This window comes from Thioalkalivibrio sp. ALRh (assembly GCF_000381425.1).
Lineage (GTDB): Bacteria > Pseudomonadota > Gammaproteobacteria > Ectothiorhodospirales > Ectothiorhodospiraceae > Thioalkalivibrio.
The window spans coordinates 1-55,215 of sequence record NZ_KB906526.1 but is presented as its reverse complement, the minus strand read 5'-3'; the positions used below and the strand labels follow the sequence as shown (position 1 = coordinate 55,215).

At 66.3% G+C, this 55,215-nt stretch carries 55 protein-coding genes (1 of these 55 only partly in view); 27 read left to right on the top strand and 28 right to left on the bottom strand.

The genetic code is table 11. The features are described 5' to 3' along the window. Both rlmH and F791_RS0112605 read left to right on the top strand, forming a co-directional pair. Positions 1–336, top strand: the 3' portion of a protein-coding gene (rlmH, locus tag F791_RS0112610; RefSeq protein ID WP_019592727.1) for a 23S rRNA (pseudouridine(1915)-N(3))-methyltransferase RlmH. The gene continues 135 nt to the left of window position 1, outside the view; only the last 336 of its 471 coding nucleotides appear in the window; its start codon lies off the left edge, out of view; it ends in the stop codon at positions 334–336. Then, positions 336–929 (top strand): nucleoside triphosphate pyrophosphatase, encoded by a 594-nt coding sequence (locus F791_RS0112605; protein ID WP_019592726.1) that lies wholly within the window; start codon positions 336–338, stop codon positions 927–929. Before rlmH ends, F791_RS0112605 begins: the two co-directional genes overlap by 1 nt. A gap of 10 nt (positions 930–939) precedes the next feature. Here the strand turns inward: F791_RS0112605 and F791_RS0112600 are convergent, their stop codons facing one another. The 5 genes from F791_RS0112600 to glgA form a co-directional block, all read right to left on the bottom strand. Next, the gene (locus tag F791_RS0112600; protein ID WP_019592725.1) at positions 940–2,364 is read right to left on the bottom strand and encodes a sigma-54 dependent transcriptional regulator; all 1,425 of its coding nucleotides are present in this window, start codon (positions 2,362–2,364) and stop codon (positions 940–942) included. Next, complete coding sequence (locus F791_RS0112595; RefSeq protein WP_019592724.1) at positions 2,361–4,010, bottom strand: PAS domain-containing sensor histidine kinase; 1,650 nt, start codon at positions 4,008–4,010, stop codon at positions 2,361–2,363. The genes F791_RS0112600 and F791_RS0112595 overlap by 4 nt, the downstream gene beginning before the upstream one ends. Positions 4,011–4,031: 21 nt before the next feature. Further along, positions 4,032–4,313 (bottom strand): PP0621 family protein, encoded by a 282-nt coding sequence (locus F791_RS0112590; RefSeq protein ID WP_018138170.1) that lies wholly within the window; start codon positions 4,311–4,313, stop codon positions 4,032–4,034. Positions 4,314–4,379: 66 nt separating this feature from the next. Beyond that, positions 4,380–7,220, bottom strand: a complete 2,841-nt coding sequence (gene ppc / locus F791_RS0112585; protein ID WP_018174543.1) for a phosphoenolpyruvate carboxylase — start codon at positions 7,218–7,220, stop codon at positions 4,380–4,382. Between the two features lie 87 nt (positions 7,221–7,307). Then, entirely contained in the window at positions 7,308–8,783 is a 1,476-nt protein-coding gene (gene glgA / locus F791_RS0112580; RefSeq protein ID WP_018174544.1) for a glycogen synthase GlgA, read from the bottom strand. Between the two features lie 153 nt (positions 8,784–8,936). On the opposite strand from glgA, the gene pgi reads away from it, so the two are divergent. Further along, positions 8,937–10,595 carry a glucose-6-phosphate isomerase gene (gene pgi / locus F791_RS0112575; protein WP_018138167.1) on the top strand — a complete coding sequence of 553 codons (1,659 nt, stop codon included), beginning with the start codon at positions 8,937–8,939 and terminating at the stop codon, positions 10,593–10,595. Positions 10,596–10,616: 21 nt separating this feature from the next. Here pgi and F791_RS0112570 read toward each other — a convergent pair whose 3' ends face one another. Continuing rightward, positions 10,617–11,483: a bifunctional nuclease domain-containing protein gene (locus F791_RS0112570; protein ID WP_018138166.1), complete on the bottom strand. Its 867-nt coding sequence runs from the start codon at positions 11,481–11,483 to the stop codon at positions 10,617–10,619. A 90-nt stretch (positions 11,484–11,573) separates the two neighbouring features. Here F791_RS0112570 and F791_RS0112565 point away from each other — a divergent pair, with 90 nt between their 5' ends. Next, complete coding sequence (locus F791_RS0112565) at positions 11,574–12,173, top strand: DUF938 domain-containing protein (RefSeq protein WP_018649091.1); 600 nt, start codon at positions 11,574–11,576, stop codon at positions 12,171–12,173. Positions 12,174–12,203: 30 nt separating this feature from the next. On the opposite strand, the gene F791_RS0112560 is transcribed toward F791_RS0112565, so the two are convergent. Continuing rightward, a complete protein-coding gene (locus F791_RS0112560) occupies positions 12,204–12,623 on the bottom strand; it encodes a DNA polymerase III subunit chi (protein ID WP_018138164.1) in 420 nt (139 codons plus the stop codon). Positions 12,624–12,639: 16 nt separating this feature from the next. Next, positions 12,640–14,118 (bottom strand): leucyl aminopeptidase, encoded by a 1,479-nt coding sequence (locus tag F791_RS0112555; RefSeq protein ID WP_019592723.1) that lies wholly within the window; start codon positions 14,116–14,118, stop codon positions 12,640–12,642. 89 nt (positions 14,119–14,207) lie between these two features. On the opposite strand from F791_RS0112555, the gene lptF reads away from it, so the two are divergent. Genes lptF through F791_RS0112540 form a run of 3 tightly spaced genes read left to right on the top strand, consistent with a single transcriptional unit; the run spans position 14,208 to position 17,046 of the window. Then, positions 14,208–15,323 carry an LPS export ABC transporter permease LptF gene (gene lptF, locus F791_RS0112550; protein ID WP_019592722.1) on the top strand — a complete coding sequence of 372 codons (1,116 nt, stop codon included), beginning with the start codon at positions 14,208–14,210 and terminating at the stop codon, positions 15,321–15,323. Next, positions 15,320–16,393, top strand: coding sequence for an LPS export ABC transporter permease LptG (lptG, locus tag F791_RS0112545; RefSeq protein ID WP_018994726.1), 1,074 nt, complete (start codon positions 15,320–15,322; stop codon positions 16,391–16,393). Before lptF ends, lptG begins: the two co-directional genes overlap by 4 nt. After that, positions 16,390–17,046, top strand: coding sequence for a GDSL-type esterase/lipase family protein (locus F791_RS0112540; protein ID WP_018994346.1), 657 nt, complete (start codon positions 16,390–16,392; stop codon positions 17,044–17,046). Before lptG ends, F791_RS0112540 begins: the two co-directional genes overlap by 4 nt. Positions 17,047–17,089: 43 nt before the next feature. Here F791_RS0112540 and F791_RS0112535 read toward each other — a convergent pair whose 3' ends face one another. Next, complete coding sequence (locus F791_RS0112535; RefSeq protein WP_019592721.1) at positions 17,090–17,626, bottom strand: RDD family protein; 537 nt, start codon at positions 17,624–17,626, stop codon at positions 17,090–17,092. Between the two features lie 62 nt (positions 17,627–17,688). Between F791_RS0112535 and F791_RS0112530 the strand changes: the two genes are divergently transcribed. Continuing rightward, complete coding sequence (locus F791_RS0112530; RefSeq protein ID WP_018174552.1) at positions 17,689–18,054, top strand: PilZ domain-containing protein; 366 nt, start codon at positions 17,689–17,691, stop codon at positions 18,052–18,054. 51 nt (positions 18,055–18,105) lie between these two features. Here the strand turns inward: F791_RS0112530 and glp are convergent, their stop codons facing one another. From glp to mobA, 3 genes are all read right to left on the bottom strand, one after another. Then, on the bottom strand, positions 18,106–19,350 hold the full coding sequence (glp, locus tag F791_RS0112525; protein WP_018994272.1) for a gephyrin-like molybdotransferase Glp: 1,245 nt from the start codon (positions 19,348–19,350) through the stop codon (positions 18,106–18,108). A 27-nt stretch (positions 19,351–19,377) separates the two neighbouring features. Continuing rightward, positions 19,378–19,914, bottom strand: coding sequence for a molybdopterin-guanine dinucleotide biosynthesis protein B (gene mobB / locus F791_RS0112520; protein ID WP_018138156.1), 537 nt, complete (start codon positions 19,912–19,914; stop codon positions 19,378–19,380). A gap of 64 nt (positions 19,915–19,978) precedes the next feature. Then, a complete protein-coding gene (mobA, locus tag F791_RS0112515; protein WP_018138155.1) occupies positions 19,979–20,545 on the bottom strand; it encodes a molybdenum cofactor guanylyltransferase MobA in 567 nt (188 codons plus the stop codon). A gap of 137 nt (positions 20,546–20,682) precedes the next feature. On the opposite strand from mobA, the gene F791_RS0112510 reads away from it, so the two are divergent. The 5 genes from F791_RS0112510 to F791_RS0112490 all read left to right on the top strand — a co-directional run bounded on the left by F791_RS0112510 (position 20,683) and on the right by F791_RS0112490 (position 25,556). Next, positions 20,683–22,206: a nodulation protein NfeD gene (locus F791_RS0112510; RefSeq protein ID WP_018994730.1), complete on the top strand. Its 1,524-nt coding sequence runs from the start codon at positions 20,683–20,685 to the stop codon at positions 22,204–22,206. A 319-nt stretch (positions 22,207–22,525) separates the two neighbouring features. Further along, positions 22,526–23,362 carry a slipin family protein gene (locus F791_RS0112505; RefSeq protein ID WP_019592720.1) on the top strand — a complete coding sequence of 279 codons (837 nt, stop codon included), beginning with the start codon at positions 22,526–22,528 and terminating at the stop codon, positions 23,360–23,362. A gap of 14 nt (positions 23,363–23,376) precedes the next feature. Beyond that, positions 23,377–24,285, top strand: a complete 909-nt coding sequence (xerD, locus tag F791_RS0112500) for a site-specific tyrosine recombinase XerD (protein ID WP_019592719.1) — start codon at positions 23,377–23,379, stop codon at positions 24,283–24,285. Positions 24,286–24,379: 94 nt separating this feature from the next. Continuing rightward, complete coding sequence (locus tag F791_RS0112495) at positions 24,380–25,093, top strand: DsbC family protein (protein WP_018138024.1); 714 nt, start codon at positions 24,380–24,382, stop codon at positions 25,091–25,093. 61 nt (positions 25,094–25,154) lie between these two features. Further along, positions 25,155–25,556, top strand: coding sequence for an OsmC family protein (locus F791_RS0112490; protein ID WP_019592718.1), 402 nt, complete (start codon positions 25,155–25,157; stop codon positions 25,554–25,556). Positions 25,557–25,833: 277 nt separating this feature from the next. On the opposite strand, the gene trxA is transcribed toward F791_RS0112490, so the two are convergent. Then, entirely contained in the window at positions 25,834–26,709 is an 876-nt protein-coding gene (trxA, locus tag F791_RS0112485) for a thioredoxin (RefSeq protein WP_019592717.1), read from the bottom strand. A 319-nt stretch (positions 26,710–27,028) separates the two neighbouring features. On the opposite strand from trxA, the gene parE reads away from it, so the two are divergent. Both parE and F791_RS0112475 read left to right on the top strand, forming a co-directional pair. Continuing rightward, complete coding sequence (parE, locus tag F791_RS0112480; protein WP_019592716.1) at positions 27,029–28,915, top strand: DNA topoisomerase IV subunit B; 1,887 nt, start codon at positions 27,029–27,031, stop codon at positions 28,913–28,915. A 125-nt stretch (positions 28,916–29,040) separates the two neighbouring features. After that, entirely contained in the window at positions 29,041–29,613 is a 573-nt protein-coding gene (locus tag F791_RS0112475; RefSeq protein ID WP_018994278.1) for a Spy/CpxP family protein refolding chaperone, read from the top strand. Between the two features lie 44 nt (positions 29,614–29,657). Here the strand turns inward: F791_RS0112475 and F791_RS0112470 are convergent, their stop codons facing one another. The 4 genes from F791_RS0112470 to F791_RS0112455 all read right to left on the bottom strand — a co-directional run bounded on the left by F791_RS0112470 (position 29,658) and on the right by F791_RS0112455 (position 33,041). After that, complete coding sequence (locus F791_RS0112470) at positions 29,658–29,984, bottom strand: DUF3634 family protein (RefSeq protein ID WP_018138029.1); 327 nt, start codon at positions 29,982–29,984, stop codon at positions 29,658–29,660. A gap of 12 nt (positions 29,985–29,996) precedes the next feature. After that, positions 29,997–30,839 (bottom strand): M48 family metallopeptidase, encoded by an 843-nt coding sequence (locus F791_RS0112465; protein WP_038049031.1) that lies wholly within the window; start codon positions 30,837–30,839, stop codon positions 29,997–29,999. Positions 30,840–30,938: 99 nt separating this feature from the next. Beyond that, a complete protein-coding gene (locus tag F791_RS0112460; protein WP_019592715.1) occupies positions 30,939–31,886 on the bottom strand; it encodes a nitroreductase family protein in 948 nt (315 codons plus the stop codon). A gap of 51 nt (positions 31,887–31,937) precedes the next feature. Beyond that, complete coding sequence (locus F791_RS0112455; protein WP_038057212.1) at positions 31,938–33,041, bottom strand: alkene reductase; 1,104 nt, start codon at positions 33,039–33,041, stop codon at positions 31,938–31,940. 160 nt (positions 33,042–33,201) lie between these two features. On the opposite strand from F791_RS0112455, the gene F791_RS0112450 reads away from it, so the two are divergent. The 3 genes from F791_RS0112450 (at position 33,202) to F791_RS0112440 (ending at position 35,401) form a co-directional block, all read left to right on the top strand. Beyond that, positions 33,202–33,750 carry a glutathione peroxidase gene (locus F791_RS0112450; protein ID WP_018138033.1) on the top strand — a complete coding sequence of 183 codons (549 nt, stop codon included), beginning with the start codon at positions 33,202–33,204 and terminating at the stop codon, positions 33,748–33,750. 380 nt (positions 33,751–34,130) lie between these two features. Next, positions 34,131–34,493 (top strand): nucleotide pyrophosphohydrolase, encoded by a 363-nt coding sequence (locus F791_RS0112445; protein ID WP_019592713.1) that lies wholly within the window; start codon positions 34,131–34,133, stop codon positions 34,491–34,493. 143 nt (positions 34,494–34,636) lie between these two features. Next, positions 34,637–35,401, top strand: coding sequence for an SDR family NAD(P)-dependent oxidoreductase (locus F791_RS0112440; protein WP_019592712.1), 765 nt, complete (start codon positions 34,637–34,639; stop codon positions 35,399–35,401). Between the two features lie 133 nt (positions 35,402–35,534). Here F791_RS0112440 and F791_RS0112435 read toward each other — a convergent pair whose 3' ends face one another. From F791_RS0112435 to F791_RS0112410, 5 genes are all read right to left on the bottom strand, one after another. Next, the gene (locus F791_RS0112435; RefSeq protein ID WP_019592711.1) at positions 35,535–36,200 is read right to left on the bottom strand and encodes a DUF3012 domain-containing protein; all 666 of its coding nucleotides are present in this window, start codon (positions 36,198–36,200) and stop codon (positions 35,535–35,537) included. A 144-nt stretch (positions 36,201–36,344) separates the two neighbouring features. Next, entirely contained in the window at positions 36,345–36,974 is a 630-nt protein-coding gene (locus F791_RS0112430) for a MarC family protein (RefSeq protein ID WP_018138037.1), read from the bottom strand. Positions 36,975–37,453: 479 nt separating this feature from the next. Then, a complete protein-coding gene (locus F791_RS0112420) occupies positions 37,454–37,753 on the bottom strand; it encodes a type II toxin-antitoxin system RelE/ParE family toxin (RefSeq protein ID WP_018138039.1) in 300 nt (99 codons plus the stop codon). Between the two features lie 25 nt (positions 37,754–37,778). Then, positions 37,779–38,030 (bottom strand): YlcI/YnfO family protein, encoded by a 252-nt coding sequence (locus F791_RS0112415; protein ID WP_018994284.1) that lies wholly within the window; start codon positions 38,028–38,030, stop codon positions 37,779–37,781. A gap of 164 nt (positions 38,031–38,194) precedes the next feature. Beyond that, positions 38,195–38,527 (bottom strand): DUF3634 family protein, encoded by a 333-nt coding sequence (locus tag F791_RS0112410; protein WP_026333039.1) that lies wholly within the window; start codon positions 38,525–38,527, stop codon positions 38,195–38,197. A gap of 225 nt (positions 38,528–38,752) precedes the next feature. Here F791_RS0112410 and F791_RS13255 point away from each other — a divergent pair, with 225 nt between their 5' ends. Beyond that, positions 38,753–39,109, top strand: coding sequence for a PilZ domain-containing protein (locus tag F791_RS13255; protein WP_038057200.1), 357 nt, complete (start codon positions 38,753–38,755; stop codon positions 39,107–39,109). A gap of 131 nt (positions 39,110–39,240) precedes the next feature. Here F791_RS13255 and F791_RS0112400 read toward each other — a convergent pair whose 3' ends face one another. Then, positions 39,241–41,577 (bottom strand): P-loop ATPase, Sll1717 family, encoded by a 2,337-nt coding sequence (locus F791_RS0112400; protein ID WP_019592707.1) that lies wholly within the window; start codon positions 41,575–41,577, stop codon positions 39,241–39,243. Between the two features lie 663 nt (positions 41,578–42,240). Here F791_RS0112400 and katG point away from each other — a divergent pair. Beyond that, positions 42,241–44,433 carry a catalase/peroxidase HPI gene (katG, locus tag F791_RS0112395; protein ID WP_019592706.1) on the top strand — a complete coding sequence of 731 codons (2,193 nt, stop codon included), beginning with the start codon at positions 42,241–42,243 and terminating at the stop codon, positions 44,431–44,433. A 122-nt stretch (positions 44,434–44,555) separates the two neighbouring features. Here the strand turns inward: katG and F791_RS13870 are convergent, their stop codons facing one another. Beyond that, a complete protein-coding gene (locus F791_RS13870) occupies positions 44,556–44,681 on the bottom strand; it encodes a hypothetical protein (RefSeq protein WP_018138045.1) in 126 nt (41 codons plus the stop codon). A 395-nt stretch (positions 44,682–45,076) separates the two neighbouring features. Here F791_RS13870 and F791_RS0112385 point away from each other — a divergent pair, with 395 nt between their 5' ends. Next, complete coding sequence (locus F791_RS0112385; protein ID WP_018138046.1) at positions 45,077–45,451, top strand: PilZ domain-containing protein; 375 nt, start codon at positions 45,077–45,079, stop codon at positions 45,449–45,451. Positions 45,452–45,684: 233 nt separating this feature from the next. Here the strand turns inward: F791_RS0112385 and corA are convergent, their stop codons facing one another. Beyond that, positions 45,685–46,758 carry a magnesium/cobalt transporter CorA gene (gene corA / locus F791_RS0112380; protein ID WP_019592705.1) on the bottom strand — a complete coding sequence of 358 codons (1,074 nt, stop codon included), beginning with the start codon at positions 46,756–46,758 and terminating at the stop codon, positions 45,685–45,687. 138 nt (positions 46,759–46,896) lie between these two features. On the opposite strand from corA, the gene F791_RS0112375 reads away from it, so the two are divergent. After that, entirely contained in the window at positions 46,897–47,382 is a 486-nt protein-coding gene (locus F791_RS0112375) for a universal stress protein (protein ID WP_018138048.1), read from the top strand. 16 nt (positions 47,383–47,398) lie between these two features. Beyond that, a complete protein-coding gene (locus tag F791_RS0112370) occupies positions 47,399–47,653 on the top strand; it encodes a Smr/MutS family protein (RefSeq protein ID WP_018138049.1) in 255 nt (84 codons plus the stop codon). 86 nt (positions 47,654–47,739) lie between these two features. On the opposite strand, the gene F791_RS0112365 is transcribed toward F791_RS0112370, so the two are convergent. Next, the gene (locus F791_RS0112365; RefSeq protein ID WP_019592704.1) at positions 47,740–48,717 is read right to left on the bottom strand and encodes a patatin-like phospholipase family protein; all 978 of its coding nucleotides are present in this window, start codon (positions 48,715–48,717) and stop codon (positions 47,740–47,742) included. A gap of 10 nt (positions 48,718–48,727) precedes the next feature. Further along, positions 48,728–49,159 carry a hypothetical protein gene (locus F791_RS0112360; RefSeq protein ID WP_018862951.1) on the bottom strand — a complete coding sequence of 144 codons (432 nt, stop codon included), beginning with the start codon at positions 49,157–49,159 and terminating at the stop codon, positions 48,728–48,730. 100 nt (positions 49,160–49,259) lie between these two features. Between F791_RS0112360 and F791_RS0112355 the strand changes: the two genes are divergently transcribed. After that, a complete protein-coding gene (locus tag F791_RS0112355; RefSeq protein ID WP_018138052.1) occupies positions 49,260–49,736 on the top strand; it encodes a YbhB/YbcL family Raf kinase inhibitor-like protein in 477 nt (158 codons plus the stop codon). Between the two features lie 395 nt (positions 49,737–50,131). Here the strand turns inward: F791_RS0112355 and F791_RS0112350 are convergent, their stop codons facing one another. Beyond that, a complete protein-coding gene (locus F791_RS0112350) occupies positions 50,132–51,064 on the bottom strand; it encodes a carbohydrate kinase family protein (RefSeq protein ID WP_018994292.1) in 933 nt (310 codons plus the stop codon). A 678-nt stretch (positions 51,065–51,742) separates the two neighbouring features. Here F791_RS0112350 and F791_RS13805 point away from each other — a divergent pair. Genes F791_RS13805 through F791_RS0112335 form a run of 3 tightly spaced genes read left to right on the top strand, consistent with a single transcriptional unit; the run spans position 51,743 to position 55,008 of the window. Then, positions 51,743–51,901, top strand: a complete 159-nt coding sequence (locus F791_RS13805) for a hypothetical protein (protein ID WP_018138054.1) — start codon at positions 51,743–51,745, stop codon at positions 51,899–51,901. Then, positions 51,898–52,632, top strand: a complete 735-nt coding sequence (locus tag F791_RS0112340) for an ABC transporter ATP-binding protein (protein WP_019592703.1) — start codon at positions 51,898–51,900, stop codon at positions 52,630–52,632. The genes F791_RS13805 and F791_RS0112340 overlap by 4 nt, the downstream gene beginning before the upstream one ends. Positions 52,633–52,647: 15 nt before the next feature. Next, complete coding sequence (locus F791_RS0112335; RefSeq protein WP_019592702.1) at positions 52,648–55,008, top strand: ABC transporter permease; 2,361 nt, start codon at positions 52,648–52,650, stop codon at positions 55,006–55,008. The last annotated feature ends 207 nt before the right edge of the window (positions 55,009–55,215 follow it).

Sequence of the window (55,215 nt, the reverse complement as noted above, 5' to 3'; positions counted from 1 at the left end):
TCCATGGATACGGCCACGCTGCTGCGGCGCGAGGGCGAGATCCTGCTGAAGGCCATCCCCGAGGGCGCCCGCGTGATCCTGTTGGACGAGCGCGGCAAGGGCGTGGACACCAAGGGCGTCGCGCGGCGCCTGGCCGACTGGCAGCAGGACGGACGCGATGTCGCGCTGGTGATCGGCGGGGCCGCGGGGCTGGATGAGGCCGTGCGCGCCCGTGCGGCATGGGCCTGGTCGCTGTCGCCGCTGACCTTCCCGCACATGCTGGTGCGGGTGCTGGTCGCCGAGCAGCTCTACCGCGCCTGGTCGCTGCTGAACAACCACCCCTACCACCGCGCGTGATGCCCGTGGCGCATCCGCTGCTGCTGGCTTCCGCCTCCCCGCGCCGGCGCGAACTGCTGGAGCAGGTCCAGCTCGTCTTCGAGGTGGCCCCGATGGACGTGGACGAGACCCCGCTACCGGGCGAGTCCCCGGAGGCGCTGGTCGAGCGCCTCGCCATCGCCAAGGCGGAGGCGGCCCTCGAGCGCGGCATCCCGGGGCAGTGGGTGCTGGCCGCGGATACCGTGGTCGCGCTGGGCGACGAGGCCCTGGGAAAGCCCGTGGATTTCGCCGATGCCGAGTCCATGCTGCAACGCCTCTCCGGCGGTGAGCACCGGGTGGTCTCCGGCATGGCCCTTTGCCGGCCCGGTGAATCCATGCGGGCATGCACCGTGACGACCCGCGTGCGCATGCGGCCGCTGACGCCATCCGACATCGAGCGTTACTGGGCGACGGGCGAGCCGCGCGGCAAGGCCGGGGCCTACGCGATCCAGGGGCGCGGTGCCGCCTTTGTCGAGTGGATTGCCGGGTCCTACACCAACGTGGTGGGGCTTCCTCTGTTCGAACTGGAGCAGTGGCTGGCGGCGATCCCAGACCCGCCGCCGCGCCGCGCCTGATCTGTCCCTTTTACTCGATCCCGAGCTTCTTGAGCCGGTAGCGCAGCTGGCGAAAGCTGAGCCCGAGCAGGCGCGCCGCCGCCGTGCGGTTGCCGCCGGTCTGCTGCAGCGCCGTGGCGATGGCCTGGCGTTCCTGCTCGGCCAGGCGCTGGTCCAGGGCGACGTCGTCCGCCGTTGCCGTCGGTATCTCGCGCCGGGGCGGGGGGGGTACAAAGCCTGGGGCCTCGGCCGATGGCAAGGGTTCGCCATGTGCGGAACGGGGTAGGTCAATGCTGTCGGCGTGAATCGTGGGGCCCTCGCTGAGGGTGGCCGCGCGTTCGAGGATGTTCTCCAGTTCGCGCACGTTCCCCGGGAAGGGATGCCGGGCCAGGGCCTCGAGCGCGTCCGGCGCCAGTTCCAGTGGCTCGGTACCCCACTGCTCGCTGATCCGGGCCAGCACGCACTGGGCGAGCAGAGGGATGTCCTCGCGTCGTTCCCGCAGGGCGGGGACCTTCAGTTCGATCACGTTCAGGCGGTAGTAGAGATCCTGACGGAAGCGCCCCTCGGCCACCGCGCGCTCCAGGTCGTGGTGCGTGGCCGACAGCAGGCGCACGTCCACCGGGATCTCGCGCGTGCCCCCCACGGGCTTGATCGCGCGCTCCTGGATTGCACGCAGCAGCTTGACCTGCATGGGCAGTGGCAGGTCGGCGACCTCGTCGAGAAACAGTGTCCCGCCGCTGGCGGCCTGGAACAGCCCGGTGTGATCCTGCGTGGCCCCGGTGAAGGCCCCCTTGCGGTGGCCGAAGAACTCGCTCTCCATCAACTCGCCGGGGATCGCCCCGCAATTGACCGGCACGAACGGGCGATCGCTGCGCGGCCCCAGACGATGGATCTCGCGTGCCACCAGCTCCTTGCCGGAGCCGGACTCGCCACGGATGAACACCGGCGCCTGGCTGCGCGCCAGTTTCTGGATCGTCGTGCGCAGGGTCTGCATCGGTGGTGCCTGTCCGAGCAAGGGGCTGTCGGTGCGGGTGGTATCGGCGTCCAGGACCGTGCCGGCATTCAGTGTCCCGGGCAGGTCAGGAGCGGGTTCCATTCGCAGTGCGGTGTCGATCAGCTCGCGCAGCTGCTGCAGGTCCACCGGCTTGCTGACAAAGTCGAATGCGCCCAGCTTCAGGGCCTGGACGGCGGTGTCCACGCTCCCGTGGGCGGTGATCACGGCCACAGGCAGGTCCGGGCGCTGGCCCTGGATGTGGCGCACCAGATCCAGCCCGTCGCCATCCGGCAGGCGCATGTCGGTCAGGCAGAGGTCAAAATCCTGCTGGGCGAGCAGTTCGCGCGCCCCGTTCAGGCGTTCGGTTGTGGTGGCCTCGATCCCCATGCGGGAGAGGGTGATCTCGAGGAGTTCGCAGATGTCCGGTTCGTCGTCCACGACCAGGACGTGGCGAATGCTCATGCGCGTTCCCTCGCGGTCTCCGTTGACGATGCTTCCGTGCTGCTTTTGCCCGCGACTGTTTCGGTCGGGGCGAACAGGATGCGGAAGCATCCGCCGGTGGGTGTGCTGACGTACTCCAGGGTTGCTCCGTTGTTCTCGCACAACATGCGCGAGATGTACAGGCCCAGCCCGGAGCCCCCGCCGCTGCTCGAGACGAACGGTTCGAACAGGTCGGAGCGCTGGTTCGGCGCAATGCCGGGTCCTGCGTCGAGGACATCGAGACTGACAACGCGTGCCACCTGGCCGGCGCCGCCACGCAGCACAATCGGCGGTGAGCCCGGCTGGTCGTGGCCCCCGTGTATGCGGGCGTTGGTGCAAAGGTTCCAGAGGACCTGATTCAGCTGCGAGGGGTCGAACAGCACTTCGGAGTCATACGGTTCGATCCTGGCGTGCAGCGCGACGCGCGGGATCTGCAGGGCGCCACAGAACTCGTCGACGAAACGGTCGAGAAATTCCTGCAGGTTCAGTCGCTCGCGTTGTCCGGTATCGCGTCGCGACAGGCTCAGCACGTTGGAGATTAGCTCGTTCACGCGCTTGCTCTGCTTGTTGATGATGGTCAGCAGGCGCTGGTCGGGTCGGGTCAGCTGTGGAGACTCGGCGAGCAGCTGGGCACTGTGGCTGATCGCGCCCAGCGGGTTGCGGATCTCGTGGGCGATACTCGCGGTCAGGCGGCCGAGCGCCTGCAGCTTGCTGGCCTGTGCCTGGCGCTGGATCTCCGCGAGATCCTCGAGGATCAGCAGCGTCCCGCGATCGCCCAGAGGGGTCAGGCGGACCTGCAGGGCGGGCTGGTCACGATCCCCCGGCAGCTGCTGCGTGTCCGTGCGCATCCCTGTGCTTTGCCATTGTTCGACCCGCTGCGCCAGCGCCGGCGAGATCTCGGCCAGCTGGCGGCCGGGGCGGGGCGGGAGCAGCCGGCGCGCGGCCTCGTTGATCGAACGGATCTCGCCATCCGGGTCGACCGCGATGACGCCGGCGCTCATGCGCGCGATGATCTGGGCGTTGAGCTCGGCGAGGTTGGCCAGGTCTTCTTCCTGACGCTCGACCTGGGCGCGGGTCGCCCCTGCGCGGCGCGCGACATGCCGGGCGAGTAGCCCGGCGGCGAAGAGCGTGGCGCCGAGCAGTCCGGCCTGGGTCAGGCCCGAGCCGTCCTGGTCCAGCAGGAAGATCGCCGCCGCCTCGGCCGTGAGCAGACCCAGGGTAGCGACGGCGGCCAGCGACAGGCTCAGCCGTCCGCCGGAGAGCAGGGTGGCGGCCACCACCGCGGGGATCAGCAACAGGCCGATGCCGGTGCCCACGCCACCGGCGACCAGGACCAGCGCGACCAGGCTGATGGTGTCGCCAATCCCGCCCAGTAGCGCGAGAGCGGCCAGACTGGTCGTGTTGGGGTCGCGGGCCGGGCGCCAGGTCATCGCCGCGACGAACAGCGCAAAAACCAGATAGCCGCCGGCGAGCGCCGGATACATCTCCGGTGCCGCGGCGTGCAGCCCCGCGGGACCCTCCGGTACCAGCCCCAGGATCAGCAGGACGCTGGCAACAAAGACGCGGTAGAGCGCGAACAGCCAGGCCGAGCGGCGCGTGTCGGCATCAAGCGCGATGGGCCCCCCCATGGATGCCGACCTCCCGCTGGATCAGTCGGCGCCCGAGTCGGAACCGGGCCCGGTATTCTGCCGGTTGCGGTCGATCTCGGCGTGTTGCGGGGAGCAGTAGAGGCGATCGCCATCGCGGTAGGCCTCGGCCTCCGGGACGTGTACGCCACAATAGGCGCAACGGATCACCGCGCCGCCTTCCTTCAGGCGGTCGGGGCGGGCGTCACGCGAGACGGACTCCTTGCGCGCGCTGGTGGAGCGCACCAGGGTGCGGACCGCCAGAAAGACGGCGACGATGGCAACGATGAGCAGCAGCAGGCGCATGCCGCGATTCTAACGCAAGGAGGTGCCCACCGCCCCCTCGGGTCCGGAAGCCTGGGGGGCGTACGGCTAGCCGGTGTTGCGCATCCCTGCGGCGATCGCGTTGATCGAGCGCAGCAGCGGCGAAAGCCAGGGGTTGTCCGCGTCGTCGTCGGCTTCGGCGTCGAACTGGCGCGACTCGCGCAGCAGGTGGATCTGGATGCTGTTGAGCGGGTCCAGATACGGGTTGCGCCGCTGCAGCGAGCGCGCCAACAGCGGTGTCTCGTCCATCAGTCGGTCCAGCCGGGCCACGCGCAGGACCTCGTTGACCGTGCGTGTGTGCTCCTCGCGCACGCGCGAGTACAGCCGTTCGGCCAGCTCCGGGTCGCTGCAAAGACGTGCGTACTCGGCCGCGGTGCGCATGTCCGCCTTGGTCAGGGCCATCTGGCAGTTCGACAGCAGAGAACGGAAGAATGGCCACTCCTGGTACATCCGCTGCAGCTGTTCCAGGCGTGCCGGGTCCTCGCCCCGCCACTGTTCCAGGGCCGATCCGATCCCGTACCAGGCGGGCAGGGTATGGCGCGACTGTGCCCAGCCGAACACCCAGGGGATCGCCCGGATCGAGCTCTTGGAACGATCCGTCTTGCGCCGGTGGGAGGGGCGCGAACCGATATTCAGGAAACCGATCTCCTGCACCGGGGTAATCTCGTAGAAGTAGTCGAGAATCCCCGGCGTGCGGTCGATCAGGTCGCGGTAGGCATCCTCGCCAGCACGGGCTAGCTCGCCCATCGTGTCGCGGTATTCGTCACGGTCCTGGCGTGCCGTGCGGATCAGGCTGCGCGAGGCGAGCATCAGACCGGTCGCCCCCATGCCCAGTTCGTAGACCGCCGTCTCTGCGTTGGAATACTTGTACGACAGCACCTCGCCCTGCTCGGTGAACTTGATCCGCCCCTGCACGGTGGCCGGGGGCTGGGCGAGGATGGATTCATGGGTCGGGCCGCCGCCGCGGCCCACGGTACCACCGCGCCCGTGGAACAGCTGGCAGCGCACGCCAAAGCGGTCGGTGATCCCGACGATCTTCTTCTGCGCCTCGTAGAGGTTCCAGCTGGAGGCGAGGATGCCGCCATCCTTGCAGGAGTCGGAGTAGCCGAGCATTACGTCCTGGACGTTGCCGGAGGCGGACAACAGGCGGGCATAGACCGGGTTGGACAGCAGGCCTTCCAGCACGTCCTCGACATGCAGCAAGTCCTCGATGGTCTCGAACAACGGCGAGATGCGCAGGTGGCAGAACGGCTCGCCGTTCTCGTCCTCGCCGGCCAGCCCCGTCAGGCGGCCCAGCAGCAGGACCTCCAGCACGTGCGAGGCGGCGTGGGTCATCGAGATCACGTAGGTGCCGATGCCATCCGGACCGATCTCGCGGCGCATCGACTGGATGACCTCGAATACGCGCAGGGTCTCCAGTGCGCCCTCGTCGAGGGCCTCGCGATTCAGATCGGCCAGCGATGGTGCCGCGATCAGGTCGCTCAGGACCTTCTGGCGGCCGGACTCGTCCAGCGTGTTGTAGTCGACCTCCGGTGCCAGTTGCTGCAGCAGCTGGGCGATGGCCTCGCTGTGGACCGTGGACTCCTGGCGCACGTCCAGGTGATGCAGGTGGAAGCCGCAGGTCTCGACCAGACGGATCAGGTCGGTCAGCGCGCCGGAGGCGATGTTGCGGTCGCCATGGCTGATCAGCGAGTCGCGGATCAGGTTCAGGTCCTGCAGAAAGGCATTGGCGTCGGCGTAGGCGCTGTTGGTCGGCAGCACGGCCGCCTCGCCCTGGATGCGCCGGCAGACCGTCTCCAGCGTCTCGCGCAGGCGGTAGCGCATGATGTACAGCTTGCGCCGGTACGGTTCGCTCTCGAAACGGTCGGAGGCGCCGTGGAACACGGCGTTGGCGATGTTGCTGTCGGCGTCCAGGCTGTCGAGGAATTCCTGCGACGGCTGGCACATATAGGCCGAATGGGTGAGGACATTGCGCAGGTGATTGACCCGCTTGATGTACTCGCGCAGGACCTGCTCCATCGCCAGGCGGCAGGCCAGTTCGGTGACTTCCGGGGTGACGTTCGGGTTACCGTCACGGTCACCGCCAATCCAGGAGCCGAAGTGCAGAAAGGCCGGGATGCGCACGGGCAGGCTGCCGTCTGGGTGTACCCCGTAGATGCGCCGGATCGCCTTCTCCAGGAAGCGGTAGGACAGCGGTATTGCCTCGAACAGGCTCTCCTCGAAATAGAACAACCCGTACTTGATCTCGTCCTGGACCTGCGGCTTTTTCACCCGCACCTCGTTGGTGCGCCACAGCAGCTGGATCTGGGTCTCCAGCTCCTCGATGATCAGGCGGCGTTCTTCCTCGCCCAGCTCGGGCTGGTTGAGCCGGTCGGCTGTCTCGAACACGCGGCGCTGGTTCTCCATCGTGGTCCGGCGACGGGCCTCGGTGGGATGCGCGGTGAATACCGGCTGGTAGTGCAGTTCCGCGAGCAGGCGTTCCAGTTCGGCGGCGGTCACACCCTCGTTGTGCAATTCGCGCAGCGTCTGGTCGAACGAGCCGGTCCACAGCGGCTCGCCGCTGGAGACCTGCGCGCGCCGCCAGCGGTAGAACAGGTCTTCCTCGGCGATGTTGACCAGGCTGAAGTAGATGCTGAACGCGCGGATCACGCGTTCGGTCAGGGTCGCGTCGAAGTGGGTGATGTCCGCCATCAGACGCTGGCGCAGCTGGGGATCTTCGTCCTTGCGCAGGCTCACGAAACCGCGGCGGAGCTTTTCCACTGCGTCGAATACGGTCTGGCCTTCCAGCTTGCGGATTACGTTACCCAGCAGTTCGCCGAACAGGCGCACGCGGGCGCGCAGTTCCTTGTCCTTGGGCAGGAATCGGTCGTCTAGGTCGGTTTGAGTCATAAGCCCTTCTGCACGCACAAGGCCGGCCCATGGGCCGGCCTTGTGGGGAACGTTGCTAGCGCGAAAAGAGGATGATTATAGCGCAGATCAGCCGGTCGTAGCCTGTCGCCTGCGGGGAACCAGTTGGCGATAAAGCGAGAGGTAGTGCTCGGCACTCGCGGTCCAGTCGAATTCCTGGGTCATGCCGGTGCGCAGGAGTTGTTCCCAGCGCCCGTCGGCGCGCTGCTGGTAGAGCTCGAGGGCGCGTTCCAGGGCCTGCGTCAGGGCGCTGACCGTGTCGGGCGTGAAGCTGAAGCCAGTGGCTGTGCCGTCGGCCAGGTTTTCGGGGCTTGCGTGCACCACGGTGTCCGCCAGCCCGCCCGTGGCATGCACCACCGGCGGGGTGCCGTAGCGCAGGCTGTACATCTGGTTCAGGCCGCAGGGCTCGAAGCGCGAGGGCATCAGGAACAGGTCGGACCCGGCCTCGATCTGGTGCGCCAGCGGCTCGTCGTAGCCGATATGCACCCCGACGCGGCCGGTGTAGGTCCGGGCCAGGGCGCCGGTCGCATGTTCCAGGTCCTTCTGTCCGGAGCCGACCAGGGCGAGCTGCACACGTCCGGCCTCCAGCAACGGGGTGCAGGCCGCATGGATCAGGTCCACGCCCTTTTGCTCGACCATGCGCCCGACATGGCCAAGCAGCGGTACGTCCGGGTCCTCGTCCAGCCCCATGCGTTTTTGCAGCGCGGCCTTGCTATGGGCCTTGCCGGCCAGGTCCTCCGCCGAGTAAGGCTGAGCGATGTGGCGATCACGGGACGGATCCCAGGCGCGGTAGTCGACCCCGTTCAGGATGCCGTAGAGGTCGGCGGCGCGGGCGCGCAGCACGCCGTCCAGGCCCATGCCTGATTCCGGCTCCTGGATCTCGCGGGCGTAGGTGGGCGAGACGGTGGTGATGGCGTCGGAGAAGACCAGTCCGGCCTTCATGAACGACAACTGGTCGTGGAACTCCAGGGCGTCCGGGGTCCACAGATCGGACGGCAGCCCAAGATCGTCCATCGCCTGCGCCGGGAACAGGCCCTGATAGGCGAGGTTGTGGATCGTGAAGATCGTGCGCGGGCGCGGGGCGCCACTGCGCTCGGGGTCCAGGAACACGGGCACCAGGCCGGTCTGCCAGTCGTTCAGGTGCACCAGTTCCGGTGCCCAGTCGAGCCCGGCCTCGTCGCGGGCGATGGCGGTGATCGCCCGGGCGAATCCGGCGAAACGCTGGGCGTTGTCCGGCCAGTCCGTGCCATTGCTGGCGCTGTAGGGGTTGCCGGCCCGCTGGAAATACTCCGGCCAGTCGACCAGGTAGACCGGCAGTTTGGTACCGGGCAGATGGCCTTCAATCAGCTGCCAGGGCGCATCCGGGGGGCCGGGCAAGGGTTGCGCGTGGGCCAGCTGGCTGCAGGCCTCCGGATAGCCGGGTACGACCAGCCGTACGTCCTGCCGCCGCCGGCGCAGGGCAACGGGCAGACTGGCGCTGACGTCGGCGAGGCCCCCGGTCTTGGTGAGGCCGTACGCCTCGCTGCTGGCGAAAAGGATGCGCATAACAATTTCCTGGGGAAACACGGGTGGAACCGGGAGCCCCGGTTGCGTTTCCAAGAGTGTAACGCAGGCGCCCGGAGCGATATGGGGCGCCGGGGCATTGAACGGCTGGGCGGCGCGCGGCAATCTGGAGTCACCATCGCAAGGGGCACACGGATGATCTCAGGGAACGAAGGGGCACGGAGTGATGATCTGGCTGCACATGCAGAGCGGCTGAACGAGTGCCCCCTGCGAAACCTGCTGGAAGAGGACTCGGGCCGGGTGCAGCGGGATGTGCAGGAGATCGCGGGGCTGCGCCTGGACTGGACGCGCCAGCGGCTGGACGGTCCGGCGTGGCAGGCCCTGGCGGCGCACGCGAACCGCTGCGGTGTGTCCGGAGCCCTGGAACGCCTGTTCTCGGGCGAGCGCGTGAACATCACCGAGGGGCGGGCGGCTCTGCATTCAGCGCTGCGCCTGCCGCCCGGGGCGTGCTGCGAGGTCGAAGGCGAGGACCTGGCGCGTGTGGTGCATGCGGAACTCGAGCGCATGGAGGCCTTCGTGCGGCGGGTCCACACGGGTGAGCATATGGGCCATACCGGGCGTCCGATCCGGCGCGTGGTCAATATCGGCATTGGCGGCTCCGACCTGGGCCCGCGCATGGTTTGTCGTGCACTGGCCGCACACGCGCGGCCGACCGCCGAGGGCGATCCGCTAACCGTGCGCTTTGTCTCCAATGTGGATGGCGCCGCGCTGTCCGCCGAGCTGCGCGAGGCCGACCCCGAGACGACTCTGTTCATCGTCGCCTCCAAGACCTTCGGCACGCAGGAGACCCTGACCAACGCCCGCGCCGCGCGTGACTGGCTGCTTGGCCACTTTCCCGAGGAGGCGGTCGCGCGCCACTTCGTCGCGGTGTCCACCGCGCGCGAGCGGGTGGTGGCGTTCGGGATCGACCCGGCCAACATGTTCGGCTTCTGGGACTGGGTGGGCGGGCGCTATTCGGTGTGGTCGGTGATCGGTCTGCCGGTGGCGCTGCTTCTGGGCATGGATGGCTTCCGCGCCTTCCTCGGCGGGGCGCACATGATGGACGAGCACGTGCGCGCCACGCCCCTCGCCGACAACGCCGCCGTACGCATGGCCCTGGTCGACTACTGGAACCAGAACCTGCTGGGGGCCTGCGCCCGCGCGGTCCTGCCCTATGACGAGCGCCTGGCCCTGCTGCCCGCCTATCTGCAGCAGGCAGAGATGGAGAGTCTCGGCAAGCGGGTGCGTCTGGATGGCCGCCCGGTGGAGGAGGATACCGGCAGCATCGTCTGGGGGGCGGTCGGCACCGATGGCCAGCACGCGTTCTTTCAGCTGCTCCATCAGGGTACGCGGGTGATCCCGGCGGAATTCATCGGCGTGGCCCGGCCGGAACACGACCTGCCGGCCCAGCACCCGCTGCTGCTGGCGAACCTGGTAGCGCAGGCGCAGGCCCTGGCGCTCGGCAAGGACGAGGACACGGTGCGCGCGGAGATGGCCGCGGCCGGGACCGCCCCCAAGCAGATCGATGCCCTGGCCTCGCACCGGACTTTCCCGGGCAACCGGCCCAGCACCGTGATCCTGCTCGAGCAACTCGATCCGGCAACGCTCGGGGCGCTGATCGCACTGTACGAGCACAAGATCTATGTGCTCGCGACGCTCTGGGGTATCAATGCCTTCGACCAGTGGGGCGTGGAGCTTGGCAAGCAGTTGGCGGGCGAGGCCCTCCAGGCCCTGCGCGGCGAGGGCGGGCAGCCGGACGCGGCCACGGCCGCGACGCTGGACTGGCTGCGCCCGCGGCTGCCGACTGCCGACTGACTTCTTTCCTGGCCAGTTCCGCTACACGGCCAGCGCGTCGTCCGACTCTTCGATCTGCGGGACGTCGGTGGGCAGAGTGATGGTGCGTTCCTCGCCGTCCAGCCAGAAGCGGATCTCCGCCTCTTCGCCATCCGGAGTCTCGGAGACCGCATCCAGGAATTCGATCGGGGTCTCGGGAGTTTGCCCGTTTACCTCCAGGATCAGCGCGCCCTGCGCCAGGCCGGCGGCTGCGGCAGCGCCCTGGGCGCGGCTGACCAGCACGCCGGGTTCATCCGGCAGTTCCAGTGCCTCGCGCAGGTCGTCGCGCACCGCGATCACGGTGATGCCGAGTGCGGTCACCACCTCGTCGTCGCCGGGCGGGCTGTATTCGAACGGCACGTCGGCCTCGAGGACGTCGGGCGAGACCGCAATCGTGGCACCGGTGCGCACGGCCAGGGCCAGGCCGTCACTGGGGCGGGTGTCGATGTAGCGCGGTTCTTCCTCGCCCTCCACGCGCAGTTCCAGCCAGCCGAGGTAGGTGCCGTCGACCAGGCCGTCGACGATCACGCGCTCCAGGGTCGCATTCAGTTCGTCCAGCAGGTTGATCATCAGGTCGTGCGTCTGCGGACGCGACAGCTGGACCTCGTGCATCGCCAGCAGGATGGCCTGCGCCTGGTCGGGGCCGATCACGATCGGTACCACCTCGCCGGAGTCGGGGTCGCGCAGCAGGGCGATCGGGGCGCCGGTCTGAGCGTCCATGCCGACGGTGGCCAGCTCCACCGGCAGCACGCGTTCCAGCGCCTCCGGATCGACTTCGCGGGCGAGGGTGTCACTGGCGGCGAGCGTGAGGGTGAACACCAGGGAGACGATCAGGACTCGGGGCCAGGCAAACCAGCGGGGATGCGACATGGGGCGGGCCTGTGTTCGGGATGTCCCTCGATCATGGCAGTCCGCCCCGGGCGCGTCCAGAATGACCCGAAATCCGATGCAGGAGAGATGATGCCCCGACACAAGCCGTACGCCCCGGCCGCGGAGGAGAACCGCGACCCCATCCTGTCCGTATTGCGCGACCGCTTTGCCGCCCCGGGACGCGTACTGGAGGTTGGGGCGGGAACGGGGCAGCACGCGGCGTATTTCGCCGGCGCCCTGCCACACCTCGACTGGCTCCCAAGCGATGTCGCGGAGAATCTTCCGGGGGTGGAGGCCTGGCGGGCGGACGCGGCGCTGCCGAACCTGCGGGCGCCGGTGGCGCTGGACGTGCTGGCCGACCCCTGGCCCGAGGGGCCGTTCGACTACGTCTACAGCGCGAATACCGTGCACATCATGCACTGGCCGGCGGTCGAGGCCTTTTTTGCCGGCGTGGGGCGGGTGCTGGCACCGGCCGGGGTGTTCGCGCTCTACGGCCCGTTCGCCCACGACGGCGCACATATGGCGGCCTCCAACGCGCGTTTCGATGCGATGCTGCGTCAGCAGGATGCCGGCATGGGCGTGCGTGACCGGGCCGACCTGGACGCGCTGGCCGCGCAGCACGGTCTCGGCCGGGCCGAGGTGGTGGAGATGCCGGTCAACAATCAGGTGCTGATCTGGCACAAGGCTTGAAGAGTCCGTGTTTCCCTGGTGCGGTGCGCGTCAGATGTTGTGGTGCTTCAGTGGGTAGCCGCGTTCCTTGAAGTAGCGGTAGCGGGCGCGGCCCGCCTCGCGCGCCGACTCCTCGCCGCCGACGATATCCGCGACGCGCTCGAAGCGCCCGCAGTACTCCGGCACCTCCGGCGCCAGGTTGATCAGCACGTCGCAGCGATCCGACGGGGCATGGGCTTCGTGCAGGGAGACCGGGACGTCCGCATCGCGCACATCGGTGCTGTGCGGCAGGAACGCGGTGTCCTCGAAGGTCCACAGCCACTCGTCCAGCGTGCGCGTCAGCTCCGGCGAGCCGGTGTGGATGTGCACGCGATGGCCCTGGCCGCTGGCCTTTTTCGCCAGGCGGCAGGTGAAGCGCAGGCGCGCCTCCGGGGCCGGGTCCTGCAGCAGGTAGAAGCTGACGTGGGTCATCCGCGCCCGACCCGGATCAGGCCTGGTCGAGCAGGTAGCGCATCAGCATCGGGACTGGGCGGCCGGTCGCGCCCTTCTCCTTGCCGCTCTTCCAGGCCACGCCGGCGATATCGACATGCGCCCAGGTGTAGTCCTCGGTATAGCGCGACAGGAAGCAGGCGGCGGTGATGGTGCCGGCCGGGCGCCCGCCGATGTTGGCCATGTCGGCGAAATTGCTCTTCAGCTGTTCCTGGTACTCCGGCCACAGCGGGAGCTGCCAGCCGCGATCACCGGTCTCCTCGCCGGCGGCCAGCAGGCTCTTCGCCAGGCGCTCGTTGTTGCCCAGGATCGCCGCGCCCTGATGGCCCAGGGCGATGATGCAGGCCCCGGTCAGCGTGGCGATGTCGATCACCGCCTTCGGCTTGTAGCGCTCCACCCAGGTCAGGGCATCGGCCAGCACCAGGCGGCCCTCGGCGTCGGTATTCAGGATCTCGACGGTCTGTCCGGACAGGGTGGTGACGATGTCGCCCGGGCGCGTCGCGCGGCCGTCGGGCATGTTCTCGGCACTGGTGACCACGCCGACCACGTTGACCGGCAGCCCCAGCTCGCAGCAGGCCTCGATCACCCCGAACACGCTGGCGGCGCCGCACATGTCGTACTTCATCTCGTCCATCTCGGCACCGGGCTTCAGCGAGATGCCGCCGGTGTCGAAGGTGATGCCCTTGCCGACCAGCACCACCGGGGCGTCGCCCTTCTTGCCGCCGGAGTACTCCATCGCGATCAGGCGCGGTGGGCGCTCGGAGCCCTTGCCCACCGCCAGGATGGCCCCGGCGCCGAGCTTCTCCAGGTCCTTCTCGTCCAGCACCGTGGCCTTCAGCTGCTTGTACTGCTTCGCCAGCTCGCGTGCGGTGTCGGCCAGGCTCTCCGGGTAGCAGACATTCGGCGGGGTGTTGCCCAGGTCCTTCGCGCGGTTCACGCCGGTGGCGATCGCCGCGGCCTCGGTGCAGGCCTGCTTCGCGGCCTCGGCGTCCTTGCGCTCCACGCACAGCTGGATCTTGTCCAGCTTCACCGGGGTGGTCTTCTCCTTGCCCTTGAACGGGGTGAAGCGGTAGGCGGCCTCCGAGATCGCCGCGACCAGGGTGTGCACCACCCAGGCGATGTCCTTGCCGCGCGGCTGGAAGTCCGCGACCGCGATCGCCGCGCTGGTGGCCGGGCGCTCGACCAGCGCGGCGGCCAGGGCCTGCGCCGCCTTGCGCGCGGCGCGGGCGTCGAAGTCCTTCTTCGCCCCCAGGCCGATCAGGAGTGCGCTACCCTTGGTTCCACCGCCGGGCAGCAGCAGCCGGCTGCCGGCCTCGCCATCCATCTCGCCGGCCTTCAGCAGGGCGGCGATCTCGCCGTCGCGCGCGGCATCCAAAGCGCTGGCGCCCGCGGCCGGCTTGCGCTTCTGGGCGATCCCGGCGGCGCGGATGCCGACGCGGGGTTTGTCGAGGGTCGAGGTGGTGACGGAGAATTGCATCAAATGCCTCCCGAAAATGAGTCCGAGCATGTTACCAGCGCCGAGCGGCGCCCGACCACGCGTCGCGTCCGGCGCGGGGTGACGGGCGCATGATCCTGCGTCGCGCCGAGCGCTTCATCGCCCGCGAGCTGTGGCTGACCCAGGCCGCAGTGAGCGTGGTGTTGCTGCTGGTCATTATCGGCGGCGTACTGGCGCGGGTGCTGCGCGACGTCGCCGAGGGCAGCCTGCCGGTCGATTTCCTCCCCGGCATGGTCGCGTTCGGGGCGTTCAAGGGCATTGTGTTCCTCTGGCCGGTCGCCCTGTTTCTGGCGTTCATGCTGGTGTTCGGGCGCATGCAGCGCGACAGCGAGATGACCGCGCTGCAGGCCAGCGGGATGTCGTTCGCGGCCCTGTACCGCGCGCTGTTCTGGGTGGCGGCCCCGGCCGCGATCCTGCTGCTGGTGCTGATGACCATGGTCGTACCCCGTACCGAGGCGCAGATCGACCAGTTGCGCGACCTGGCCGAGCAGCGCTCCGACCTGGTGGGGATTGCCCCGGGGCGTTTCCTGCGTTCGCGGGTGGGCGATCAGGTCTTCTTCGCCGAGCGCATGAGCGAGGATCGCGAGGCCTTGCTGGAAGTTTTCATCTATCGCGAGGTGGATGGAGAGTCGCAGATCACCGTGGCCGAGCGCGCGGTGCCCGATCCCGAGGCCGGGGGCAGCGGCTTCCTGCTGCTGGAGAACGGCTATCGCTACGTCGGCGAGCCCGGCACTGCGAGCTTCCGCATGCTGGAGTTCGAGCGCCTGCGCACCCAGATTACCGAGCCCGACCCAACCACGCGCCGCGCTAGCCTGGATGCGCTGCCGACCTCCGCGCTGTGGGCGCAGCGCGACGATCCCGAGGCGCGCGCCGAGCTGGAATGGCGTCTGGCAATGCCGCTGTCGATCCTGGTGCTGGCATTGCTTGCGCTGCCGCTGGCGCAGGTGCCGCCCCGCACCGGGCGCTATGCGCGCATCCCGGCCGCGATCGGTGTGTACGTGCTGTACGCAAACTTCCTCATCCTCGGGCAGGGACAGCTGGCCGACGGCCGCACACCACTGGCCCTGGGGCTGTGGTGGACCCATGGTCTGATGCTGGTGTTGTGGGTGGTGCTGGCCTGGCACAAGGGCCTGTTGCGGCTGCGATCGGCCACTCCTCGCTTGCGTGATGCCGGAGGGGCGCCATGACCACGGTGTTGGGGCGCTATGTGATCCGCCAGGTGCTGATCGGCACGACGTTGGCCGTAGTGTTGCTGGTCGCGCTGGACGCGGTGTTCGCGATGATCGACGAGCTGCGCGATACCGGCACCGGCACCTACGGGGTCACCGAGGCGATGCTCTACGTGGCGCTGACCCTGCCGCGGCGGATGTACGAAATGCTGCCCTCGGCGGCCCTGCTGGGCGGGCTCCTGTGGTTGGGCAACCTCGCCGCGAACAGCGAGCTGACGGCGATGCGGGCCGCCGGCATGACCCTGGGCCGGTTCATCGTCTGGGTGCTGCAGGCGGGGCTGGTCGTGGTAATGGTGATGCTGATTATCGGCGAGTTCTTTGCCCCGGCCTCGGAGACGCGTGCCCAGGCGTTGAAGGCCTCGGCCTTCGACGAGGAGATCAGCGTGGGGTCGATGGGGCTTTGGGCACGCGACGGTCAGCGGATGATCCACGCCGAGTCGGTGCTGGCCGGGAATCAGCTGATCGGGGTGCGCATCATCGAGTTCACCGGGGATCGCGAGCCCAGCCGCATCACCCGCGCGGCGCGGGCCCGATTTGTCGATGGAGATTGGCGGCTGGAGGACGTGGAGCGTTCGCAGCTGTCGCATGACCGCGTGGTCGCCGAACACCGTGAGCAGGAGACAATCGACCGGCTGATCGCCCCCGAGTATTTCGACGTGCTGGTGGTCGAGCCCAGCCAGATGGCCGCGCTCGATCTCTCTCGCTACATCGACTATCTGCAGCAGAATCAGTTGGATGCGGCTCCCTACGAGGTCGCGTTCTGGCAGCGCTTCACCCTGCCGGCCAGTACCTTCGTGATGCTGCTGCTGGCGATCCCGTTCCTGTTCGGCTCGCAGCGCGAGGGCGGCGCCGGCCAGCGCCTGTTTATCGGGATCGCGATCGGGGTCTCGTTCGTGATCGTGATGCGCGCGATCACCCACCTGGGGCTGGTGTACAACCTGCCGCCGCTGCTGGCGGCCAGCCTGCCGGTGTTGCTGTTCCTGGCCATCGCGCTGTTCGCGCTGCGACGCATGGCGGTGCGGGCATGATCGCTCCCTTGCGGCGGATATTTCTCGCGGGCGGTTTGGCGGGGCTGCTGGCCCTGCTCGCCGGCTGTGGTGGTAGCGGACCCGGTGACCTGGAGCCGCTGCCGCGCGCGGCCACGGTGCTGGCGTTCGGGGACAGCGTGACCCACGGGACGGGCGCCTCGCGCGGGGAAGATTTCCCGGCGCGTCTGGCCGAGATCACTGGCTGGCAGGTGGTGAACGACGGCGTGCCCGGCGACCGGGCGGACAGCGCGCGTGGCCGGCTGGGCCCCAGCCTGCGCGAGCACGAGCCCGATCTGGTGATCATCGGTCTCGGCGGCAATGACTTCCTGCGCCAGCGCGCCGCGCCGGCGGTCAAGGAGGACCTGCGGGCCCTGATCCACGAGGTGCGCGAGCATGGCGCCCAGCCCCTGCTGCTTGGCGTGCCCTCGGCCTCGGCCTTCGCGGCCGCCACGGGGCGCCTGCGTGACGACGGCATCTATGGCGAGTTGGCGCGCGAGGAGGAGGTCCCGCTAATCGACGGGGTGCTGTCAGGGGTGCTCTCGAACGGCGACCTGCGCGCGGATCGCATCCACCCCAACGCGGCCGGCTATCAGCAAATGGCGGAGCAAATCGCCGACGGGCTGGAGGAATCAGGCCTGTGGCTTGCCCCGTGATGTAAAGGACCCTGCGGGCTCCGGGGCCGCAGGCGGCGTCGGTTCAGGCCGCCTTGTCTTTTTTCCAGCGTGGTTTGGCCAAGCCCGGGATGCGTACCAGCTCGGTCCCGGACAGCCAGTCGTGCAGCATCCAGCGCCGTGGATGGAACTGCGACAGCCCCAGCGCGAAGATTGCCGCGGTGGTGACCGCCACGGTTGCCACGGCGCCGTGTTCGCGCACCGCCCAGATCGCCATCAGCACCACCAGCCACTGGGCGGCCGCCACCAGATAGCGCAGCGTGGCCTGCCAGGCGTTGACCGGCTGGCCATGCTCGGTGCGCAGCTGGATGTTCCAGGTCTGCAGGCCCAGGGTCTGCCCGGTGCGCGTCCAGAACCAGAAAAAGAATGCCCAGCCCACGAACAGGTTGGCGATGAAATGCGCGCGGGTGGAGTACCAGCCGGTCAGGTTGCCCAGTGCCACCACGATCATGCCCAGCACCATCCAGATCGCGATCAACAGCAGGGCGTCGTAGATGATCGCGCCGAAGCGGCGCAGCAGGCCGGCGGGCAGGCCTTCGATATTCTTGGGGTCTTGGCTCATGGGCAGGGTCGGGATCGGTATGCAGGTTGGTGGAACGGGCAAGGAGCGCGTAGTCTTCCTGTATGGAGCGACGGTTTCAACGTATCCCCCTGGAGTTTCCGGCCACCCTGGTCCATGCGAACGGGGAATGTCCCGTGCGCGTCGAGGACATATCGCTGCGCGGTGTCCTGGTCGAGGGGGCGCAGATCCCAGTTTTTGAGCCAGATGCCGTGGTCACGCTGGACATCCCTTTGTCCGACGAGGCGCGGATCGCGTTCGAGGGTCGCGTACGCTGGCAGGAGGGCCTGTGGCTGGGACTCGAGATCGAGGCGATGCCGCTGGAATCGGCGACGCACCTGCGCCGCCTGGTCGAGCTCAATCTGGGTGACGAGGCCCTGCTGGAGCGGGAATTTGCCGCCATGGCCGAGTCCGCCCCGACTCGCGAATAAGTCAGCCTTCAAAGCAAAGGCCCCAGCCTGCAATCCCGAAGGCTGCGGCGATCAGAAGACTTCCCGGAACGGGAGCACCTCCACCCATTCGCCCACGCGCGCCCCGTCGGACTCGCGCGGCAGCACGATGTAGGCATTGGCCTCGCTCATCGCGCGCAGCTGGTGCGAGCTCTGGCCGCCGGCCGAACGTACGACCCATCCACGCTCATCGGTGGCGAGCACCGCCCGCTGGAAGTCCTTGCGCCCGGGGGTCTTGCGCAGGTCCTCCACCAGGCGTGCGCTGATGGTGTGCGGCGGCGTGGTGTCGCGTCCGGCCAGGGCCTGCAGGGCAGGGCGTACCAGCAGCGCGAAGGTCGTCATGACCGCGACCGGGTTGCCGGGCAGGCCCAGGAAGTGGGCGTTGCCGAAACGCCCGAAGGCCAGAGGGCGGCCGGGCTTGATCGCGATCTTCCAGAAGCCGACCTGGCCCGAGGCCTGCAGGACACGAGTCACGTGGTCGGCATCGCCGACCGAGACGCCGCCGGTGGTGATGACCAGGTCCGCTTCCTGCCCGGCGCGCTCCAGCGCCTCGCGAACGGCCGCCTCTGTATCGCGGATCACGCCGTAGTCCAGCGCCTCGACCGGGTAGGAGGCCAGCAGCGCGCGCAGCGTGTGGCGGTTGGAGTCATGGATCTGGCCCGGTCCCAGCGGCTGTCCCAGCGGCACCAGTTCGTCGCCGGTGGAGAAGAATGCGACCCGCGGCTTGCGCAGTACTTGCAGCTCGCCGATCCCCTGGCTGGCCAGCACGCCGATCTCGGCCGCCCCGATGACATGCCCCCTGGCGAATAGTGCGGTCCCGCTGGCAGTGTCGCTGCCCGGGCCGCGAATGTTGTGCCCGGGCGCCAGGCCGCCGTTGTGCAGGCGAATCCCGGTTTCGCCGACGCGCTCGACCTGTTCCTGCATGATCACGACGTCGGCCCCGTCCGGGACCACGGCGCCGGTCAGGATGCGCACGCACTGGCCCGGTGTCACCGTGCCGTCCCAGGGGTGCCCGGCGGCCGAAGTCCCGGCCAGCATCAGCTCGCGGCCCTCGACGGCGTCGTCGGCGCGCAGGGCATAGCCATCCATCGCCGAGACGGCGGCCGGCGGGACGTCGATACGGGCGGCGACCGGCTCGGCCAGGGTGCGGCCCAGCGCCGATTCCAGTGCCAACGTCTCGGATTCGGTCAGTGCATCGCAGGCCTGCAGGATGGCCGCGCGCGCCTGTTCCAGGGTCAGTGCGTTGGGGTCGAATTCGTCGCAGCTGGGCACGGACATAGCGCTCGGCGTCTCCGGGGCAGGTGTTCAGGGGTTCAGGTTGAAGTGGTCAATGATAAAACGCGCGACCGCATCGGGGTCGTTGATCGGCAGCAGGGGGCCGTCGAAGTCCAGCTCGGCGGCATCGGTCGCGACCGCGATCACGCCGGGGATCTCCGGGTAGAGCGGGGGCTTGCCGACAGAGGGGCGGTGGACCTCGATCTTCGGCAGGTCAGCCTGCTTGAAGCCCTCGACCAGGATCAGGTCCGCGCGTTCCGGGTCCAGGCGCGAGCAGAGCATGTCCAGGTCCGGTACGCGGCCATCGTCGGTCTCCGGGGTCTCCACCATCAGCGCATAGCGCCGGCAGGAGGCAACCAGCATCTGGTCCGCACCGGCATGGCGCAGCTCGTAGCTGTCCTTGCCGGGGGTATCCACGTCGAAGGCATGGTGGGCATGCTTGATCACGGCCGGGCGCTGGCCGCGGGCGCGCAGGGCGGGGATCACCGCCTTGAGCAGGGTGGTCTTGCCGCTGCCGCTCCAGGCGGCAAAGCCGATGCGCGGGAGGTTGGTCGGGATTGGGTTCATGGCCACCTGCTTGCGTTATGCACGCCCGAGTATAGCGATAACCGGTGGCAGCGGGAGGGGGCGCTCAGCCGACCAGGTCTTCGGGCGTGTTCAGGTTGACGAAGGCGCCGGGCTGGTCGGAGAAGTCGACCACCGTGGCGCCAATGTCGCGAAACCAGCGGCCGACCGCGAGTGGGCCACGTGCGAGATCCGTCTCCAGGCGCGCGGCCAGCTCGGGTCTGAGCAGCGCGAATAGCGGTTGCAGCCGTTCGCCGTCGTGGGCGATCGCGGCCGGGGCGGCGCAGGAGCCCAGCGCCTGGCCCAGTCTTGCGGCCAGATTCGGAGGCAGGTGCGGGGCATCCACCGGGACACAGAGCAGGGTGTGGCCGGGGGCGTGCGCCCATGTCGCGGCGATCCCGGCCAGCGGCCCCGGGTAATCGGGGCGCGTATCCGGCAGACAGGGAAACCCCAGCGCCTGATAGCGGTCGATATCGGTGTTGGCGCTGATCACGATGGAGTCCACTTGCGGCCGCAGACGTTCGATCACCTGTTCCACCAGTGGGCGGCCCTGGTACTCCACCCAGCCCTTGTTGCGCCCGCCCATGCGTCGACCCTGTCCGCCGGCCAGGACCAGGCCGAGTGGCGGATGCATTGCCTTGTTCGTGGGGGATGCGGACATCGGGATTGGGGAATCAGCGGCGCAATAGCCTATGGTTTAGGGTGGGGGCACGTACCGGGTGAAGCGTTGCCGAGTGTACGACGAAACAGGACCGACGGGAGAGGAAGCCCATGAAGCGAGGCGGCATGCGCCTCTGGCGAACCGTAATCTGGCTGGCGTTCCTGCTGCTGGGGGCCGGCTGGCTGGCGATGTCCACGCTGGCGGACACCGGGCAGCGGCAGGCACTGGTGCTGACCGTGGAAGATGCCATTGGTCCGGCCACCGGCGATTACATCCGCCGCGGTATCGAGCGCGCGGAGGCCGAGGACGCCGAGATCATGGTCCTGATGCTGGATACCCCGGGCGGGCTGGATTCCAGCATGCGCAGCATTATCCGCAACATCCTGCAATCGGATGTCCCGGTGGTCACCTATGTCCACCCTTCGGGTGCCCGCGCGGCCAGTGCCGGGACCTACATCCTCTACGGTTCGCATGTCGCCGCGATGACCCCGGCCACCAACCTCGGTTCTGCCACGCCGGTGCAGATGGGCGGAGGCGGCCTGCCGGGCATGGATCCGCCGGAAGAGGAGGAAGAAGAGGCCACCGACGAGACCAATGGCAATGGCGACAACGGTAACGGCAACGGCAACGGCAACGGCAACGGCAACGGCGACAACGGCGAGGTCGAACCGGCCACCGAGGAGGAACTGCTGGAAGACGATCCCCCCTCACCCCGCCGGGGCGGCGACGCGATGGAGCGCAAGGTGCTGGAAGATGCGGTGTCCTACATCCGCGGCCTGGCCGAGCGCTACGACCGCAACGCCGAGTGGGCCGAGGAGACAGTGCGCGAGGGCTCCAACCTGACCGCGACTGCCGCGCTGGAACAGAACGTGATCGATTTCGTCGCGGACAACCTCGACGACCTGCTGGCGCAGATCGACGGCCATACCGTGCGTATGCACGACGGCGAGCGGACGCTGTCGACCGAGGGGCTGGAGATTGTGCGCATGGATCCGGACTGGCGCACCCAGTTGCTGTCGCTGATCACCAACCCGAATATCGCCTACATCCTGATGCTGATCGGGATATACGGCATCATCTTCGAGCTGGCCAATCCGGGCGCGATCTATCCCGGGGTGATCGGCTCGATCGCGCTGATACTGGCGTTCTTCGCGCTGCAGGTGATGCCGGTGAACTACGCGGGCCTGGCGCTGATGCTGCTGGGCATGATTTTCATGATTGCAGAGGCCTTCGTACCCAGTTTCGGGGCGCTGGGCATAGGAGGAATCGTGGCCTTTACTGTTGGCTCCATCATCCTGTGGGACGACCCGCAGCTGAATGTGGCGATCCCGCTGGTGATTGGCACTGCCATCGCTATCGGCATCCTGTCGGTCTGGGTGCTGGGCCGGCTGTTCAGCCTGCGTGGCAAGAAGCCCGCCACCGGCTACGAAGAGATGATCGGCATGATCGGCGAGGCGCGCGAGGACTTCGACCAAAGCGGTCGAGTCTGGGTCCACAGCGAACAGTGGAACGCGGAGACTTCGGCACCGGTCCGCGAAGGACAGAAGGTGCGGGTGACCGCAATCGAAGGACTCAGGCTTCGGGTCGAACCCGTGACTGAAGAAGACACCCCGGGCACTGCCTCGGCCGGCTAGGGAAACACTGATTAATGTACACACTCGCGTTGGTACCCCAGGTTTTCCGAGACAAGGCGCGGTGCGCAGCCGGTAGTGGTTCTACCGGCAAGTGCCGCAACGCAGGATCGGGGAACCTGGGGTGCCAACCCTACGACTTAATTAACGAAAGGGCTCGGCCGCTTTTGCGCGCGCACGGCGTTGCGGCTCCCTTGTGCAGAATGACTGCACGGCGGTCACCGCGCCTTGTTCGCACGCAAAAGCGACTCGAGCGCGAGCGTGTACATTAAACAGTGTTTCCCCCGCCGGCGCGGCACCCTCAACACAGAAGGAGCAGGACATGAACGATCTCGGTTTCTTTGTCGTCCCGCTAGTCATCCTGGTCGCCATCATCGTGATGTCGATCAAGGTGCTGCGCGAGTACGAGCGCGGCGTCATCTTCTTCCTCGGCCGTTTCCAGTCGGTGAAGGGCCCGGGCCTGATCATCGTGATTCCGGGCATCCAGCAGATGGTGCGGATCGACCTGCGCATCATCACACTCGACGTGCCCAGTCAGGACGTGATCTCGCAGGACAACGTGACGGTGCGGGTGAACGCGGTGCTGTACTTCCGCGTGGTGGATTCCGCCAAGTCGGTCATCCAGGTCGAGGATTACTACGCTGCGACCAGTCAGCTCGCGCAGACCACGCTGCGCTCCGTGCTCGGCAAGCATGACCTGGACGAGATGCTCTCCGAGCGCGACAAGCTGAACAACGACATCCAGGAGATCCTCGATTCACAGACCGATGCTTGGGGCATCAAGGTCACCAATGTCGAGATCAAGCATGTCGACCTGGACGACTCGATGATCCGCGCGATCGCGCGCCAGGCCGAGGCCGAGCGCGAACGTCGGGCGAAGGTCATCCACGCCGAGGGCGAACTGCAGGCGGCCGAGAAGCTGGTCCAGGCCGCGCAGCAGATGGAGGCGAGCCCGGCCGCGCTGCAGCTGCGTTACCTGCAGACGATGTCCGACATGTCGACGAACGGCAACGCCAACTCGATCTTCTTCCCGCTGCCGCTGGAGCTGACCAAGGTGTTCGAGAACCTCGCCGGCAAGTTCCGCGCGGAGAACCCCGAGGCGCCGGGCAATCCGCTGGGCGGTCTCGGCAATCCGGGCAACCCGCGAGGTAACCCGTAGGCCGCGCGCGGGCCGTGACCGCAGCGGCAGTCGTCCAGTCCGACACCCTCGACCGCTTCCTCGACGAGCTCTGGGCGGTCGAGGGCCTGTCGGATCACACCCTGGCGGCCTATCGCCGCGACCTTGAGGCCCTGGCGCGCTGGCTGCACGGGCGCGGGGTCGCGCTGGAGACGGCCAGTGGTGCCGATCTGCTGGGATTCGTCAGCGCCCGCATGCAGGCGGGCGCGCGGCCAAAGTCGATTACCCGTGCCCTGTCCAGCCAGCGGCGCTTCTACCGCTACCTGGTGCACCAGGGCGAGCGCGAGGATGACCCCAGTGCCGGGATCGAGTCCCCGCGCGCCGGGCGCCCGCTGCCGGACAGCCTGTCCGAAAGCCAGGTCGACGCGCTGCTGGCGGCCCCGGAACTGGATACCGCAGTCGGCCTGCGCGACCGCGCGATGCTGGAGCTGATGTACGCGACCGGCCTGCGCGTGTCCGAGCTGGTCGGCCTGGAGCAGTCCGAGGTGAACACCCGCCAGGGCGTGGTGCGCGTGACCGGCAAGGGCGACAAGGAACGCCTGGTGCCGCTGGGGGAGGAGGCCGTGCACTGGCTGACACGCTATCTGCGCGAGGCCCGGGCCGACCTGATGGCCGGTCATCCGCCGGTGGATACCGTGTTTGTAACGCGGCGTGGCCGGGGACTGACGCGCCAGGCCTTCTGGTATCGCATCAAGCACTATGCACGGGTGGCCGGCATCGAGGCGCCGCTGTCGCCGCATACCCTGCGCCACGCGTTCGCGACCCATCTGCTGGACCACGGGGCGGATCTGCGCGTGGTGCAGATGCTGCTGGGCCACTCCAGCCTGTCGACGACGCAAATCTATACCCACGTCGCACGCGCCCGCCTGCAGAGCCTGCATGCGGAACATCATCCCCGCGGCTGACGTCTATTACCCCAGTTTCGTGCCAGAGCCGGGCGGGCCGTATTGTTGGGCCTGCTAGACTGGCCTCCTTTTTTGTACAGCCACGAGAGAGTCCATGTTTGTAAAACGCGCACTGCCCCTGGCCGTCCTGCTGGCCGCCTTCACTACCACCGCCGCCGCGACCGATGCCATCGAGGAGCGCATGGCCGAGGTCATCCCCAATGCCGAGATCGACAGCATCCAGGAAACCGGCATGGACGGGATCTACGAGGTGCGCTACGGCACCGAGATCTTCTATGTGTCCGGGGATGGCAAGTACCTGCTGCAGGGCAACCTGATTGACCTGGATACCCGTGACAACCTGACCCAGGGTTCGCTGCGGGGCGTGCGTGCCGACATGTTCGCCGAGATCGACGACAGCGAACTGGTCGTCTATTCACCGAACGGCGACACCCGCGGCGTGCTGAACGTGTTTACCGATCCGAATTGCCCCTACTGCCGCGAGATCCACCAGGACATCCCGCAGTACCTGGAGGCCGGTATCAAGGTGCGCTACCTGATGTTCCCGGTGCTGGGGCAGAACTCCCCGGAGATCATGGACCGGATCTGGTGTGCGGATGACCGCGAGGACGCGATGGACCGGGCCAAGGCCGGTGACACCCTGGACGACATCGATGGCAGCTGCGGCACCCCGCAGGACGCCCACATGGCACTGGGTCAGCAGCTGAATCTGCGCGGCACCCCGGCCCTGATCACCGAGGACGGCCAGCAGATGTCCGGCTATCAGGAGCCGGAGGCCGTAATCGAACGGATCGTCGGCAGCAACTGACCGAACGGATCGCCCGGACCGCAGCGGACGGGCCGGGCGCATTCTTCCAGCGGAGGTTTCGATGCTCGAATACGAGTTGCGCGTTGAACGACTGGACTCGCACGGCAGTGTGGCCAGCGCCAAGCAGGCCGAGACCACCCTGGACACCGACATGGACGGGCGTGACGATGCGCTGAGCCCGCCGGAGCTGCTGCTCGCATCGCTGGGGGCCTGCATGGTGAGGGGTATTCAGCGGGCCCTGCCAATGTTGCGTATGGAGATCGACACCCTGTCGATCCAGTTGCGTGGCTGGCGCCAGGACGACCCGCCCGCAATCGCCAGAATCGAGTACCGCATCGAAGTCGGGACCGACGACGATGAGGAGATGCTGGAGATCCTGCACCGCAACGTGCAGAAGGGCACGATCTACTCGACCCTGGCCGCTGGGACCGAACTCACCGGAGAGCTCGTCGCCAGCACCTGATGTTGCGCTCTCGTAGGAGGCCAGCCCCCTGGCCGATGGGGTGCTGCCGTATCGCGCGCACGCGTAGCCCCGCCCGCGCCGGATGTATTCCCGGTGGCTACGGCAGGGGTTCGGCGTCCGTCGGATGGGTTGGCCTGCGTCTGATCGCCGAGAGGGCTCGGCTCCTACAGCGCTGGACCGCGCCCCTCGTAGGAGGCCAGCCCCCTGGCCGATGGGGCGCATGCAGGAGCGCGGTCGCCCGCGAAGCCCCTGTTCGAGCGGATTCCCGAGCGTCTCCTTAGTACAGAAGTGACGCCATCTGCCGCCGGTACTGTCCGACCAGCGGATGGTCATCCCCCAGCACCTTGAATGCGGCCAGCAGGCCCTTCTGGCCGGCGCCGTCGTTGTAGGCGCGGTGCTGCTTCATCAGTTGCAGGTACAGCCCCAGCGCCTCCTCGGCACGGCCCGAGAGGATCGCGTAGGCGGCCATCTTCTCCAGTGCCTCGGGGCTGGGGTTGCCGGACTGGATCTCCGTCGCCACGGCCTGCGGGTCGATGCCGGCCGCGGTCTTGGCGAAGACTAGTCGCGCACGCAGTTCCTTCACCGCGTCCTGTTCGTGCTGGTCCAGCGGCAGCTTGTTCAGCTCCGCTTCGGCGGCGTCCGCATCGCCAGACTGGGCCAGCGCTCGGGCCAGCTCGATGCGCAGGTCGCCATTGTCGGGGTCTTCCTCGAGCGCGGCCCTGAGCGTGGCCAGGGCACCGTCCACATCGCCGGTTTTCGCCTGTTCGCGCGCCTGTTCGATGATCCTGTCCGAGGGCTTTTCCAGGTAGCGGTCGATCATCGCGCGGATGTTCGGCTCCGGCTGCACGCCCATAAACTGGTCCACCGGCTTGCCGTGGCGGAACACCATCACGGTGGGCAGGCTGCGCACGCCGTACTGCTGGGCCAGGGCCTGCTGCTCGTCGCTGTTGACCTTGGCCAGGCGGAACTTGCCGGCGTACTGCGCAGCCAGTTGCTGCAGCAGCGGCATCAGCTGCTGGCAGGGCCCGCACCAGGCGGCCCAGAAGTCGACCATCACCGGGCGGCGGGCGGATTCTTCCAGCACGGCCTGCTGGAAACTTTCCTGGGTGACGTCGAGGATGTCCTCGCCGGTTATGCTCGCGGCTTCTTCCATCGGAAACCTCCTGTGAAGACGGGGATACGGAATCTGCCCTGCATTGTTGGGATCGGAACCGGGATTGCAAGCAGCCTTTCCCCCGCAGGCTTTGGTACGCTGCGCACAGGCCACCGCGCTGGCCACGAATACGGTTGCCCCCGTCATTGCGAGGAGGCGTAGCCGACGAAGCAATCTCCCCGGGCGGCTTCGACGTTGGCCCGGACCAATGTCGGTGGTTTCGTTGGGAGGTTGCTTCGTCGCTTCGCTCTTCGCAATGACGGTGCCTGTTCAGAAGGCTGGGTTTGGCAAAGGGCATGATCAATAAAGGGGTTCCTGTGTGAGCTATTCCGCATCCGATATCGAGGTCCTCGAGGGGCTGGACCCGGTGCGCAAGCGCCCGGGCATGTATACCGACACCACCCGCCCGAACCACCTCGCGCAGGAGGTGATCGACAACTCGGTGGACGAGGCGATCAGCGGCCACGCCAAGCGCATCGACGTGATCCTGCACAAGGACGACTCGGTCTCCGTGTCGGATGACGGCCGTGGCATGCCGGTCGATCTGCACCCGCGGGAGAACCGCCCGGGCGTGGAGGTGATCCTGTCCACGCTGCATGCGGGCGGGAAGTTCTCGGACAAGAACTACCAGTTCTCCGGTGGCCTCCACGGGGTGGGCGTCTCGGTGGTCAATGCCCTGTCGCAGCAGCTCGAGGTGCAGATCAAGCGCGACGGGCGCGAGTACCGCATGGCTTTTTCCGGGGGGCACAAGACGCAGGATCTCGAAGAGGTCGGGGAGGTTGGCAAGCGCAATACCGGCACCACGCTGCACTTCTGGCCGGACCCGCAGTACTTCGATTCCGCGAAGTTCTCGGTCCCCCGACTCAAGCACATCTTGCGCGCCAAGGCCGTGCTGTGCCCGGGCCTGACCGTCACCTTCCGCGACGAAACCACCGGCGAGGCCTGCGAGTGGTGCTATCAGGCGGGCCTGCGCGACTACCTGGTGGAGGCGCTGGACGGCCTCGATCGCCTGCCGGAGGAGCCGTTCATGGGCTCGATGGCCGGCGCCACCGAGGCGGTGGACTGGGCGGTGACCTGGCTGCCGGAGGGCGGCGAGGTCGTCAGCGAGAGCTACGTGAACCTGATCCCGACCACGCAGGGCGGCACGCACGTGAACGGCCTGCGCACCGGTCTCACGGATGCCGTGCGCGAATTCTGCGAGTTCCGCAGCCTGCTGCCACGCGGGATCAAGCTGGCGCCGGAGGATGTCTGGGAGCGGGTCGCCAGTGTGCTGTCGTTCAAGATGCAGGACCCGCAGTTTGCCGGGCAGACCAAGGAGCGCCTGTCCTCGCGCCAGGCCGCGCCGTTTGTCTCCGGCGTGGTCAAGGACGCCTTCAGCCTTTGGCTGAACCAGCACCCGCAGCAGGGCGAGCGTATCGCCGAGCTGGCGATCCAGAACGCGCAGAAACGCAGCCGCGCGGGGCGCAAGGTGGTGCGCAAGAAGGTCACCCAGGGCCCGACCCTGCCGGGCAAGCTGGCGGACTGCGCCAGCCAGGACCTGGAGCGCACCGAGCTGTTTCTGGTCGAGGGCGATTCCGCCGGTGGCTCCGCCAAGCAGGCGCGCGACCGCGACTTTCAGGCGATCATGCCACTGCGTGGCAAGATCCTGAACTCCTGGGAGGTCGACCCGGACCAAGTGCTCGGATCGCAGGAGATCCACGACATCTCCGTGGCCCTGGGCGTGGACCCGGGGCAGGCCAGTCTCGACGGGCTGCGCTACGGCAAGGTCTGCATCCTGGCCGACGCGGACTCCGACGGCGCGCACATCGCCACCCTCCTGTGCGCGCTGTTCCTGAAGCACTTCCGCCCGCTGGTGGAACGCGGGCATATCTACATCGCGATGCCGCCGCTATATCGCGTGGACGTCGGCAAGCAGACCTTCTACGCCCTGGACGACGACGAGAAGGCCGGCGTGCTGGAACGCATCGAGGCGGAGAAGATGAAGGGCAAGGTCTCCGTGACCCGCTTCAAGGGCCTGGGCGAGATGAACCCGCTACAGCTGCGCGAGACCACCATGAATCCGGACACCCGACGCCTGGTACAGCTCACCCTGGACGCCGCCGACGACACCCAGCAGCTGATGGACATGCTGCTCGGCAAGAAGCGCGCCTCCGAACGCCGCGCCTGGCTGGAAGGCAAGGGCCACCTGGCCGACGTCGCCGTTTAAGGAAGTCACGTGCCCATGCATGTGCTCGTGCTCGGCTGGTTGCCCGCGCTTGTAGCGGAACCCGACCATCCCTTAGGGGGTCGATCATGCGTTATGCCCGACGAATCATCCCCAAGGAGTCGCTGATGAAATCTCTGGCCCCAGTGCGCTGGGTTATCGGGTTGGCGCTGGCCGGCTGTATGGCCCCCGCGCTGGCCAACCCGTATACGACGCTGCAGGACCGCGAGATCAAGGCCCTGTCGGCCGAGGAGCAGGAGGGTCTGCTGGATGGGCAGGGGCTGGGGATGGCCCTGCCGGCGGAGCTGCATGGCTATCCCGGTCCGCTCCATGTGCTGGAGGTGGCCGATCAACTGGATCTCAGTGCCGAGCAGCAGGCGGAGACCGAGCGGCTGTTCGATGCCATGCGCGAGCAGGCGCGGGAGCTGGGGCAGCGGATCGTCGATCTGGAGCGTGAGCTTGACGAGCGCTTTGCCTCGCGCGAGATCACCAGCGACCAGATCGAGGCGCTGACGGTCGAGATCGGCGAGTTGCGTGGGCGGCTGCGCCACGTCCATCTTTCCCACCACCTGGAAATGGACGAGCTGCTGTCGGATGAGCAGAAGGAGGCCTACCAGCGTGCCCGTGGCTACGACGAGGATCGGCCCGGCGCGCACGGACATCAGCACGGCCACGATCACCACCATGGCCACGGCCACTGATCGGGGCGCCGTTCAAGGGCGCGAATCGGCGCCCCAGTGCTCTTTTAGCGGCGTTTGCGGCGGCGCCGACGGCCGAGCTTGATGCGCTTCAGGGCGGTTTGCAGCTCGCCCTGCGCCTCGCGGGGGATGGAGCCGGAGGCGCGCAGGCGTGCGCCCTCGCGGGTGCGCATCGCGGTCAGGCGGCCGCGCTGGATGCCGTAGCGCCGGGCGACATCCCGGGCTGTGTGCTCGAAGTGCATGGGCACGTCGCCGCGCCGTGCCCGCGGCTTGCCGTCCACGATCTCGAGGCTGAACAGGATGCTGGCCTGCCAGATGATCAATGCCGCTGCGGCCAGCAGCAGCGCAATCATCAGCAGTAACGCGGTGAGCATGGACATTTCGGTCTAATCCGACTCCGGTTCCGGTAGTGCTTCGACCTGGCGGCGAAAGCGCTGGAAATCATCGCTGTCTCGAGCCAGCCCGTCCAGTGTTTCCTGCGGGAGCGCGTCGATCCGCGCCTGGGTGTTCTCCACACGCTCGCGGGTGGTGGGGTGTGTGGCGAAGAACTGCTCGACCCGGCCGGGATCCCGGTCGCGCTCGTCCAGCAGGGTTTCGAAGAACGAGACGAGGCCAATGGGGTGGATACCGGCATCCACCAGGTAGCCAATGGCCACGTCGTCCGCCTCGCGCTCCGCCTCGCGGCTGTAGCCGGCGAACACGCCCGCGGCGCCGACCTGCACGGCCACCTGCTCCGCCGCGCCAGGGTCGCGTCCGAGAATCACGCCGTAGACGACGGCGAGCCCCATTTCGGCCTGCTGCGCACGGCGCCACTGGTCGATGCCATGGCGCTTCACCACATGCCCGACCTCGTGCGCCAGCACGCCGGCCAGCTCGGACATGTCATCGGCCCGCTCGATCAGGCCGCGGTAGACATAGATATGGCCGCCGGGCACGGCGAAGGCGTTCACGTCCGGCCCGTTGACGACGTAGAAGGTGTAGTCGATCTCTTCGCGATCGTCGGCCACCGCCGCGATCGAGCGGCCCAGCGAATTGATGTAGTCGTTGATGGCCGGCTCTTCGACGATGGGCAACTCCGCGTTCATCTCCTCGGCCAGTTCCTCGCCCAGCTGGCGTTCCTCCTGCACCGAGACTCGCGGTGCGCAGGCGCTCGCCAGCACAAACACACCGACCAGGGCCAGCACTGCGGCCAGCCGTCCATACGCCCTCTGTATTCCTTGTGTTGTCATGCTGTCCCTCTCGTGCTGTCGCGTGCCCTTGTGTCTCCAACATAGAGCGTTTTGGCTCGCGCGGGGAGGGCCGGAATCGTACGTGGGTCTGCGTTTGCCTCAGTGTTTCAGCAAGTCGTCCAGCGGGCGGCGCGGCGTAGGGTGGGATGTGCCGTCCGGGAGGCCCAGCGCGAACAGCAGTTGCGGCTGGCCCCCACCCAGGGTCTCGGCCAGTTGCGGGCGCCAATCGGCCTGCTGGACGGGCTGATTCAGGTAGCGGGCGCATAGCCCGTGCCGGGCGGCTTCGAGCAGTACGCGCTGCAGGGCCTGTCCGGCGGTCAGCCACTGCATCGGACCCTCGATTCCGGTGCCCAATGCCAGCAGCAACGGGGCCGCCTGTGCCGCCCTAGCCTCGCCGCGCGCCATCGCGCGGGCGGGCACCAGATGGCGGACGCTCCAGCGGGCCAGGCCGCCGGTCACACGACCGACCGGCAGGCCGTCGTCCCGGGAGGCCGGGCGCATCCACTGCGCCAGTTCGCGGCGCCAGGCGGGATTCTTCCATTGTGCAGCGGTCGCCGCGCGGATCAGGTTGGCGACCTCCTCGCGGCGCTCGTCGCCCGTGATCGGGCGCAGCCAGGCCCCTTCCTGGCGGGCGGCATGCACGAGTGTTTCGACGATGTCCGGGGAGATTTCGCCGGTGAGAAACCGGCCACGCCAGGAGCGGCGTTCACCGATCCGTTCTCGCAGTGGTTCCAGGTCCTGCTGGCCTGCTCCCCCATGGTGCCCAGTCAACAGCCGCACGAACGGGCCGTCGCCCGCCTGTTCCGGCCGCACGTTCAGGCCCTGGCCGTCCGCGGCGGCGGCCACGCGCAGGTTCAGCACCGCACAGCCGCAGCTGATGATGCGTTCGCGCCCGGTCGGGTCGTTCACCGGGAGCGAACGCGTCGGGTCGGTCCAGACCTCCACCCCCGCGCGGTCTACACGGAACCGCCAGGGCTGGGTGTTGTGCGAGGAGGGCGCCTGCCCGGCCAGGCGTAGCCACTCGCGGATGACGGGGTCGATCTGCATACCGCCAACATACCGCTGCGCCTTCGCGCTGGCGACGGGTTGGTCAGGGCACTAGTCGAGCGCGGGGTAGTCCGTGTAGCCGTGTTCGTCGCCACCATAGAAGGTTGCCTCGTCCCACTCGTTCAGCTCCGCATGGCGGCGGAAGCGTTCCGGCAGGTCCGGGTTGGCGATGAAGGGGCGGCCGAAGCTCACGAGGTCGCAGCGCCCGGCGTCGATGCGCTGACGGGCCGCGTCGGCGGTGTAGGCGCCGTTGCCGATGTAGGTGCGGCTGAAGTGTTCGCGGATCGCGTCGATCACGGGTTCCGGGCGGCCGGATTCGTGGTTGCCCTGGAACGAGTCCTCGACGACCTCGATATAGCTGATGCCGGTGGCGTCCAGCTCGCGGGCAAAGGCGCTGTAGGTAGCCAGCGGGTCGTCGTCATGCATGTCGTTGAAGCTGCCAGTGGGGCTCACGCGGATGCCGACTCGCTCCGGTCCCCATACCCCGATGACCGCGCGCACGACCTCCAGCGGCAGGCGCATGCGGTTCTCGACCGAGCCGCCATAGGCATCGGTTCGCTGGTTGCAGCCGCTGCGCAGGAACTGGTCCAGCAGATAGCCATTGGCCGCGTGGATCTGCACCCCGTCGAAGCCGGCCGCTCGCGCGTTCTGCGCCGCCTTGCGGTACTGCTCCACGATGTCCGGCAACTCGTCGGTCTCCAGCGCGCGGGGTTCGAGCACCTCCACCATGCCGGAGTCCGCACTGACAAACGTGTAGGCACCTTTGGGCTGGATGGCGGAGGGCGCGACGGGCTGGGCGCCATCGGGCTGAAGCTCCGGGCGCGAGATGCGGCCGACATGCCACAGCTGGGCCTGGATGCGGCCCCCGGCGGCGTGCACCGCCGCGGTGACCTTGCCCCAGCCGGCGACCTGCTCGGCCGAGTAGATGCCCGGCGTAAAGGCGTAGCCCTTGCCCTGCGGCGATACCTGGGTCGCTTCGCCGATGATCAGGCCCGCTCCGGCACGCTGGGCGTAGTACTCGGCGTTCAGCTCCCAGGGTGCGTCGCCCGGCTGGGCGGCGCGCGAGCGCGTCAGTGGTGACATCAGTATCCGGTTGGGCAGTTCTAGATCGCCAAGGCGATACGGGCGGAAAAGCGGGTCGCTGGAAGCGGTCATCAGGTTCTCCATCTCGGTTGAGTTCGTTCCGTGCGGGGCGTCGGACCGGAACGGGCCGGCGGACGTTCCGCTGCAGGGCGTCACCGGCATCGGGTGGGCGATGCGCAGAACCCTGGCTGTTACCGATGGTCTGAACGTCGAGCTATCGCGGAGATTCGACATGCCCCTGTTCATGCGCCTGTTCGCTGCCATCCTGCTGGTCTTTCCTCTGGCGCTTGCCAGTGCCGCCGAGCCTGACCGGGCGGCGTTGTTCGAGCACGAGCTGGGTCGATTGCACTCCTCCGAGGTGGTCAATCTGCAGGAGCGCTTTCAGGGGCACCCGCTTCTGATCGTCAACACGGCCAGCCACTGTGGCTACACCGATCAGTTCGGCGGGCTGGAACGGCTGCACCAGGATTACCGGGACCAGGGCCTGAAGGTCGTCGGCTTCCCCTCGCACGACTTCAACCAGGAGGCGGATGACGAGGCGGAGACCGCGCGTGTCTGTTTTCAGAACTTCGGCGTGACCTTCGATATGTTCAAGCCGATCGGCGTACGCGGTGACGGTGCGCACCCGATCTTCCGCGAACTGGCGCGCCAGGCCGACGCCCCGCGCTGGAACTTCTACAAGTACGTGGTGGACCGCGACGGCCGGGTGGTCGCGCACTTCCCCAGCCGGGTCGGCCCCAACTCCACCGACCTGCGCGGCGCGATCGAGAGCATCCTGTAGTACGTCTTTCGCGGATGCCGGCCCCGGCGCTCAGGGCAGCGGGACGAACTCGTGCTCGTCGCCCGGGCCTTGCCGGAAACAGCCGCCTTACCAGTTCTGTCTGGTTTGTCCGATACGCTCCTGGCGCAGCAAGCGTCTACTCGGGAGCGTTCCCGGGGCTGTAAGGCGGGTTCTTCCGCCGCACAGGGGGCGGGCTAGGCCTCGCATGCCTGCTCGTCAGTACGTGCGCTGTTCCCGAGCGAGCCGGGACCTCCGGCGTTCGAACATCCCGGTGGCGCCAGTTCTGTGCCTGCGCGGGCGATTACCAGGCGGATTACGGCGCGGCGAGAGTTCGTTACGGTGTCGAGTCCAGAGAAACGGATGCGACAGGAGTGATGGCCATGGGGTCGAACAACACGCGGGAGCTGGATGAGCTGGCGGCGCGGCTGGAGGCGTTCGTCGAAGAGCGCGACTGGGCGCAGTTCCATTCGCCGAAGAATCTCTCGATGGCGCTGGCGGGCGAGGTCGGCGAGCTGATCGAGCACTTCCAGTGGCTGACCGAGGAGCAGTCGCGTGGCCTGTCCGGCGAGGCGCTGGAAGAGGTTCGGGCCGAGATCGCGGATGTGCAGATCTATCTGCTGATGCTGGCGCGCAAGCTGAACATCGACCTCGTGCAGGCCGTGAGCGACAAGCTGGAAACCAACGCGAAAAAATACCCGGTGGACAAGGCGCGAGGTCTCGCACGCAAGTACACGAACCTGTAAATCGCTCGTTCGGCTCGCCCCGAGGCGTATGCGGCGAGAGTCGTGACCCGGATCAAGATTCCTGGCCTTTGCCGGGCTGATAATGGTCTTGTCCGCGAGCGCCTTGCCGCGGTTCCCCGACTGCATGACGAAGGAGACACAGCATGAGCCCCCTGGAAGGAAAAGTGATCGCAATCACCGGTGGCGCCGGTGGTATCGGCGAGAGCACGGCGCGCATGGCGTACGAGCAGGGTGCCAGTGTGGTGATTACCGACCGCGAGGCCGGGCCGGTGGACGCCATCGCCCAGTCTCTGGGTGAGAGGGCGGTGGGTCTGGCCGTGGACGTCACGCGGCGCGAGGACAACGAGCGCATGGTCGCGACCGCACTGGAAAGTTTCGGGCGCCTGGATGGCGTGTTCCTGAACGCCGGGATCGAGGGCGAGGTTGGCCCGTTCGACAGCCGCTCCGACGCGGCGTGGGAGAAGGTCTTTGCCGTCAACGTGCATGGCGTGCGCCTGGGCGCGGAGGCGGCCCTGCCGGCGCTGCGTCGCGGCAATGGCGGCAGCATTGTGATCACCTCCAGCGTAGCCGGGCTGCGCGGGGCGGCCGGCCTGTCGCCGTACGTGTCCAGCAAGCATGCGGTGGTGGGCATGATGAAGTGCCTGGCCGCCGAGCTGGGGCCGGAGAACATCCGCGTGAATACGCTCAACCCCGGCCCGGTCGCGAACCGCATGATGCAGTCCATCGAGGAACAGGCGAACCCGGGCCACGCCGACGAGGTGCACAAGTCCTTCGAGGCGCGTATCCCGCTGGGTCGGTACGTGAGCAACGAGGAATGCGCCGGGATGGCGGTATTCCTGCTGTCCGACGCCGCCTCCGGCTGCACGGGCAACACCTTTGTTGTCGACGGCGGCCTCTGCTCGCAGTAGTCAGCCGGGACGCGCCACTCGTCATCGTGCGGCGCGCAAGGCGCTGACGTCATTGCGAGGCCCCGCAGGGGCCGCGGCAATCTGTCGATTGAACCTGCAAGCGGGGCTCCGGGAGCTATGCCGGGGCCCCGCATCAGCGCCCCACGCAGTGGTTGGCAAAGGCGAAGGCGTCGTTCATCGTCCATTGGGCCTGGGGCGTGTTGGCCATGGCGTCGCACCATGCGGGACTGCCAACCGTCTGCGCGCCACCGGCGAACGTGGCCTCCATCTGCCGTTCCAGCCGCTCGTTGGTCCGGGCGAAGTTCAGCCACGCCATCTCCAGGGCCGGCGTTGCATGCGCTGTCTCGACACGCATGATGTTTTCTTCCAGTCGATCCAGCGACTGCTCCATGCGCCCTTCCAGTTCCAGCATGCGCTGGTGGTTTTCCGGGGCATCAAACGACGCCTCCATGACCTCCATCTCGTGTTCCTCGATCGACTCCATGAAGACGATCATCTCGCCTGCCAGCTGTTCCAGGCGCGGCGTCAGTTCTTCGGTCAGCCAGGTGGCGTGCTCATTGGCGGCCTCCCGGCTTTCGACCCCGGCCAGTTCCGCACTCATGGTGTCGAACAACTCGATCCAGGACTCCAAAAAGCCGATCGCGCGCTCCATGGCCGGCGCGCCTGGTTCTTCCTGGATGATGGTGTCCGGTTCCGCGGCCTGGGCCGAGTCGTTCGACTGGCCGCAGCCGGAAAACGTGATCAACACGAAAGCCAGCCCCGCGATGGCTGGCGCGGTAAAGCTCGGTAGGGTGTTCATGGCTGCCTCCCTCGGTTCCCCCTAACCGAACACAAATCAATGCAACAGGATGGGAACCGCGGCCAACAGCGAACGGAATGCGAACAGGCGGCGATTACCTAGTTCATAGCAGCAAACGCACCGGTTTGCCGAGGTGCAAGTTCGTCAGCCCAGCAGGCCGCTTTGCTCGAGGCCGTCGAATATGAACTGCATGGCCAGTGCGCAAAGCAGCACGCCGAGGATACGGGTCAGCACATGGGCGCCGGTGACCCCCAGCAGGTGCTGCAGGCGTGATGCCACCAGCAGACAGATCAGGGCCAGCACCATGATCGCCGCCAGCGCGCCCAGCACCACCGCCTGGGCCATCCAGTCATCGCCGGCCCGGCTCATCAGCAGGATTGCCGCTCCCATCGCGCCCGGCCCGGCCAGCATGGGGGTCGCCAGCGGGAATACCGAGATGTCGCCCCGGCTGCGCGCCTCGCTGGTTTCCGCCGGGGTCGCCGAGACCCCGCCGGAGCTGCGCGCGAAGACCATGTCGATCCCGATCAGCAACAGCAGGATGCCGCCGGCCGTGTACAGAGCCGGCATGGTGATGCCCAGTACCGACAGCACGGCCTCGCCGAACAGCGCGAACAGCATCAGGATGGCGGTCGCCAGCAATGCCGCGCGCCAGGCCACCCGGCGTCGCTGGGCCCGTGTCATGCCCTGGCTCAGCACCGCGAACACGACCGCCACGTCCACGGGGCCTACGGTCACGAAGAAAGTCGCCAGTGCGACCACACCCAGTTCCAGCATTGCTCTCCCCCGATGGCTCGGGTGACCGGATTAGTCGTTGACGTCCCGGCGGGATTCCCGGAATACGAATAGTGTCCGCACTAAGTAGGGGCTGACCAAAGTCAGGATCACCCATCCATTGAACAGCCATCCGGGCGCCCGGTCCACCTGCAGCCAGCTCCCCACTGCAAGGAGCGCAATCGGCGCCAGGATTGCGAGCACCGCATACGACGCGCGCGTACCGAAGCGCGCCCCATTCCCCGAAAAGACGATCGCGATAGCCATCCCCAGGAGAAAAACAGGAAGAAGTAGAGGCCACAACATTCGCGTCTAACCCACCCGGATTCCGCGAATTTCAGCCCCTTCCATCTGCGCAGCTCCTGTTGGATGGCGAATCGCCATATCGTTCGCGGTTACGGCGCCATCGAACCCCGTTGGTTGGCGGTCCCTGTGACATCCTCTGAGCCAATGGCCCGGTCCTGTAATTACCCGTGGACGCATTAGAAGTAGTCGTCCTCGCGCTGGTGCCGAAACGCCAGGAGGGAGACCGTCTCGGCATCGTCGATCTCGAACAGGGCGACATAACCCGAGCGGCCAAACGGAATCAGGAGTTCGCGGATGCGGGGGTGGGAGGCGTCGGGCATGCGGCAGCTCAGCGGAAAGCGCTCGAGTAGCGATACCGCCTCGCCGATGGCGGCCCGAGCATGGGCCGCGGCCGTTGGGTCGCGCTCCGCGAGGAAAGCGACAAGCCGCAGGAGATCTTCGCGCGCCTGCGCTGTAAATCGTACCGAGTAACTCATCCTTGAGACTCCAGCGGTTGGGCTACTACTTGCTTAAGAGACGGTCGAGATCATCGAGTACCGATTGGGCCGGGTAGTACTCGCCCGTTTCCCGGGCGCTGCGTGCGGACTCCAGGCCGCGCGCCAGGAACTCGGCCCGGGCTCGTCGACGGTCAATCTCGTGGCGTACGGCATCCTCGATAAAGGCCGACAGTGTCTCCCCTTCGCCAAGGGCTTGCTCCACCTGATGCCGAAAGCCATCGCTCACCCGCAGGGCTGGCAACGTCGTGTTTTTCATCCTGTGTCTCCGCAACCGCCTTCCCGTATTGTATCGCAAATGCAATACAGAATGCTGGCCTGCATTCGAAGGTGTTATCGCCTGTCAGGGATAACGAGTGGCAAAGGAAGGTCTGGTGCTGAAGTCGTCACTGCGAGACTGCGGCCATCCGCCGAACCGGCCAGCTATCCGGTCGCGCGCATGCCGCCGCCACCTCCGCCGCCCGGCGGGGGCGTCCAGACGTTGCGAAAGGCCTGGTGGGTCTTTGCTGGCAGGTCGCGGGAGAAGCGCAGTTGCACGCCCGCGCCGGTGCGCACGGCGGCGATGCGGCCCCGCTTGAGCCCGAACTGGCGTGCCACGTCCTCGCAGCCACGCACAAAGCCGGCCGGGGGCTTGCCGCGTCGCACGCGGGCCTTGCCATCGCGCAGCTCCACCGAGAACACCTGCCGCGCATGCCAGAGCATCAGCGCGACACCCAGGCCCAGCAACAAGAGCATGATCAACAGCGTAAGGAGCATCACCGAATGGGGCGCCAAATGGGACGAGAATCGGCGCCCAGTGTAGCGCAAGCCATCCTGCGTCGATCGCATGTCACAGCGGCGAGCTGGGGTCTCCCGATGCGTGCGGGGCGAAGTGCGGACGGTTCCGCATCGCCCGCGAGCCGGGGCCAGACGCATGTACTACAGTCCAAAGAAAGACACGAACATGCCGTGGCGGAATGAGCTGCGGGGGGAGTGTGGCCAATGGAGCTTCGCGAAGGGCGTCGCAGGGCGATCGGACTGACCGCCGAGGTACAGACTCGATCCGGTGCCCCAGGGTATCGGTCCCGTGGTCGGGTCCGGGATGTCAGCCTCAGCGGGTTGTACCAAGAGCTGCCGGTTTCCGGTCTCTCCGAGAATTCCAGAGTGCGGCTGATCGTAAGCCCGGAAGAAGCGCCCGACGGCCGGACCCATGTCTGGCATTGCATCGTCATGCGCCTGGACGAGAACGGCGCGGGCGTGATGTTCGAAACCGAAGACCCGACCAACGTCGACGGCCTCCTGGACCTGATGCGGGAGCGCATCGGACTCCCGCCCGTGAAGCGCTCGTTTCGGGGCTGAAATGCCTCGTTTAAGCCTCAGAAACGGCTTTGCGGATCACGAAGGTATCGTTCCTACAGAGAGTTAACGTGGTCCGATCCCGCGGACGCCACTACCCCATTGTCCGTCGTATGCCCCGCGTTATCCCGGCCCTAGTTCGCGCGTCCCGGATCTATCATCAATCCTGGCCAGAATGCTGGATTGATTATATAACGGTCCCCTCCCTTCTTCTTGATAAGCCCTAACATAAGTCTCATGCTGTAATTTAGGTCATAAATGTACTTTGATTGACCGTCAACCATTAGGCCAAGAAACCCATACCAGAGCAACAGGTCAAAAACCTTATCTCGAGCCTCTGGCTCCACCCCGAACTCCTCGAGCCGGCTCCAGACCTCGGTTTTATCCACGACCGAATTACACCCAATGAACGCATAGAGTACATCATCCACGCTTGCATCAACGTCGTTGATTTCATAGCCAACATCAGTAAGTAGATCCGTCGAGTATGCAGCAAGTCCCTTTTCGATATCTTCTTCGGCAACACGCTCATGGTTTAAGTTAATGGCAAAACTTTTACATTGATTGATTAAATTTAATAGAAATCTGGGTCTCATTAGTGATCGATCGATAAGGTACTGTGAGCTTTCTTCCCCATGGTAGTGGCTGACAAAAACGCTTCTCCATAAGGGCCCAAACTCAGTGCACTCGCCGTCAATCTCGTTAGACACAATCCTTAATCGGATTAGCTCTCTAAGTAGATCTGGGTCGGTCCAATCGAGAAGAACGCTCGCATCTTTTCCTCGGTCTGAGGTTTCGCGGACCAAGAGTTCGTAAACATCGTTTCTAAGAAAAACAATCGCGTTGACGGGGATGTCGTTTCGATCAAACTGCCGTTTGATTTTTCTTGTCGCGTCAATCAACCCGCGAATAATTAGAAGATCTTCATGCTGCAGGCCAGACGTCGGCCATCCCTTGTCAATATTATCAAACAGAAGCCAACACATTTCCTTACGTGACATGTAGTCCACGACCTGTTGATATAACGCCCTAACGTCATGCCTATAGAGGAGCTCCGTCAGCCTTTGAGCCGATAGGCGAACGTTAGATTGATCGCCGTACAAAGACCTGTATTCTGATGAGATGTTTTCCATAAGCGACCCCATTCGTTCGGAGAAGTCGCCTTCTGTTGCGTAGCCATCAGCATGATAGAGGTCTGCGAGTGCGCGATAAGGTTCGTATAGAGTGTGGTCCCGCGTGTGCTGCTCTCGGTCTTTTTCGAGTATCTTGTAGCATATTTCCAAAAGGAGAACGTACTCCCAAAATGCCATTATGGTATGTTGAAATGTTCCTTCCTCAAGGTACTTTAGTATTAGTTCTTTGAACTTAATGAGTTTGTAACCGTCGGGCTTTAAGTCGAGAACCACATTTCCGCTTCGGTTTCTCTCTCGATCTCGGATCTGCAGAAATATCGCGGATTTGCCAGACCCTTTCCGTCCTACGACTATACTTGCCTCGCCTCGTAACGACTTTAGGAACTGATCTGTCTTGAGGTAATAGCTCTCGAGGGTTCGCATTTCATTCTCGGCTGAGGTCGACCCCAGGTCAAGAGACTGAAGGAATGTATCAGAACTATGGTTTACGCTAACAGTCTCTTGTTGGAAAGCCTCGGCGACTCGAGCGGCAAATTCTGCAATGTGGTCGTCAACATCTCTTGGGTGATGCGTCACGTGCACGAAATCTCGATAGTCGAGGGGGATGGGGTCGTCGCCCTGTTGCATGAGGCACAATGGCTTGTGCATGCCGCCGGCCAAACCCGCTATGAAGGCGGCTCGCATGTTGTGTACTTCGGAGTTGACCGTCATGCTTGAGAGAAGGGGTATTACCACTCCATACGACTGAGTTACCTGCTCAAGCGCATCGTTGGCTGATAAACGGGGTTGTTCGTTAGGGTCGAAAGACCGGAAAAGGTATCGAGCCTTTTTTATTCTCGATATTATGCGGGATAGCCAGTCGGTCTTGTGCAAGCCATCTAGGAGGTATAGAGGGGATTGGGCGTTTAGCTTCTTTCTGGAGCTAAAAGGGCGAAAGTCATTTGTTGTCGAAAGGAACGTCCTAAGCTCATGTGAGTTCTGGTATTCTTTGTATCCGAGTGTATCGAATATACCGACCTCTCGGATTGACGGAGAGTTTTCTTGGATGCTGCTGTTTTTGGTCAATAGGATGCGCTTTCCGCAGCCGATCGCATACCCAATTTCAAATGTCACATTGAAATTAAGTTGGGAGATGTCGGCCACAAAAAAATCGGACGACTCGATTCCTTCTAGAACTTGGTCAGAAATAAAGTGTCCCGGTATGTCGAGCGCTTTCCACGTCTGCATCCGAAGTTTTTGGGATTCGTTGAGCGTCGTGACGGCATCCTCAATGGTCATCCCGATAGCTGTAGGGCGTGATGGGTAGGCGTAGAAGCCGGATGGATTATGGTCCGTCATTGGCGCTTCCTGTTAGGTCGTATCGGGATACACCGAAGTTTCATGGCCATTCCGAATGATGGTCAGTCTCGGAATGCGACATTGTGTTAGCTGGCGCGCGCCCGACCCTGGGGGGCGTTGAGGGCTTGGGCAAGCCTTTTCGCGGCAAGAATGACATGCCTTGGAAGTCCGTTAGCGTTTTGTGGAGACCTTACCGATTCGGGGCTCGTTTGTCCTCTGTGGGTCGCTGCGTGGTGGCGGCCCTGGCTCTTGGGTTGGGCCGGGAGGACGCGCGAGTGGCTGCACGGGGGCCGGGATTGCTTGAGTGCTGCTGGTGGCGGGGTGAACGGGAGGCCGGTGGGCTGGTCGGACTGGGTAGCCGTATCTGTGGGTGTTGATGGGGAGTGGGTAAGGGATCTTGGTCGGGGCGGGGATTGGACGTTGCCCCCTGTGCGCAATCCGTAGCACTCGGCGGCGCGATAACCACGGGCTATCGCCGGGATGGGCAATCTCAACTGGTACCCATGACGCCTGGGGCCTACCTTCATAGAGAGACGGGCAGCAAGCCGTTCTTCGGCCGGTTGGAATCCGGAGTGGAATGGCTCGCGGCCCTAAAGAAAGCCATTGCCGTGTAGACGGATGGCGGTTTCCGAAAGACGAACGAACACGCTCAACGCAGCGAACATGGAGAACGACATGGGTGAGCAGCAGAACATGGGCAAGTGCCCGGTCATGCACGGTGGCCAGACCACCGAGGGCCACTCCGTCACGGAGTGGTGGCCGGAGTCGCTAAATCTGGACATCCTGCATCAGCATGACCGCAAGACGAACCCGATGGGCGAGGACTTCGACTATCGGGAAGAGGTGAAGAAGCTCGACTTCGAGGCCCTGAAGAAGGACATGCACGCGCTGCTGACCGAGAGCCAGGCGTGGTGGCCGGCTGACTGGGGTCACTACGGCGGGCTGATGATCCGCATGTCCTGGCACGCGGCGGGTACCTACCGGATCGCCGACGGCCGGGGTGGCGGTGGCACCGGCAACCAGCGCTTCGCGCCGATCAACAGCTGGCCGGACAACGCGAGCCTGGACAAGGCGCGCCGCTTGCTGTGGCCGCTCAAGAAGAAGTACGGCAACAAGATTAGCTGGGCCGACCTGATCATCCTGGCCGGTAATGTGGCCTACGAGAACATGGGTCTGAAGACCTTCGGCTTTTCCTTCGGACGCGAGGACATCTGGCACCCCGAGAAGGACACCTACTGGGGGGCGGAGAAGGAGTGGCTGGCGCCCTCCGACGAACGCTACGGCGACGTCGAAAAGCCCAACACCATGGAGAACCCGCTGGCGGCCGTGCAGATGGGTCTGATCTACGTGAACCCGGAAGGGGTTAACGGCAAGCCTGATCCGCTGAAGACCGGCGAGCAGGTGCGCGAGACCTTCGCCCGCATGGCGATGAACGACGAGGAGACCGCGGCGCTGACCGCCGGCGGCCACACCGTGGGCAAGTGCCACGGCAACGGCGATGCCGGCGCGCTGGGGCCGGAACCGGAAGGGGCCGATGTCGAGGAACAGGGCTTCGGCTGGAAGAACCCCAACATGCGGGGCAAGGCCGCGAACGCCATCACCTCCGGCATCGAGGGAGCCTGGACCAAGAACCCGACCCAGTTCGACATGGGCTACTTCGAAGCCCTGCTCGACCACGAGTGGGAGCTCAAGAAGAGCCCGGCCGGCGCCTGGCAGTGGGAGCCGGTGGACATGAAGGAGGAAGACAAGCCGGTCGACGCCACGGATCCGTCCATCCGCCATAACCCGATCATGACCGATGCGGACATGGCGATGAAGATGGACCCCGTCTACCGCAAGTACATGGACGCGTTCCGCAAGGACGCCGAGTACTTCAAGGACTGCTTCGCCCGCGCCTGGTTCAAGCTGATCCACCGCGATATGGGCCCGAAGACCCGTTACATCGGGCCGGACGCGCCGGAGGAAGATCTGATCTGGCAGGACCCGGTGCCGGCCGGCAACACCGACTACTCCGTGGAGGCCGCCAAGCAGAAGATCGCCGCGAGCGGGCTGAGCATTGCCGAGATGGTCGCGACCGCCTGGGACAGCGCCCGTACCTTCCGTGGCTCCGATATGCGCGGTGGTGCCAACGGTGCCCGCATCCGCCTGGCGCCGCAGAAGGACTGGGAAGGCAACGAGCCCGAGCGCCTGGCCCGTGTGCTCAAGGTCTACGAGCAGATCTCCGCCGAGACCGGGGCCAGCGTGGCCGACCTGATCGTGCTGGGTGGTAGCGTGGGCATCGAGCAGGCGGCCCGGGCGGCCGGTCACGATGTGCTGGTGCCGTTCATCCCGGGCCGGGGTGACGCCAGCGCCGAGATGACCGACGCCGACTCCTTCGAGCCGCTGGAGCCGCTGGCCGATGGCTTCCGCAACTGGCTGAAGAAGGACTACGTGGTCAAGCCGGAAGAGATGCTGCTCGACCGGGCCCAGTTGATGGGGCTGACCGCGCCGGAGATGACCGTGCTGATCGGCGGTATGCGCGTGCTGGGCACCAACCATGGTGGCAGCCAGCATGGTGTGTTCACCGACCGTGAAGGTCAGCTGACGAACGACTTCTTCGTCAACCTGACCGACATGGCCTACGCCTGGCAGCCCGCGGGCAACGGCGTGTACGAGGTACGCGATCGCCAGGGCGATCAGGTGAAGTGGACGGCCAGCCGCATCGACCTGGTGTTTGGTTCCAACTCCATCCTGCGTAGCTACGCCGAGGTGTACGCCCAGGATGACAACGAGGAGAAGTTCGTGAAGGACTTCATCCAGGCCTGGACCAAGGTCATGAACGCCGACCGCTTCGACCTGGAGCAGTACCAGCAGTAAGGCCCGAGCCGGGCGGTTCGCCCGGTTCAGATCAAAAGGCGCCCGGGGTTATCCCGGGCGCCTTTTTGTTGCGCAGTGCGAAACCTCTCGGCGTGCCCCCGACAATCGGCGGGAGCGACCCGCTATCCGGTCGCGCGCATGCCGCCGCCATCGCACAACTCGACCGAAAACACCTGCCTTGCGTGCCACAGCATCAGCGCGACGCCAAGGCCCAGCAGGGCGAACACGATCCGCAACGTGAGCAGCATGATGGGTAGCGGCACCGAACGGGCTGGGATTGGCGGCCGAGTGAAGCGTATGCCATCCGGTGCCCCTTGCCTCCCGCTGTCACCACCTTCGGAGTTGATGCGGCACGTGGTCTGCCAACAGAACGGTGGGCGCACTTTTCCCATTCGTTGGGGGGCAGGCCGAGCCTGGTACCCCGGGGGGATTTTCTGGAGCTAAACGCGCCTTACAGGACCACAAAACTGCCACTGCTCCGTATAAACCCTATTGAATTCAATTTATTAGCGTAGCCTTATCCCGTCTTGAGTCTTGGTGCCCGGAGTGTCCGGAACCGTTAACTCCCTATCCGGATGCATTAGAGTCTGGGACCGCGAAACGACAATCCAGTGCCCGATGGGGCCAAGACGGGAGTTAGATAATGGATCTTCGAGAGGGGCGTCGCAGGGCCGTCCGTGTGGAAGCCGAGGTGGAGACTCTGGCCGGCGACTCTGAGTACAGAGCAAGCGGCCGGGTCCGCGATGTCAGCCTTAGCGGGTTGTATCTGGAACTGACGGATTCGGTTGTCTCGAAAAATACGAGACTGCGGCTGACCGTGAGCCCGGAGGAGTCCGGGGATGACCGGGCCCACGTCTGGCATTGCATCGTGATGCGGCTGGATGAGCACGGCGTGGGAGCGATGTTCGAGCCTGAAGATCCGTTTGCGGTCGATGGCCTGCTGGATCTGATGCGCGAGAGTATTGGCCTCCGCTCGGTCCAGGATGGTCCGCGGCATGACAGTCTCTGTACACCGTAGACACCACGGGATCACACCTGGCCGTTTGTTCTCGGGACCGACCAGGCGCAAGAGACAAGGCCCGACCCTGGAGCCCAAAAGGCGCTTCAAGACAGAGGCTTACCATGTTCCGGCCCGCCATTGTCCCCATTGGAGTGACGGGGTATGGGTTGCAGGAGGCCAGCCCACTGGCCGATCCGGCGCAGGCAGAATCCTATCGGCCAGAGGGCTGGCCTCCTGCAGGTGATTGGGGGTTACAGCCAGCGGCGGCGGCGGAACAGGTAGAGCATGCCGAGGACGATGGCGAGCATGATGCCAAGCAGGACGGGATAGCCGTAATAGGTGTAGAGCTCGGGCATCGACCACGGGCTGTCGGGGTGGTCGAAGTTCATGCCGTAGATGCCGACGATGAAGGTGAGCGGGATGAAGATGGTGGCGATGATGGTGAGCACGCGGATCACGTCGTTGGAGCGCTGGTTCACGGCCGAGAGGTAGGCCTCGATCAGGCTGGAGGCCATGTCACGGTAGGACTCCAGCAGGTCCATGATCTGGATGGTATGGTCGTGGACGTCACGCAGCCAGGGCATCATCTCGGGGCCGAACGGGTCCTGGTCGTCGCGCATCAGGCGGGTGATCACGTCGCGCGTGGGCCAGAGCTGGCGGCGCAGCACCAGCAGCTCGCGGCGCACGACATGGATGCGGCTCAGGGTGTCGTGGTTGGGCTGCGAGAGCACGCGTTCTTCCAAATCTTCGATGCGGTCGCCGAGTTGTTCCATCAGCGGGAAGGCCTGATCCACGACCACGTCCATCAGGGCATAGGCCAGGTACGGGGCTCCCAGGCGGTTGAAGTTGCGGTTGGTGCCGCGCATGCGCTGGCGGATGGGCTCGAACGGGTCGGTCTCGCCGCTGTGCACGCTGATCACGAACTGCGGGTGCACGAACAGGTTGAACTGCTCCAGGCGCACGCTATCGCCGTCCAGCTGCGGCTGGTTGAGGATGATCACCGCATAATCGCCAAAGTAGTCGAGCTTGGGGCGCTGGCCGCGATGGCGTACGTCCTCCAGCGCCAGCGGGTGCAGCCCGAAGGCCTCGGCCAGTTGCTGAAGCTGGCGTGGGCCGGGTGTTCCCTGGAAGTGCAGCCAGACGAATCCGTCCACCGGCGCACCCTCATGCATCACGGTTTCCGGGTCCTGGGGGTTCAGTTGTTCGTTGTGGTAGTGCCAGGCGGAAACAACGGCCTCGGAAGGGTGAGGGTGTTCGTGAGCGTGCACCCCGTGGCCCGGGGCCGTGCCGGGTTGCGGGTAGGTCTTCTCGAACAGTCGTGTCATGGGTTCTTCCGGGGCTGTGTTGTCCCGAGTATAGGGCGTTGACGGGCGCAGACGACACGCGGATGCGGTGGCGCGGCGACTCTGGCAGGCTGGGGCACTGGGCCAGCGCGATGGCCTGTAACGAGGAGCGCGGAGCCGATGGAACTGAAGACCATGCTGGTGCCGGTGGACGGCTCGGCCAACGCCTGGCGCGCGGTGGAAGTGGCAGCGGATCTGGCCGCCAAGTATCAGACGCGGGTGGTGCTGGTCAGCGTGCTGCTGCAGGGCGAGGTGCCGCCGCATATCCGCAAGCTGTCGGAGCTGCCCGATCCGGACGACCCGCCCCTGGCGGTCGGCGGTGCAGCCATTGGATCCGCGGTGCCGCCCAAGGTGTTGCGCGACATCGCGAAAAAGCTGGTGGAACAGGCGCACGAGTACTTCGCCGAGCTGGGCGTGACGGATATCGGCCATCATATCGAGGACGGCTCGCCCGCGAAGGTGATCCTGCAGCAGGCCGAGTACCACGATGTGGACATGATTGTGATGGGCTCGCGCGGGCTGGGCGGGTTGCAGGGGCTGCTGGCCGGTAGTGTGTCGCACAAGGTGCAGCAGCTGGCGCGCTGCATCGTGGTGACGGTGAACTGAGCGCCGCTGGTTAGCGATGTCACGACTGTCCATCGACCTGCACGAGTGCTTTCGTAACGGGCGCAAGATCGATGCGGCGCTGAATGGCGCAATCGAAGAGGCCTGCGACAAGCGCATCAAGACGGTGGAGATCATCCACGGCAAGGGCAGCGGGCAACTGAAAAAGCGCGTGCTGCGTTTCCTGCAGCAGCCGGAGATCAAGCAGCGCTACCACCGGGTGGAGAAGGACTCGAAGAACCACGGCCGCCTGTTCGTGCATTTCAAGCACTGAGCAGGCCGTTTCGCCTTTCCTGTAGGAGGCCAGCCCTCTGGCCGATGGGGCGCCGACAAAAACCCATCGGCCAGATGGCTGGCCTCCTACGGGGGGTGGGGCGAACGCTGTTGGTCCCCCATGCTGCGTTCGGCGAGGTGGTAGCCGAGTTCGATCATCTCGCGGGCGCGGTGGAAGTCGAAGATGCCGCAGGCGTTTACGGGCACCTCGATCAGGTGTTCGGGGTTGTAGGCGGCGATGCGAAAGCGCGCGATCGAGCCCTGCATGGCCTCAATGGAGTGGGAGACGACGTCGATCATGCTGAGCGCTCGGGCCTCCTGCGCGCGGCTCATGCCGTCGGTCGTGGAGCCCAGGCCCAGCTTGCCTGGCCAGTCCTGTAGCCAGCCGCCGACCCGGTCCGGCAATACGTCCTGCAGCCGCTGATTCAGGCGGCTGCGTCCCAGTTTTTCGGCCTCGACGTCATCGAAGGCATTGGGGCGGGTGACGCGCGTGAGTTCGTCGCCCATGCGCCCGTTCATGCTGACGGCCACGGTGATGTCGGTGTGGTCGTTCAGGGTCGGCGCGATGGGTACCGGGTTCAGCAGGGCGCCATCCACCAGCAGCCGTCCGCGATGGCGCACCGGGGTGAACACGGTGGGGATGGCGATGGAGGCGCGAATGGCGTTGAACAGCGAGCCGGAGTTCAGCCAGACCTCGCGTTCGCGCTCGATGTCGGTGGCCACCGCGGTAAAGGAGATCGACAGCTCTTCGATGTCGATGTCGCCCAGCATGTCGCGCAGTTTGCCGATCAGGCGGTCGCCCCGGATCAGCCCGGCACCGCGAAACGAGAAGTCCAGCAGCCGCCAGACATCCTGACGGCGAAGGGTCTTTACCCAGTCCTCGTAGATGTCCAGTTTGCCCGCTGCGTAGATGCCGCCGATCAGGGCGCCCATGGAGGCACCCGAGATGGAGCGAATGCGGTAGTCGGAGTGCTCCTCCAGCCAGCGGATGACCCCGATCTGCGCCAGGCCGCGGGCGCCGCCGCTTCCCAGTACGAGCGAAATCGACTGTTCGTGATCGTCCATCGTCGGGTCGCTAGGAAGAGGCGTCGCTCAGCAGGAAGTCGTGCAGGGTTCGGGCGGACTCCGTGGCCGACTCTTCCAGGCGCACCTGCCACACGGCCACTGGGTGTTCCGGCGACCATTCGCTGATCACCACCAGCCCCGAATAGACGTTCGTGCCGCGGACCGTACCGACGGTGACGCGCCCGGTATCGTCGCCGAACAGGCGGACTTCGAACTCCGAACCGGGCGTGGGCAGGGACCAGTACCCGTTCTGCCCCGTCTCGCGGAATTCTTCGTCGGAGGGATGCACCGCCTCGCCAAAGTGGCGGCGCAACAGTGGTACGGCGAGGCGGTGGGGCAGGCCCAGCACGGTCTCGATCCCCGAGCGGCCGCGGTCGATCGCGCGCGCAGCCCCGGTTAGGGGGTCTTCTCGGCCCAGCCAGCGTTTTACAGCATTCAGCATGCCCTCGATGATCCGCGTGACGGCGGGCGGCTGCAACCGGTTGGTGCGGGCCCGGGGCGCGCGTTAGGGTGGCGGGTACGCATTGATCAGGAGATTGGCGATGGGTTTTGCACTGTCCGACCTGCAGCTGTCCAGTTCCGCGTTCGGTCCTGGCCAGCCGATCCCGAAGCGCCATACGGGCGAGGGCGAGGACACCTCGCCAGCGCTCAAGTGGAGCAACCTCCCGCGGGAAACGCGTTCGCTGGCCGTCATTTGCCATGATCCGGATGCCCCGCTGATCAAGTCCGGCACCTACGGTTTTGTGCACTGGGTGCTCTACAACCTGCCGCCGGATACCGACGGCCTGCCCGAGGCGGCTACGCTGGGCGATGTCGGCGAGAACGACTTTGGCGGCACCGGCTACGGCGGCCCGATGCCACCCGAGGGCCATGGCAAGCACCATTACTTCTTCTGGCTGCTGGCGCTGGACCGCGACCTGCAACTCCCCGCCGGCCTTACGCTCTGGCAGTTCCTGGAGCGCGCCGAGCCCCACGTGATCGGGATGAACCGCCTGGTCGGCACCTACCAGCGCGACTGATGCCTTGAGCACCTTTCGGGGTTGGGTGGGGGCGTGCTGTGGGAGCGGGCTTGCCCGCGAATGCCCCCTGCCATAGTCCGACGCGGGCAGGCGCTTCGCCGGCCACCCGGCTCCCACGGGGGAAGGCAAGACTTGTGGTGGTCTGCAATGGCGTCATCCCGGAAACCGCGAAGCGGTTATCCGGGATCTCGGGCGCTGGGGCAGGCGGTGACGCTGGAGATCCCGGCTCTTCGCTGCGCTACGGCCGGGATGACACTGTGAGAGGCTGACTCGGGCAGGAGCATTCGCCTGCAAGCAGGCTCTTGCAGGGTTGCAATAAAAAAGGCCCGGACCGAGGAAACTCGGGCCGGGCCTTTTGCGTTCCCGGGCGGGTGCCCGGGGCGGCGTGAGGTCGCTTAGTAGCGGTAGCCGAAGGCCTTTTCGAACTTGTCGGCAAACTCGTCGGCGGTGAAATGGTGGTTCTGGGTGCCGGAGTGGGCGATCTTGATCGAGCCGATCAGCGAGGCGATGCGGCCGGTGGTTTCCCAGTCGTAGCCCTGTTCCAGGCCGAACAGGATGCCGGCGCGGTAGGAGTCGCCACAGCCGGTCGGGTCCTTGATCGCGGCCGGTTCGACCGACGGGATGGTGATCTTCTTGCCGCCGGTGTAGATGTCGGAGCCCTCGCCACCGCGGGTGACGATCATTGCGTCGACCATCTCGGCCATCTGCTCCAGGCTCAGGCCGGTGCGGTCGGAGGTCAGCTGCGCTTCGTAGTCATTGAACGCGGCATAGGTCGCCTGTTCCATGAAGCGCTTCAGGTCGTCGCCGTCGAACATCGGCAGGCCCTGGCCCGGGTCGAACATGAACGGGATGCCGGCCTCGGCGAACTGCTGGGCGTGCTCGATCATGCCGTCACGGCCGTCCGGGGAGACGATGCCGACCTTGATGCCGTCGGCCTCGGTGACCTTCTGCTGGTGCGAGAAGCCCATTGCGCCCGGGTGGAAGGCGGTGATCTGGTTGTCGTCCTGGTCGGTGGTGATGAACGCCTGACCGGTGTAGGTGTCGTTCAGCTCCTTGATGTGCTTGCGCGAGATGCTGTGCTTGTCCATCCAGTCGGCATAGGGGGCGAAGTCGCCGCCGACGGTGGCCATGATGGTCGGCTCGCCGCCCAGCAGCTTCATGTTGTAGGCGATGTTGCCGGCGCACCCGCCGAACTCGCGACGCATGTCCGGGACCAGGAAGGACACGTTCAGCATGTGCACCTTGTCCGGCAGGATGTGGTTCTTGAAGCGGTCGGGGAACACCATGATGGTGTCGTACGCGATGGACCCACAGATGAGTGCGGACATGTTGACTCCTTGCGTTGTTGAAACGGGTTGGCATGGCACCGCTTGTGGTGCCAAAACGGCTCTGCGGCGCGCGATTTCGGGATGCTCGGCGCGTCTGCGGCAGGCCGGACGGTGCGCATAGGGTAAATATTTGGGCGCAAAACAACAAATCGGGGGCCCCCGCGACGCCGTTCGTGCCACCGTCATCGCGAGTCGCGAAGCGAGGTGGCGATCTCCGGTCGAAGCCACCTGTTCCTGCGTGCAGACAGCTTTGGCCGATTGCCACGTCGCCTTCGGCTCCTCGCAATGACTTTGCTTTTGCCCCCCGTCATTGCGAGGAGCGCAGCGACGAAGCAACCTCCGAAAGCTGGCGGGGCGTCCACGATTCGCCCTGGGTGACAGCCTCAGGAGATTATTCGCTTCGCTCTCCATGCGGGCCGGCCTGCGGCCATTCAACGCGCTGAGCGCGTTTGTGCCACGGCCCCTGAAGGGGCATCGCAATAACGGGACAGGAAACAACGTCATCGCGAGGAGCCGAAGGCGACGTGGCGATCTCCGGGCGTAACCCCGACGTTGGCCTGGCCTGGCCCGGCCCGGCCCGGCCAGGCCCGGCCGGGGCGGTGGCGCTGCTTTTGGCGACGCCGTGCCGGAGGCTTTGTGGCAGCATTGGGGGTACTGTCGCGAGCGAGGGCCTGTCCGATGAAACCGCGTGTCCTGATCCCGATCCTGATCATTCTGCTGTTGCTGCTGAGCCTGTGGTCCATGAGCCTGGATGGCGAGGGCGGCATCCTGCCGAGCGCGCCCGAGCCGGGGGCCTCGGCACCGCAAACCACGCACCTGGTGGCCGCTCCCGCATGAGCGCGTCCCCGGCCCCCGTGGCCACGCGGGAGACGATCTTTCGCGCGGCGGGGGTGACCAAGGTCTACCGCATGGGCGAGGTGACCATCCACGCCCTGCGTGGGGTGGACCTGGAGCTGTACACCGGTGAGCTGGTGGTGATGCTGGGGGCCTCGGGCTCCGGCAAGTCGACGCTGCTGAACATCATGGGCGGGCTGGACACCGCGACCGAGGGCGAGGTGCGCTACCGCGACCAGGACCTGGCGCAGGCCTCCGAGCGCACGCTGACGGCCTTTCGCCGCGACCATGTCGGCTTCGTGTTCCAGTTCTACAACCTGATCGCCAGCCTGACCGCGCGCGAGAACGTGGCGATCGTCACCGAGATCTCGCGCGACCCGATGCCACCGGAGGAGGCGCTGGCGCTGGTCGGGCTGGAGGACCGCATGGACCACTTCCCCTCGCAGCTCTCCGGTGGCGAACAACAGCGCGTGGCCATCGCCCGCGCGATCGCCAAGCAGCCCGCCGTGCTGTTGTGCGACGAGCCGACCGGCGCGCTGGATTCGAAGACCGGTATCCGTGTGTTGGAGGTGCTGCAGCACATCAACGAGCGCCTGGACACGACGGTGACGATCATTACTCACAACGCCGTGATCGGCGAGATGGCCGACCGGGTGATCCACCTGAGCGATGGGCGCGTGAGCGAGATCCACGAAAACGCCACGCGCCAGTCCCCGGCCGAGCTCCACTGGTAGCGACCGCGGCCGACCATGCGCGCCCTGAACCGCAAGATCCTGCGTGATCTCGGCCACCTGAAGGGGCAGGCGGCGGCGATCGCGCTGGTGATCGCCAGCGGCGTAATGACCCTGGTGATCGCCGTGACCAGCCTCGACGCCCTGACGATCACCAAGGACCGTTTCTACTCGGAATACCAGTTCGCCGATGTATTCGCGGAGATCACGCGCGCGCCGGAGAGCGCGGTGGAGCGCTTCCGCGATACGCCGGGGATCAACCAGATCGAGACCCGGGTGCAGGCCCCGGTGCGCCTGGAGGTCGCCGGTTTTGACGATCCGATCCGCGGCACGGTGCTCTCCATACCGGACGGCGGCGAGCCACTGCTGAACCGGCTCTATCTGCGCGAGGGGCGGCTGCCGGAGGCCGGGCGCGAGCGGGAAGTGGTCGTCAGCGAGGCCTTTGCGGAGGCCCACGAGCTGCGGGCCGGCGATTCCCTGCGCGCGATCATCGACGGGCGCCTGACCGATCTGCAGATCAGCGGCATCGCGCTGTCGCCGGAGTTTGTCTACCAGATCAGCCCCACCGACCTGCTGCCGGACTACGAGCGCTACGGCATCCTGTGGATGAACCGCCGCGCGCTGGCCGCCGCCTACGGCATGGAGGGGGCGTTCAATTCGGTGGCCGTAAGCCTGGAGGCGGGTGCGGACCCGGCCCCCGTGATCGAGGCGATGGACCGGGAGCTGGCGCGCTACGGCGGCATGGGGGCCTATGGCCGCGACGATCAGTTCTCGCATCGTTTTCTGTCCGAGGAGCTGACCCAGCTGCGGGCGCAGGCGGCGATCCTGCCGGCCATCTTTCTGGCCGTCGCGGCGTTTCTGCTGAACGTCGTTGTTGGTCGCATCATCCGTTCCCAGCGCGAGCCGATTGCCGTGCTCAAGGCCTTCGGCTACGGCAACGGCTCGATCGCCGGGCACTATGCCCTGCTGACCGGGGGCATCGTGCTGGTGGGCTGCGCCCTGGGGCTCGCGTTCGGGGCCTGGGCCGCACAGGGCCTGGCCGGGATCTACGCCGAATACTTCCGCTTCCCCGAGATGAGCTTTCGCCTGCAGGGCTGGGTGATGGTGCTGGCGGTGGGTGTGGCCATGGGCGCGGCGATGCTCGGCACCTTCCGCGCGGTCTGGCAGGCGGTGCGCATGCAACCGGCCGAGGCCATGCGCCCGCCGGCCCCGGAGCGCTTTCACCGCGGCTGGCTGGAGCGCTCGGCGGCCTGGGGCGCGTTCGACCAGCCGACCCGGATCATCCTGCGCAACCTCGCGCGCCACCGGCTCAAGTCCGTGCTGTCGGTGATCGGCATTGGCCTGTCCGGGGGGCTGCTGCTGATGGGCGCCTACCAGCTGAACGCGGTGACCCAGATGCTGGACACCCAGTACGGGCAGGTGCTGCAGATGGACATCGACCTGCAGTTCACCGATCCCGTGCCGGCGCGCGCGGCCGGCGAGCTGCGTCACGAGCCGGGCGTGCTGGCGGTGGAGACCTTCCGCGCGGTACCGGTGCGGCTGGTCGGCGTGAACCGCGAGGAGCGCGTGCGCCTGCTGGGGCTGGACGCCGAACCGCGCCTGCGGCAACTGCCGATGGGCGGCGGGCGCGGGCGACTGCCGGACGAGGGCATCCTGCTGACGGATTATCTGGCCGAACAGCTCGGGCTGCGCGTGGGCGACCCGGTGGAGGTGGAGATCCTGGAGGGGCGCCGCCGCACCGTCTCGGTGCCGCTGGCCGGTGTGGTGGAGGAGCCCATCGGTGTCGGGGCCTATATGTACCGCCCGGCGTTGAACCGCCTGATCGGCGAGGGCCCGGCGGTCTCCGGTGCCTGGTTGCTGACCGACCGCGCACAGGAGGATGCGCTGTTCCGCAGCCTGTCCGACCGCCCGCGGGTCGCCAGCGTTGGTCTGATCGCGGAGGCCGAGCGCAACATCCGCCAGTACATCGGCGAGACCATCATCGTGTTCGCGATGGTGTTCGTCGCGCTGGCCGTGTCCGTTGCCTTTGCCGTGACCTACAACAACGCACGCATCACCTATGCCGAGCGCGCCCGCGACCTGGCCACGCTGGAGGTGCTCGGCTATTCGCGCGGCCAGGTCAGCTGGATCCTGCTCGGCGAGATCGCAGTGCTGACCCTCGCGGCGATCCCGGTCGCCTGGCTGACCGGCACGGGCTTCGCCTGGCTGCTGAACCAGGCCTTTGCGATGGACCTGTTCCGCGTGCCGCTGGTGATCACGCCGCAGGCCTACGGCTTTGCCGCACTCGGCATCCTGGTCGCGGCCAGTCTGACCGCCTTTCTCGCCTGGAGGCGTCTGCAGCAGCTCGACCGTGTGCAGGCCCTGAAGGCGGCGGAGTAGCGGTCGTTGTTGCCCGCCTTTTTTGGCTGGATCTGGTTCGGCATCTGGTGTTTACGGTGGCCTTGGTCCACCGCCTGCCAAGCGCTGTCTCGGCAGCGCACCCCGAGGTACTTCTTTGCTCGTGCAAAGAAGTACCCAAGAAACACGCCCGACTGCCGCGACCCCGGCCCGCTGTGCGGGCCGGGGTTTCCCTCGCTCCGAGGGTTT

Coding starts and splice junctions, on each gene's coding strand:
- F791_RS0112450 (WP_018138033.1), top strand. CDS start 33,202: ATGCCCCTGTTCATGCGCCTGTTCGCTGCCATCCTGCTGGTCTTTCCT.
- F791_RS0112415 (WP_018994284.1), bottom strand. CDS start 38,030: ATGAAAAACACGACGTTGCCAGCCCTGCGGGTGAGCGATGGCTTTCGG.
- F791_RS0112540 (WP_018994346.1), top strand. CDS start 16,390: ATGATCGCTCCCTTGCGGCGGATATTTCTCGCGGGCGGTTTGGCGGGG.
- lptF (WP_019592722.1), top strand. CDS start 14,208: ATGATCCTGCGTCGCGCCGAGCGCTTCATCGCCCGCGAGCTGTGGCTG.
- F791_RS0112490 (WP_019592718.1), top strand. CDS start 25,155: ATGCTCGAATACGAGTTGCGCGTTGAACGACTGGACTCGCACGGCAGT.
- ppc (WP_018174543.1), bottom strand. CDS start 7,220: ATGACTCAAACCGACCTAGACGACCGATTCCTGCCCAAGGACAAGGAA.
- F791_RS0112460 (WP_019592715.1), bottom strand. CDS start 31,886: ATGCAGATCGACCCCGTCATCCGCGAGTGGCTACGCCTGGCCGGGCAG.
- F791_RS0112590 (WP_018138170.1), bottom strand. CDS start 4,313: ATGCGCCTGCTGCTGCTCATCGTTGCCATCGTCGCCGTCTTTCTGGCG.
- F791_RS0112510 (WP_018994730.1), top strand. CDS start 20,683: ATGAAGCGAGGCGGCATGCGCCTCTGGCGAACCGTAATCTGGCTGGCG.
- F791_RS0112445 (WP_019592713.1), top strand. CDS start 34,131: ATGGGGTCGAACAACACGCGGGAGCTGGATGAGCTGGCGGCGCGGCTG.
- F791_RS0112570 (WP_018138166.1), bottom strand. CDS start 11,483: ATGTCGCATCCCCGCTGGTTTGCCTGGCCCCGAGTCCTGATCGTCTCC.
- F791_RS0112535 (WP_019592721.1), bottom strand. CDS start 17,626: ATGAGCCAAGACCCCAAGAATATCGAAGGCCTGCCCGCCGGCCTGCTG.
- F791_RS0112400 (WP_019592707.1), bottom strand. CDS start 41,577: ATGACGGACCATAATCCATCCGGCTTCTACGCCTACCCATCACGCCCT.
- F791_RS0112370 (WP_018138049.1), top strand. CDS start 47,399: ATGTCACGACTGTCCATCGACCTGCACGAGTGCTTTCGTAACGGGCGC.
- mobB (WP_018138156.1), bottom strand. CDS start 19,914: ATGAACCCAATCCCGACCAACCTCCCGCGCATCGGCTTTGCCGCCTGG.
- F791_RS13805 (WP_018138054.1), top strand. CDS start 51,743: ATGAAACCGCGTGTCCTGATCCCGATCCTGATCATTCTGCTGTTGCTG.
- F791_RS0112335 (WP_019592702.1), top strand. CDS start 52,648: ATGCGCGCCCTGAACCGCAAGATCCTGCGTGATCTCGGCCACCTGAAG.
- F791_RS0112470 (WP_018138029.1), bottom strand. CDS start 29,984: ATGCTCACCGCGTTACTGCTGATGATTGCGCTGCTGCTGGCCGCAGCG.
- corA (WP_019592705.1), bottom strand. CDS start 46,758: ATGACACGACTGTTCGAGAAGACCTACCCGCAACCCGGCACGGCCCCG.
- pgi (WP_018138167.1), top strand. CDS start 8,937: ATGATCTCAGGGAACGAAGGGGCACGGAGTGATGATCTGGCTGCACAT.
- F791_RS0112605 (WP_019592726.1), top strand. CDS start 336: ATGCCCGTGGCGCATCCGCTGCTGCTGGCTTCCGCCTCCCCGCGCCGG.
- F791_RS0112505 (WP_019592720.1), top strand. CDS start 22,526: ATGAACGATCTCGGTTTCTTTGTCGTCCCGCTAGTCATCCTGGTCGCC.
- F791_RS0112420 (WP_018138039.1), bottom strand. CDS start 37,753: ATGAGTTACTCGGTACGATTTACAGCGCAGGCGCGCGAAGATCTCCTG.
- F791_RS0112365 (WP_019592704.1), bottom strand. CDS start 48,717: ATGGACGATCACGAACAGTCGATTTCGCTCGTACTGGGAAGCGGCGGC.
- F791_RS0112475 (WP_018994278.1), top strand. CDS start 29,041: ATGAAATCTCTGGCCCCAGTGCGCTGGGTTATCGGGTTGGCGCTGGCC.
- lptG (WP_018994726.1), top strand. CDS start 15,320: ATGACCACGGTGTTGGGGCGCTATGTGATCCGCCAGGTGCTGATCGGC.
- F791_RS0112435 (WP_019592711.1), bottom strand. CDS start 36,200: ATGAACACCCTACCGAGCTTTACCGCGCCAGCCATCGCGGGGCTGGCT.
- F791_RS0112385 (WP_018138046.1), top strand. CDS start 45,077: ATGGATCTTCGAGAGGGGCGTCGCAGGGCCGTCCGTGTGGAAGCCGAG.
- F791_RS0112495 (WP_018138024.1), top strand. CDS start 24,380: ATGTTTGTAAAACGCGCACTGCCCCTGGCCGTCCTGCTGGCCGCCTTC.
- F791_RS0112430 (WP_018138037.1), bottom strand. CDS start 36,974: ATGCTGGAACTGGGTGTGGTCGCACTGGCGACTTTCTTCGTGACCGTA.
- F791_RS0112600 (WP_019592725.1), bottom strand. CDS start 2,364: ATGAGCATTCGCCACGTCCTGGTCGTGGACGACGAACCGGACATCTGC.
- F791_RS0112455 (WP_038057212.1), bottom strand. CDS start 33,041: ATGACCGCTTCCAGCGACCCGCTTTTCCGCCCGTATCGCCTTGGCGAT.
- F791_RS0112595 (WP_019592724.1), bottom strand. CDS start 4,010: ATGGGGGGGCCCATCGCGCTTGATGCCGACACGCGCCGCTCGGCCTGG.
- trxA (WP_019592717.1), bottom strand. CDS start 26,709: ATGGAAGAAGCCGCGAGCATAACCGGCGAGGACATCCTCGACGTCACC.
- glgA (WP_018174544.1), bottom strand. CDS start 8,783: ATGCGCATCCTTTTCGCCAGCAGCGAGGCGTACGGCCTCACCAAGACC.
- F791_RS0112350 (WP_018994292.1), bottom strand. CDS start 51,064: ATGTCCGCACTCATCTGTGGGTCCATCGCGTACGACACCATCATGGTG.
- F791_RS0112355 (WP_018138052.1), top strand. CDS start 49,260: ATGGGTTTTGCACTGTCCGACCTGCAGCTGTCCAGTTCCGCGTTCGGT.
- mobA (WP_018138155.1), bottom strand. CDS start 20,545: ATGCATCCGCCACTCGGCCTGGTCCTGGCCGGCGGACAGGGTCGACGC.
- F791_RS13870 (WP_018138045.1), bottom strand. CDS start 44,681: ATGCTGCTCACGTTGCGGATCGTGTTCGCCCTGCTGGGCCTTGGCGTC.
- F791_RS13255 (WP_038057200.1), top strand. CDS start 38,753: ATGGAGCTTCGCGAAGGGCGTCGCAGGGCGATCGGACTGACCGCCGAG.
- F791_RS0112340 (WP_019592703.1), top strand. CDS start 51,898: ATGAGCGCGTCCCCGGCCCCCGTGGCCACGCGGGAGACGATCTTTCGC.
- F791_RS0112360 (WP_018862951.1), bottom strand. CDS start 49,159: ATGCTGAATGCTGTAAAACGCTGGCTGGGCCGAGAAGACCCCCTAACC.
- F791_RS0112375 (WP_018138048.1), top strand. CDS start 46,897: ATGGAACTGAAGACCATGCTGGTGCCGGTGGACGGCTCGGCCAACGCC.
- F791_RS0112565 (WP_018649091.1), top strand. CDS start 11,574: ATGCCCCGACACAAGCCGTACGCCCCGGCCGCGGAGGAGAACCGCGAC.
- F791_RS0112555 (WP_019592723.1), bottom strand. CDS start 14,118: ATGCAATTCTCCGTCACCACCTCGACCCTCGACAAACCCCGCGTCGGC.
- katG (WP_019592706.1), top strand. CDS start 42,241: ATGGAGAACGACATGGGTGAGCAGCAGAACATGGGCAAGTGCCCGGTC.
- F791_RS0112440 (WP_019592712.1), top strand. CDS start 34,637: ATGAGCCCCCTGGAAGGAAAAGTGATCGCAATCACCGGTGGCGCCGGT.
- F791_RS0112560 (WP_018138164.1), bottom strand. CDS start 12,623: ATGACCCACGTCAGCTTCTACCTGCTGCAGGACCCGGCCCCGGAGGCG.
- F791_RS0112465 (WP_038049031.1), bottom strand. CDS start 30,839: ATGACAACACAAGGAATACAGAGGGCGTATGGACGGCTGGCCGCAGTG.
- F791_RS0112530 (WP_018174552.1), top strand. CDS start 17,689: ATGGAGCGACGGTTTCAACGTATCCCCCTGGAGTTTCCGGCCACCCTG.
- glp (WP_018994272.1), bottom strand. CDS start 19,350: ATGTCCGTGCCCAGCTGCGACGAATTCGACCCCAACGCACTGACCCTG.
- F791_RS0112410 (WP_026333039.1), bottom strand. CDS start 38,527: ATGCTCCTTACGCTGTTGATCATGCTCTTGTTGCTGGGCCTGGGTGTC.